The 53,723-nt window shown below is 69.1% G+C and carries 53 protein-coding genes and 1 pseudogene; 33 read left to right on the top strand and 21 right to left on the bottom strand.

What is annotated here, in order from left to right; all coding sequences use genetic code 11:
• The 3 genes from VFG40_RS16020 to VFG40_RS16010 form a co-directional block, all read left to right on the top strand.
• Positions 1 to 340: CPBP family glutamic-type intramembrane protease (locus tag VFG40_RS16020; protein ID WP_324899328.1), on the top strand; the 340-nt coding region annotated here is incomplete at its 5' end.
• Positions 341 to 471: 131 nt separating this feature from the next.
• Positions 472 to 2,691, top strand: coding sequence for a M1 family metallopeptidase (locus VFG40_RS16015; RefSeq protein ID WP_324899326.1), 2,220 nt, complete (start codon positions 472 to 474; stop codon positions 2,689 to 2,691).
• Positions 2,691 to 3,608, top strand: a complete 918-nt coding sequence (locus VFG40_RS16010; RefSeq protein WP_324899324.1) for a hypothetical protein — start codon at positions 2,691 to 2,693, stop codon at positions 3,606 to 3,608. Before VFG40_RS16015 ends, VFG40_RS16010 begins: the two co-directional genes overlap by 1 nt.
• Before the next feature lie 274 nt (positions 3,609 to 3,882).
• Here the strand turns inward: VFG40_RS16010 and VFG40_RS16005 are convergent, their stop codons facing one another.
• The 4 genes from VFG40_RS16005 to VFG40_RS15990 all read right to left on the bottom strand — a co-directional run bounded on the left by VFG40_RS16005 (position 3,883) and on the right by VFG40_RS15990 (position 5,923).
• Positions 3,883 to 4,452 carry a hypothetical protein gene (locus VFG40_RS16005; RefSeq protein ID WP_324899322.1) on the bottom strand — a complete coding sequence of 190 codons (570 nt, stop codon included), beginning with the start codon at positions 4,450 to 4,452 and terminating at the stop codon, positions 3,883 to 3,885.
• A complete protein-coding gene (locus VFG40_RS16000) occupies positions 4,449 to 4,988 on the bottom strand; it encodes a GNAT family N-acetyltransferase (RefSeq protein ID WP_324899320.1) in 540 nt (179 codons plus the stop codon). Before VFG40_RS16000 ends, VFG40_RS16005 begins: the two co-directional genes overlap by 4 nt.
• Positions 4,989 to 5,001: 13 nt before the next feature.
• Positions 5,002 to 5,472 carry an SET domain-containing protein-lysine N-methyltransferase gene (locus VFG40_RS15995; RefSeq protein WP_324899318.1) on the bottom strand — a complete coding sequence of 157 codons (471 nt, stop codon included), beginning with the start codon at positions 5,470 to 5,472 and terminating at the stop codon, positions 5,002 to 5,004.
• A gap of 115 nt (positions 5,473 to 5,587) precedes the next feature.
• The gene (locus VFG40_RS15990) at positions 5,588 to 5,923 is read right to left on the bottom strand and encodes a ComEA family DNA-binding protein (protein ID WP_324899316.1); all 336 of its coding nucleotides are present in this window, start codon (positions 5,921 to 5,923) and stop codon (positions 5,588 to 5,590) included.
• A gap of 229 nt (positions 5,924 to 6,152) precedes the next feature.
• Between VFG40_RS15990 and VFG40_RS15985 the strand changes: the two genes are divergently transcribed.
• The 5 genes from VFG40_RS15985 (at position 6,153) to VFG40_RS15965 (ending at position 10,685) form a co-directional block, all read left to right on the top strand.
• Entirely contained in the window at positions 6,153 to 7,577 is a 1,425-nt protein-coding gene (locus VFG40_RS15985; protein WP_324899314.1) for a M20 family metallopeptidase, read from the top strand.
• Positions 7,578 to 7,751: 174 nt separating this feature from the next.
• Positions 7,752 to 8,456, top strand: coding sequence for a YggS family pyridoxal phosphate-dependent enzyme (locus tag VFG40_RS15980; protein ID WP_324899312.1), 705 nt, complete (start codon positions 7,752 to 7,754; stop codon positions 8,454 to 8,456).
• 171 nt (positions 8,457 to 8,627) lie between these two features.
• The gene (locus VFG40_RS15975) at positions 8,628 to 9,290 is read left to right on the top strand and encodes a C40 family peptidase (RefSeq protein WP_324899310.1); all 663 of its coding nucleotides are present in this window, start codon (positions 8,628 to 8,630) and stop codon (positions 9,288 to 9,290) included.
• A 143-nt stretch (positions 9,291 to 9,433) separates the two neighbouring features.
• Complete coding sequence (gloA, locus tag VFG40_RS15970; RefSeq protein ID WP_324899308.1) at positions 9,434 to 9,964, top strand: lactoylglutathione lyase; 531 nt, start codon at positions 9,434 to 9,436, stop codon at positions 9,962 to 9,964.
• 106 nt (positions 9,965 to 10,070) lie between these two features.
• Positions 10,071 to 10,685, top strand: a complete 615-nt coding sequence (locus VFG40_RS15965) for a rhomboid family intramembrane serine protease (RefSeq protein ID WP_324899306.1) — start codon at positions 10,071 to 10,073, stop codon at positions 10,683 to 10,685.
• A gap of 63 nt (positions 10,686 to 10,748) precedes the next feature.
• On the opposite strand, the gene rapA is transcribed toward VFG40_RS15965, so the two are convergent.
• From rapA to VFG40_RS15935, 6 genes are all read right to left on the bottom strand, one after another.
• The gene (gene rapA / locus VFG40_RS15960) at positions 10,749 to 13,589 is read right to left on the bottom strand and encodes an RNA polymerase-associated protein RapA (RefSeq protein WP_324899304.1); all 2,841 of its coding nucleotides are present in this window, start codon (positions 13,587 to 13,589) and stop codon (positions 10,749 to 10,751) included.
• 71 nt (positions 13,590 to 13,660) lie between these two features.
• Entirely contained in the window at positions 13,661 to 14,341 is a 681-nt protein-coding gene (locus VFG40_RS15955) for a Fe2+-dependent dioxygenase (protein WP_324899302.1), read from the bottom strand.
• A 26-nt stretch (positions 14,342 to 14,367) separates the two neighbouring features.
• The gene (locus VFG40_RS15950) at positions 14,368 to 16,665 is read right to left on the bottom strand and encodes a catecholate siderophore receptor Fiu (protein WP_324899300.1); all 2,298 of its coding nucleotides are present in this window, start codon (positions 16,663 to 16,665) and stop codon (positions 14,368 to 14,370) included.
• 273 nt (positions 16,666 to 16,938) lie between these two features.
• A complete protein-coding gene (locus VFG40_RS15945; protein WP_324899298.1) occupies positions 16,939 to 19,056 on the bottom strand; it encodes a M13 family metallopeptidase in 2,118 nt (705 codons plus the stop codon).
• 135 nt (positions 19,057 to 19,191) lie between these two features.
• Positions 19,192 to 21,006 (bottom strand): M14 family metallopeptidase, encoded by a 1,815-nt coding sequence (locus VFG40_RS15940; protein WP_324899296.1) that lies wholly within the window; start codon positions 21,004 to 21,006, stop codon positions 19,192 to 19,194.
• 20 nt (positions 21,007 to 21,026) lie between these two features.
• Positions 21,027 to 21,689, bottom strand: a complete 663-nt coding sequence (locus VFG40_RS15935) for a DUF502 domain-containing protein (RefSeq protein ID WP_324899294.1) — start codon at positions 21,687 to 21,689, stop codon at positions 21,027 to 21,029.
• Between the two features lie 156 nt (positions 21,690 to 21,845).
• On the opposite strand from VFG40_RS15935, the gene VFG40_RS15930 reads away from it, so the two are divergent.
• The gene (locus tag VFG40_RS15930) at positions 21,846 to 22,373 is read left to right on the top strand and encodes an RNA polymerase sigma factor (RefSeq protein ID WP_324899292.1); all 528 of its coding nucleotides are present in this window, start codon (positions 21,846 to 21,848) and stop codon (positions 22,371 to 22,373) included.
• A 2-nt stretch (positions 22,374 to 22,375) separates the two neighbouring features.
• The gene (locus VFG40_RS15925; protein ID WP_324899290.1) at positions 22,376 to 23,047 is read left to right on the top strand and encodes a hypothetical protein; all 672 of its coding nucleotides are present in this window, start codon (positions 22,376 to 22,378) and stop codon (positions 23,045 to 23,047) included.
• A gap of 7 nt (positions 23,048 to 23,054) precedes the next feature.
• On the opposite strand, the gene VFG40_RS15920 is transcribed toward VFG40_RS15925, so the two are convergent.
• Both VFG40_RS15920 and VFG40_RS15915 read right to left on the bottom strand, forming a co-directional pair.
• Complete coding sequence (locus VFG40_RS15920) at positions 23,055 to 23,507, bottom strand: DUF4442 domain-containing protein (protein ID WP_324899288.1); 453 nt, start codon at positions 23,505 to 23,507, stop codon at positions 23,055 to 23,057.
• 88 nt (positions 23,508 to 23,595) lie between these two features.
• Entirely contained in the window at positions 23,596 to 24,462 is an 867-nt protein-coding gene (locus VFG40_RS15915; protein ID WP_324899285.1) for a tetratricopeptide repeat protein, read from the bottom strand.
• A 129-nt stretch (positions 24,463 to 24,591) separates the two neighbouring features.
• Between VFG40_RS15915 and VFG40_RS15910 the strand changes: the two genes are divergently transcribed.
• The 9 genes from VFG40_RS15910 to VFG40_RS15870 all read left to right on the top strand — a co-directional run bounded on the left by VFG40_RS15910 (position 24,592) and on the right by VFG40_RS15870 (position 33,708).
• Positions 24,592 to 25,248, top strand: coding sequence for a paraquat-inducible protein A (locus VFG40_RS15910; protein ID WP_324899283.1), 657 nt, complete (start codon positions 24,592 to 24,594; stop codon positions 25,246 to 25,248).
• Positions 25,245 to 25,868 (top strand): paraquat-inducible protein A, encoded by a 624-nt coding sequence (locus VFG40_RS15905; protein ID WP_324899281.1) that lies wholly within the window; start codon positions 25,245 to 25,247, stop codon positions 25,866 to 25,868. The genes VFG40_RS15910 and VFG40_RS15905 overlap by 4 nt, the downstream gene beginning before the upstream one ends.
• Positions 25,861 to 27,534 carry a PqiB family protein gene (locus VFG40_RS15900; protein ID WP_324899279.1) on the top strand — a complete coding sequence of 558 codons (1,674 nt, stop codon included), beginning with the start codon at positions 25,861 to 25,863 and terminating at the stop codon, positions 27,532 to 27,534. Before VFG40_RS15905 ends, VFG40_RS15900 begins: the two co-directional genes overlap by 8 nt.
• Before the next feature lie 65 nt (positions 27,535 to 27,599).
• Positions 27,600 to 28,211: a PqiC family protein gene (locus tag VFG40_RS15895; RefSeq protein ID WP_324899330.1), complete on the top strand. Its 612-nt coding sequence runs from the start codon at positions 27,600 to 27,602 to the stop codon at positions 28,209 to 28,211.
• A 125-nt stretch (positions 28,212 to 28,336) separates the two neighbouring features.
• Positions 28,337 to 31,123, top strand: a complete 2,787-nt coding sequence (leuS, locus tag VFG40_RS15890; RefSeq protein WP_324899277.1) for a leucine--tRNA ligase — start codon at positions 28,337 to 28,339, stop codon at positions 31,121 to 31,123.
• Positions 31,124 to 31,128: 5 nt separating this feature from the next.
• Positions 31,129 to 31,662, top strand: coding sequence for an LPS-assembly lipoprotein LptE (locus VFG40_RS15885; RefSeq protein WP_324899275.1), 534 nt, complete (start codon positions 31,129 to 31,131; stop codon positions 31,660 to 31,662).
• A 3-nt stretch (positions 31,663 to 31,665) separates the two neighbouring features.
• The gene (holA, locus tag VFG40_RS15880) at positions 31,666 to 32,679 is read left to right on the top strand and encodes a DNA polymerase III subunit delta (RefSeq protein WP_324899273.1); all 1,014 of its coding nucleotides are present in this window, start codon (positions 31,666 to 31,668) and stop codon (positions 32,677 to 32,679) included.
• On the top strand, positions 32,676 to 33,317 hold the full coding sequence (nadD, locus tag VFG40_RS15875) for a nicotinate-nucleotide adenylyltransferase (protein WP_324899271.1): 642 nt from the start codon (positions 32,676 to 32,678) through the stop codon (positions 33,315 to 33,317). Before holA ends, nadD begins: the two co-directional genes overlap by 4 nt.
• A gap of 127 nt (positions 33,318 to 33,444) precedes the next feature.
• Positions 33,445 to 33,708 (top strand): hypothetical protein, encoded by a 264-nt coding sequence (locus tag VFG40_RS15870; RefSeq protein WP_324899269.1) that lies wholly within the window; start codon positions 33,445 to 33,447, stop codon positions 33,706 to 33,708.
• A gap of 35 nt (positions 33,709 to 33,743) precedes the next feature.
• Here the strand turns inward: VFG40_RS15870 and msrB are convergent, their stop codons facing one another.
• On the bottom strand, positions 33,744 to 34,355 hold the full coding sequence (gene msrB / locus VFG40_RS15865; protein ID WP_324899267.1) for a peptide-methionine (R)-S-oxide reductase MsrB: 612 nt from the start codon (positions 34,353 to 34,355) through the stop codon (positions 33,744 to 33,746).
• A 140-nt stretch (positions 34,356 to 34,495) separates the two neighbouring features.
• Between msrB and VFG40_RS15860 the strand changes: the two genes are divergently transcribed.
• The 7 genes and pseudogenes from VFG40_RS15860 to VFG40_RS15830 all read left to right on the top strand — a co-directional run bounded on the left by VFG40_RS15860 (position 34,496) and on the right by VFG40_RS15830 (position 38,509).
• Positions 34,496 to 35,155: a sigma-70 family RNA polymerase sigma factor gene (locus VFG40_RS15860; protein WP_324899265.1), complete on the top strand. Its 660-nt coding sequence runs from the start codon at positions 34,496 to 34,498 to the stop codon at positions 35,153 to 35,155.
• A gap of 1 nt (position 35,156) precedes the next feature.
• A complete protein-coding gene (locus VFG40_RS15855) occupies positions 35,157 to 35,810 on the top strand; it encodes an NrsF family protein (protein ID WP_324899262.1) in 654 nt (217 codons plus the stop codon).
• A gap of 96 nt (positions 35,811 to 35,906) precedes the next feature.
• The gene (locus VFG40_RS15850; RefSeq protein ID WP_324899260.1) at positions 35,907 to 36,236 is read left to right on the top strand and encodes a pentapeptide MXKDX repeat protein; all 330 of its coding nucleotides are present in this window, start codon (positions 35,907 to 35,909) and stop codon (positions 36,234 to 36,236) included.
• 150 nt (positions 36,237 to 36,386) lie between these two features.
• On the top strand, positions 36,387 to 36,776 hold the full coding sequence (gene rsfS, locus VFG40_RS15845) for a ribosome silencing factor (protein WP_324899258.1): 390 nt from the start codon (positions 36,387 to 36,389) through the stop codon (positions 36,774 to 36,776).
• 184 nt (positions 36,777 to 36,960) lie between these two features.
• Complete coding sequence (gene rlmH / locus VFG40_RS15840) at positions 36,961 to 37,431, top strand: 23S rRNA (pseudouridine(1915)-N(3))-methyltransferase RlmH (RefSeq protein ID WP_324899256.1); 471 nt, start codon at positions 36,961 to 36,963, stop codon at positions 37,429 to 37,431.
• A 55-nt stretch (positions 37,432 to 37,486) separates the two neighbouring features.
• Positions 37,487 to 37,931: pseudogene (locus tag VFG40_RS15835) on the top strand (GNAT family N-acetyltransferase).
• 23 nt (positions 37,932 to 37,954) lie between these two features.
• Complete coding sequence (locus VFG40_RS15830; RefSeq protein WP_324899254.1) at positions 37,955 to 38,509, top strand: Maf family protein; 555 nt, start codon at positions 37,955 to 37,957, stop codon at positions 38,507 to 38,509.
• 18 nt (positions 38,510 to 38,527) lie between these two features.
• Here the strand turns inward: VFG40_RS15830 and VFG40_RS15825 are convergent, their stop codons facing one another.
• Complete coding sequence (locus VFG40_RS15825; RefSeq protein WP_324899252.1) at positions 38,528 to 39,274, bottom strand: CPBP family intramembrane glutamic endopeptidase; 747 nt, start codon at positions 39,272 to 39,274, stop codon at positions 38,528 to 38,530.
• Between the two features lie 116 nt (positions 39,275 to 39,390).
• Positions 39,391 to 40,248 (bottom strand): CPBP family intramembrane glutamic endopeptidase, encoded by an 858-nt coding sequence (locus VFG40_RS15820; protein WP_324899250.1) that lies wholly within the window; start codon positions 40,246 to 40,248, stop codon positions 39,391 to 39,393.
• 148 nt (positions 40,249 to 40,396) lie between these two features.
• Between VFG40_RS15820 and VFG40_RS15815 the strand changes: the two genes are divergently transcribed.
• Positions 40,397 to 41,959: a TerC family protein gene (locus VFG40_RS15815; protein WP_324899248.1), complete on the top strand. Its 1,563-nt coding sequence runs from the start codon at positions 40,397 to 40,399 to the stop codon at positions 41,957 to 41,959.
• 103 nt (positions 41,960 to 42,062) lie between these two features.
• Here the strand turns inward: VFG40_RS15815 and VFG40_RS15810 are convergent, their stop codons facing one another.
• On the bottom strand, positions 42,063 to 42,458 hold the full coding sequence (locus tag VFG40_RS15810; protein ID WP_324899246.1) for an MAPEG family protein: 396 nt from the start codon (positions 42,456 to 42,458) through the stop codon (positions 42,063 to 42,065).
• 109 nt (positions 42,459 to 42,567) lie between these two features.
• Between VFG40_RS15810 and ypfJ the strand changes: the two genes are divergently transcribed.
• The 4 genes from ypfJ to VFG40_RS15790 all read left to right on the top strand — a co-directional run bounded on the left by ypfJ (position 42,568) and on the right by VFG40_RS15790 (position 44,914).
• On the top strand, positions 42,568 to 43,425 hold the full coding sequence (ypfJ, locus tag VFG40_RS15805; RefSeq protein ID WP_324899244.1) for a KPN_02809 family neutral zinc metallopeptidase: 858 nt from the start codon (positions 42,568 to 42,570) through the stop codon (positions 43,423 to 43,425).
• A 39-nt stretch (positions 43,426 to 43,464) separates the two neighbouring features.
• Positions 43,465 to 43,683, top strand: coding sequence for a hypothetical protein (locus VFG40_RS15800; protein ID WP_324899242.1), 219 nt, complete (start codon positions 43,465 to 43,467; stop codon positions 43,681 to 43,683).
• A gap of 123 nt (positions 43,684 to 43,806) precedes the next feature.
• Positions 43,807 to 44,193 carry a YkgJ family cysteine cluster protein gene (locus VFG40_RS15795; protein WP_324899240.1) on the top strand — a complete coding sequence of 129 codons (387 nt, stop codon included), beginning with the start codon at positions 43,807 to 43,809 and terminating at the stop codon, positions 44,191 to 44,193.
• Between the two features lie 151 nt (positions 44,194 to 44,344).
• Positions 44,345 to 44,914, top strand: coding sequence for a hypothetical protein (locus tag VFG40_RS15790; protein WP_324899238.1), 570 nt, complete (start codon positions 44,345 to 44,347; stop codon positions 44,912 to 44,914).
• Here the strand turns inward: VFG40_RS15790 and VFG40_RS15785 are convergent, their stop codons facing one another.
• From VFG40_RS15785 to VFG40_RS15775, 3 genes are all read right to left on the bottom strand, one after another.
• Entirely contained in the window at positions 44,915 to 45,706 is a 792-nt protein-coding gene (locus VFG40_RS15785) for a dioxygenase family protein (protein ID WP_324899236.1), read from the bottom strand.
• 100 nt (positions 45,707 to 45,806) lie between these two features.
• Positions 45,807 to 47,402, bottom strand: coding sequence for a tetratricopeptide repeat-containing sulfotransferase family protein (locus VFG40_RS15780; RefSeq protein ID WP_324899234.1), 1,596 nt, complete (start codon positions 47,400 to 47,402; stop codon positions 45,807 to 45,809).
• 136 nt (positions 47,403 to 47,538) lie between these two features.
• Positions 47,539 to 49,404 carry a DEAD/DEAH box helicase gene (locus tag VFG40_RS15775; RefSeq protein WP_324899232.1) on the bottom strand — a complete coding sequence of 622 codons (1,866 nt, stop codon included), beginning with the start codon at positions 49,402 to 49,404 and terminating at the stop codon, positions 47,539 to 47,541.
• A gap of 114 nt (positions 49,405 to 49,518) precedes the next feature.
• Between VFG40_RS15775 and VFG40_RS15770 the strand changes: the two genes are divergently transcribed.
• Positions 49,519 to 50,268: an SDR family NAD(P)-dependent oxidoreductase gene (locus VFG40_RS15770; RefSeq protein WP_324899230.1), complete on the top strand. Its 750-nt coding sequence runs from the start codon at positions 49,519 to 49,521 to the stop codon at positions 50,266 to 50,268.
• Between the two features lie 74 nt (positions 50,269 to 50,342).
• Positions 50,343 to 51,191 (top strand): S-formylglutathione hydrolase, encoded by an 849-nt coding sequence (gene fghA, locus VFG40_RS15765; RefSeq protein ID WP_324899228.1) that lies wholly within the window; start codon positions 50,343 to 50,345, stop codon positions 51,189 to 51,191.
• 172 nt (positions 51,192 to 51,363) lie between these two features.
• On the opposite strand, the gene VFG40_RS15760 is transcribed toward fghA, so the two are convergent.
• Both VFG40_RS15760 and VFG40_RS15755 read right to left on the bottom strand, forming a co-directional pair.
• On the bottom strand, positions 51,364 to 52,716 hold the full coding sequence (locus VFG40_RS15760; protein WP_324899226.1) for a DEAD/DEAH box helicase: 1,353 nt from the start codon (positions 52,714 to 52,716) through the stop codon (positions 51,364 to 51,366).
• A gap of 433 nt (positions 52,717 to 53,149) precedes the next feature.
• Positions 53,150 to 53,723, bottom strand: a 574-nt coding sequence (locus VFG40_RS15755; RefSeq protein ID WP_324899224.1) for a M4 family metallopeptidase, incomplete at its 5' end; no start/stop codon positions are given.

Here is a 53,723-nt window from a genome sequence, read left to right as displayed (position 1 = left end):
TCGCGGGCTCGCCTTCGTGGCGTTCTCGGCCGGCTACTTCGTGCTCAACCACATCTACCGGCTCGACCGCGGGCCGACCGAGTGGCTGATGATCTTCTGCATGGGCCTGGCCTACGCCACCGCGCTGTGGCGCACCCGCACGCTGTGGGCCGCAGTGGGCCTGCACTGGGGCTGGAATCTCGCCAACGGCGTGCTCGACCCGCTGCTGCCGGCCGACACGCTCGATGCCCACGGCAGCAACCTGCTGACCGCCGCCGTGCATCTGCTGATAGTGACTGCGTTGCTGGCGATACCGCGCCATGGACGATCCGGCGTTGTCGCGACAGGTTACGCCCACTAGCGCAGGGAGCGGGGCGCCCATGGCCGAGTGCTGACCCGTGGCGTCCGTCGCGTCATGACTTTCGGCAGGGGGTCTTGCCGCTGCTGCGGGCTTGTCTCAGGCTGGCGCATCGTTGTTCGACAGGGGGAGTCATGGTGTCCAAACGATTTGGTGGGTTCCTGCCCGCCCTGGTTCTGCTTGCACTGCCGTGCGCGGCAATGGCACAGGTCGACGCACCGGCCGCGGCTTCCACGGCACCGGCTCCAGTAGCCGTCAACGCCGCGCCGATTCCGCTGGCCGCGCCCGACGCGGCCGCAGTGTCCGTGCCGAGCGCGCCGAACGCCTGGGGCGGCGAGCGCACCGGCAGCGAGGCCACCCTCTCCGACCGCGTGGTGACCTACCGCATCGATGCCGAACTCGACGCCGCCAAGCACGCGGTGCACGGCACGGAGCAGTTGCAGTGGCGCAACCGCAGCGACCGGGAGGTGCGCAGCATCTACATGCACCTGTACCTCAATGCGTTCGCCAACGAGGGCAGTACGCTGTTCACCGAACGCGAGGTGCTCACCGCGCACGGCAGCTCGCGTGGCAACGCCCGCCTGAAGAAAGGCGAGTGGGGCTGGATCGACCTCAACTCCGTGCGCCAGGCCGATACCGACCTGAAGTACAGCTTCGTGCAGCCGGACAACGGCCCGGCCACCGATCACACGGTGGTGCGCATCGACCTGGCCCAACCGGTGCCGGCCGGCGGCACGCTGACGCTGGATATCGATTTCCTCAGCCAGCTGCCGCGGGTGGTGGAGCGCACCGGCTGGTTCGGCGACTTCAACCTGGTGGCCCAGTGGTTCCCGAAGATCGGCGTGCTCGAACTGCCCGGTGAGCGCGGTGCCACCGAGGTGCGCTGGAACTGCCACGAGTTCCACTTCAACAGCGAGTTCTATGCGGACTTCGGCCTGTACGACGTCAAGCTGACGGTGCCATCGGATTACACGGTCGGCGCGGTGGGCGAGCAGCAGGGCGAGCCGCAGAGCGCCGGCGGCAAGACCACCTACCACTTCGTGCAGGGCGACGTGCACGACTTCGCCTGGGTGGCGGCCAAGGGCTACAAGACGCTCGACGGCACCTATGAGGGCCCGGGCAGTCCGAAGGTGGCGGTGCGGGTGATCTATCCGCCCGAATACGTGGCCAGCGCGCAGCCGGTACTCAAGGCCAGCATCGATTCGCTGGGCTATTTCTCGCGCACCCTGGGCGCCTATCCGTACAAGACGCTCACTGCCGTGGTACCGCCGTACAACGCGAGCGAAGCCGGCGGCATGGAGTACCCGACGTTCTTCACCGCCGAGGGCTACAACGAGGTGCAGCCCGGCACGATCTCGCAGTACATGATCGATTTCGTGACCATCCATGAGTTCGGTCACGGTTACTTCTACGGCCTGCTCGCCTCGAACGAGTTCGAGGAGCCGATGCTGGACGAGGGCCTCAACGAGTACTGGGACCAGCGCATGCTGCGCGAGCGCAAGCAGGGCATCGACCTGTCCTCGCCGCTGATGAACTGGCTCGGCCTGACGCCGTCGATGAGCGGCTTCGTGCAGGAGCGGCTGACCGCCGGACTGGCACGGCCGGCCGACCCGATCGGCGAGAACGCGTGGGACCGCCTGTCCAGCAGCAGCTACGGCTCGGTTTACTCGCGCACGGCCACGGCCATGCACGATCTCGAAGAGCGGCTCGGCACCGAGGTGACCGAGCGCGCGTTCCGCGAGTACTACAAGCGCTGGCATTTCCGGCACCCGTCGGTGGCCGATCTGCGCGCCACGCTGATCGACGTGTCCGGCAAGCCGGCGGTGGTCAACCAGGTGTTCGACCAGGTGGCCTACGGCACCGACGCGATCGACGATGCGGTGACCGCGATCGACACCCAGCAGGTGCTGCCGCAGGCGGGCTCGATGCTCAAGGACGGCAAGCGCGTGGAGGTCGACGCCAAGACCCTGGACAAGCAGATCGACAAGCAGCGCGCCGACTGGGCCAAGGCGCATCCGAAAGCGAAGGACGGCGTGGGCCCGTTCCCGTGGCGCAGCACGGTGACGGTGCGCCGCTACGGCGCGCCGGTGCCGCAGACGCTGCGCCTGACCTACGCCGACGGCAGTCACGAGGATCTGCGCTGGGATGACGATCGTCGCTGGGCACGTTTCGTGGTGACCAAGCCGATGAAGGTGGTCGCTGCCGAGCTCGATCCGGAGCACAAGATCTACCTCGACGCCAACAAGCTCAACGACAGCTACGCCAGCAAGTCCGAGGGCAGCGCCGCGCGGCGCTGGGCGGCCGACGCGGCCGCGTTGCTGCAGAACTTCTATTCGCTGCTGGGGACGCTGTGATGGCCTACAACACTTCGCGCCGGGTCGATCTCGGTTCCCTGGTTGGCGCGCCGTTCGCCGCCCTGCAGTGGCGCCTGCTGCTGCTGTGGGTGGTGCTCTTGCTGGTCCCCGCCGCCATCGTCAGCCTGCCGCTGTGGGGTGCGCTGGGCGAGCTGCTGGACCACTCGGTGCAGGCCGCCGCTTGGGCACAGTCGTTCAACGCCATGATGTTCGGCGACGTGATGATGCAGCTGGGCCAGAACAACGCATGGCTCAACGGCGCCGGCCTGGCCGGGCTGGTGGTGACGCTGCTGCTGCTGCCGTGGCTGCACGGCATGGTGGTCGCCGCGGGGCGCGCCGGGCGTGCGCTCGGCTTCGGTCACCTGCTGCAGAGCGGTCTGATCGAGTACGGGCGCATGTTCCGCCTGATGCTGTGGTCGTTGCTGCCCTATGCGGTGATGCTGGGCCTGGCCGGCTTGGCGATGGGCATGGCCTCCAAGCAGGGCGACGCGGCGGTGCTGGAGTCCAAGGCGGTGATGGCGCGCCACGTGGCCATGGGCGTGGCGCTGGCGCTGTTCGTGCTGGCGCAGGCGATCGTGGAGTCCGCGCGGGCGTCATTCGTGGCCGACATTGGCCTGCGTTCGGCCACCCGCGCCTTGGGCCGCGGCGTGATGCAGCTGCTGCGCCGTCCGCTGAGCACGCTGCTCAGCTACCTGCTTATCACGCTGGTGGGGCTGGCGATCGCACTGGCACTGGGGATGGCGCGCATCCACACGCCGGCGCTGGGGCTGGGTGGCTTCGTGCTGGCGCTGCTGCTCACCCAGCTCGCCGTGGCCAGCAATGGCTGGATGCACGCCGCGAGGGTGTTTGCACTGGCCCGGGTGGCCGCGTCGCTGAATCCGTCGCGCCGCGGCGGAGGCCTGCCGCCGGCACTGTGACCGGCGCGAACCTTCTGCGTTGATCGCGACGATGCCGGCCTTGTGCCGGCATTGTCGTGTCAGGGGCGCAGGTCACGCCGGTTCGCGCGAACCAGCGGCACCGGCGGTGACGTCAGCAGTGGTCCACGCGCGTGGACCGCGCGGTGCTCCCGGCGATGGGCCGCATTGCACCTGTCGCGCATGACGCTCGGGCGGTATTGCCGCAGGCGTGTCGAAGGCTGGAGCGCCCGCCGCGCCGCCTGCGTTCGGAAGGTTACGACGCTTGCGTGATCGGTCAGGGCGTTCCCAGCCGCAACAGCAGCAGTTCACCGCCACCGTCGATGCGCAGGCGCATACCGTCTGCCGGCAGCCAGGTGGGCTCGTCCAGCGTCAGCTCGGCGCGCGCGTCGCCATGCTGCCACTGGGCCCGGCCCGCGAGCAGCCAGGCCAGCCAGTGCGCGTGCGCGGGCAGCAGCATGGGCCCCTGCAACGGTCGAGCGATCAGCTCCAGCGCCTGCGGCACACGGGACTGCAGTCGCACCAGGCGGGTGGCGGTGTCGGTGCGGAAGACGCATGCCGGCGGCGCCGCGGCGAGCTGCAGCCGAAGCAGGTCGGTGGTGGTGTCGCCGCAGTGCATCTGCACCGGAGCATCCAGTGCCACGATGCGCTGATCGGTCATGCCGGGTTCCGCCGCCGGCAGCGTGGCCGCGACGTCCAGTGCGTGGAGGGTAATGCGCCAGTCGCCGTGATCCGCGTCCGTGGCGTGCGGGCCGTCGAGGGTGCCGGCGGCGACCGCGCGAACCACCGGCGCGATGGAGTGGGCGTGCGGCGGCAAGCGGTCGGGCGAGGCCGCGCAGTCGGTCATGCCCAGGCGCGGCGAGGCTCGCGGAACGGTGGGTAGTAGGCGAACACGTGGGTGTTGCAGCCGTAGAAATCCATGTTTTCGATGTGTTCGCCGCCGAGCCGCTCCGCCACCCGGTCGGACGCTTCGTTGCCGATGCGGACCAGGCTGATCAGGCGCTGCGCGTGCAGCGTGTGCCAGGCGAACTCCAGCACGGCGGTGCCGGCCTCGGTGGCGTAACCGTGGTGGCGGTGCTCTGGCTTTAGCATCCAGCCTAGCTCGAGATCCGGCCAGCCTTCGGGATACATCAGCCCGGCCCGCCCGAGGAACTCGCCGGTCTCCTTCGACTCCAGCGCCCACATGCCGCAACCGCGCAGCTGCCAGTGCCCCAGCAGCATCGCCAGCGAACGCCAGGCGTTGGTGCGGTCCAGCGGCTGGCCGTCGCCGATCCAGCGCGTGCTGGCCGGGTCGGCGAGCATCGCGGCGTAATCGTCGAAGTGCCGTTCGGTCAGCGCGGTCAGGCGCAGACGCGCCGTTTCGAGAGTGGGAATGTCGGACATGGCCATTCGGTTATCAGCGACGGCTATCCAGCAATCGGCCGAGTGCGTGGGTACTTGAGGCGAGGGCTTCCTCCCATGCCAAGCCGGTGATTGTCTCACCGGTTGCCGAATCGACAAAATCCTCCGCCTCGCCGGGGGGCAGCAGGTGGCGGTAGTCCACCGTGACCTCGGTGCCGGCGGGCAGATCGGCCTGGGCGAAGATGAAGCCCAGATGCCACAGCCCGGTAGGCGAGAAGCTGTGGTTGACGTAGCACTCGTCGGGCCAGTCAGGCGAGACGGTGTAGCGGTCCTCGAACCAGCGGGCGCTGGCATGGCGTTGCGCCGCCAGCTCGGGCGAGGCGGTCAGTTCCGCGTGGCGCCAGGTCCGGTCGATCGCATCCGGCGCAGTGATGATGCTGCCGGCGCGTACCGGCTCGTCGAGAAACAGGCCTTTGCCTGCACCGCCGATGGTGGAGGCGGCGATGCGGTAACGCGGAAGGATCATGTCTGGCGCAGCACTCTGGGCCCGGATCGGGCGCGCCGGAGTGTAACGCAAGCGGCGCGGGCTACCGGGAGCCCGCGCCGCCGCCCCATCCGTGGGTCGGGGAGTCCCTGCGGGGTTACTTGGCGCCGGTCTTGACCTTGCCCTTGGCCTTGGCGGATTTCGGTGCCTTGGCCGCGGCGCCGGCGGCATTGCCGCTGAACTGGATGGCGTCGGTGTTGCGCTTGAGCGTGGCCGGGCCCATGCCCTTGACCTGGGCGAGGTCATCCACGCTCTTGAACGGGCCGTGGGCCTCGCGCCAGGCGACGATCGCCTTGGCCTTGGCCGGGCCCACGCCATCGAGCGAGCGCGAGATGGTGGCGGCGTCCGCCTTGTTGATGTTGACCGGGGTAGCGGCGAAGGCCGGCAGGGCGACAGCCAGCGCGAGGGCGGCGGCGAGCAGTGAGCGGAACATGGCAATCCTCCGTGATCGATGGTCACCGCCGTGGCGGCGACGGCCAGGGCAGGCCGCGGAGGTCACTGTGCCGCCGCGGGTCCGCGTCCGCTGCCGGTGCACGGCCCGTCCAGCCGGGGGCGCCGGCGTGCGCGACTGTGGGTCGCAGCTGACAACCGCGTGGGCCGCGGCAGGGCGCGCGGGGGGCGCTGGTACAATCGCGGCTTTGTTGTTGCAGCCGGAGATGCCCATGGATACCACCCGACTTTCCCGTTTCGTCAGCGGCCTGTGGGACGACGAGATCGTGCCGCAGCTGGTGGAATACATCCGCATTCCCAACAAGTCGCCGATGTTCGACAAGGACTGGGCCAGCCATGGCTACATGGACCAGGCCGTCACGCTGATGGAGACGTGGGCACGCAGCAAGCTCGACGCGCTGCCCGGCGCCACGCTGGAGGTGGTGCGCCTGGAAGGCCGCACGCCGCTGATCTACATCGACGTACCGGGCGCGGGCGACGACACCGTGGTGCTTTACGGTCACCTGGACAAGCAGCCGGAGATGACCGGCTGGGCCGACGACCTCGGCCCGTGGAAGCCGGTGATCAAGGGCGACAAACTCTATGGCCGTGGCGGTGCGGACGACGGCTACGCGATCTTCGGCTCGCTTGCGGCGCTGCTGGCGCTGCGCGAGCAGGGCATTGCGCACAGTCGCTGCGTGATCATGATCGAGGCGTGTGAGGAGTCCGGCAGCTACGACCTGCCGTTCTACGTCGATCACCTGGCCGGGCGCATCGGCAATCCGTCGCTGGTGGTGTGCCTGGATTCGGGTTGCGGCAACTACGACCAGCTTTGGCTGACCACCAGCCTGCGCGGCATGACCGGTGGCGAGCTGAGCGTGCAGGTGCTGGACGAAGGCGTGCACTCGGGCGACGCCTCCGGCGTGGTGCCGTCGAGCTTCCGCATCCTGCGCGAGCTGCTGTCGCGGCTGGAGGATCCGGCCACCGGCACGATCGTGCCGAAAGAGCTCTACGTCGAGATCCCGGCCGAGCGGGTGGAACAGGCGCGGCACGCGACCGAGGTGCTCGGTACGGCGATCTACGACAAGTTTCCGTTCGTGGCCGGCATGCAGCCGGTCAGCGACGACCTGGTGGAACTGGTGCTCAACCGCACGTGGCGGCCGCAGCTGGCGGTAACCGGTGCAGGCGGACTGCCGGCATTGGAAAGCGCCGGCAACGTGCTGCGCCCGTTCACCGCGATGAAGCTGAGCCTGCGCGTGCCGCCCACGCTCAACGGCGCCAAGGCCGGCGACTTCGTCAAGCAGCTGCTGGAGAAGGATCCGCCGTATGGCGCCAAGGTCAGCTTCAAGGTGGAAAAGGACGGCAGCGGCTGGAACGCACCGCAGCTTTCCCCGTGGCTGGCGCAGGCGGTGAGCGAGGCGTCGGAGCACTACTTCGGCGCGCCGGCGGCCTATATGGGCGAGGGCGGCTCGATCCCGTTCATGGGCATGCTGGGAGAGAAGTTTCCCGAGGCGCAGTTCCTCATCACCGGCGTGCTCGGCCCGCATTCCAATGCGCACGGCCCGAACGAGTTCCTGCACATCCCCACCGGCAAGAAGGTGTCGATGGTGGTCGCCGAGGTGGTGGCCAAGCACCACGCGCAAGGTGCCCGAGACTGACTCCGTGGCCCCTCTCCCCGCCGCCGGCCGCCGCGAGGGAGGGTCACCATGGCGGACCCGGTCTGCGCGTGTCCGAAGAAGGCGCGCCGCGTCGTCGCTGATCACCCGGGCCGGTCCACCTCATCCCACTCCTCGCCCCGTCGGGCAGAGGACGTAGAAGCAGAGCGCGCACGCATGGACCACTCCTATCTCGCATCGAACTGGAACGCCGTGCGCGATAGCGTCGCGCAGGCCTGCCGCGACGCTGGCCGCGAACCGTCGGAAGTCACCATCCTGCCGGTCAGCAAGACCTTTGGCGCGGATGTGGTGCAGGCGGCCGCCGCACTGGGCCTGCGCCGGTTCGGCGAGAACCGCGTGCAGGAAGTACGCGAGAAGGCGCCGCTGCTGGCCGACCTGGGCCTTGCGTGGGTGATCATCGGGCCACTGCAGACCAACAAGGCCAAGGACGTTGCCCGGCTCGCGCACGAGGTGCAGACGCTGGACCGCCTGGCACTGGCCGAGGCGCTGCATCACCGCCTGCAGATCGAGGGCCGCACGCTCGACGTGCTGGTGCAGGTGAAGACCTCGCCGGAGGAGAGCAAGCACGGCCTGGCACCCGAGGCGCTGGCGCCGTTGCTGGCCGAGCTGCGGCGCTTCGACACCCTGCACGTGCGTGGCCTGATGACCATCGCCACTCACACCGACGATGCCATCGAGGTGCGCCGCTGCTTCCGCCAGCTGCGCGAACTGCGCGATGCCATGGTCGCCGACGGTTACGACCTGCCGCGCCTGTCGATGGGCATGAGCGGCGACTTTGCGCTGGCGATCGCCGAGGGAGCCACCGAGGTCCGCATCGGCAGCGCGATCTTCGGCGCCCGGCCGGCGGCACCCGCCGGCTGAACGCGCTGCTCGCGTCCGCTTTGCCGGATAACTGGTCGACGGGGTTCACTTAACCTCGATCCAACAAGCGGCCGTGAAGGCTTTGTTACTTTCGATCGGTTGCCACGCCGTCGGCTTTGCCGGCGACCTGTTCCACCCTTGTCGCAAAGTAAGCTTGGGAGCTTGTCCCGCATGCCGATCAAAGCATTGACCGCGCTGTTTGCGCTCGCTGTCGCCGTGTGTGCCGCGCCGCTGCACGCCGACGAAGCCGCTCCCGCGCTGCCCATGCAGGCCGTCGCCGCCCCGCTGGCAGGCGCGCTGCCGTTGTTCAACCCCGCGCCGGCACTGGCGCAGTCCGCGCTGCCGGCCAGTGCCGAGGCGCTGCTGGCCTCGGCGGTACAGGCACCGGAGGCCACGGTCGACGCCGACGCCGGCTCGGATCTGCGCAAGACCCTGATCGACCTGGCGATGACGCTGCGCCACATCCGCTACGTGCGGGGCGGCCACGATCCGGCCACCGGCTTCGACTGCAGCGGATTCGTCCGCTACGTCTTTGGCGAAGCGATCGGCCTGCACCTGCCGCGCAACGCCGCCTCGCAGTTCCTCGCAGGGCTGAAGGTAAAGCGCGGCGACATGCAGCCGGGCGACCTGGTGTTCTTCCGCACCGCCGGGCGCCGCGGACGTATCTCGCACGTGGGCATCTATATCGACAACGGCAAGTTCATCCACTCGCCGTCGCGTGGCGAGACGGTGCGCGTGGACAATCTCTCCGACCGCTACTGGTCGCGCCGCTTTGCCGGGGCCAAGCGTCCCGAGGCGATGGCCCAGGTCGACACGCCCGCCGACAAGGGCTGATCGCTCGCGCATTGCTCGCGATGAAAAAGGCCGCCGCGAGGCGGCCTTTTTCGTGACGGCGCGACGCAGCGTCGCAGCGGAGGTTGCGCCGAGATCCGCGCCACCCCACATCAAGGGGCTGACCCACCTGCCGAGGAAACCCGATGCCCCTCTCCACGCTGCGCCAGCTGCCCGGTGTCACGGCCACCCCCGACGCGGACACCCACGGCTACGTGTTCAACCACACCATGCTGCGGGTGAAGGACGTGGCCGCATCGCTGGATTTCTACACCCGCGTGCTGGGGTTCACCCCGGTGCACCGGCAGGAATTCGCCGAGGCGGCGTTCACCATCTACTACCTGGTGCTGCAGGCGGACCCCACGGCGATTCCCGAGGACGACGCGGCCCGCCTGCAGTGGGTGCTCGGGCGGCCGGGCGTGCTGGAGCTGACCTACAACCACGGCACCGAGCAGCAGCCGGAGTTCCAGTACCACGATGGCAACAGCGAGCCGCGGGGCTTTGGCCACCTGTGCGTGTCGGTGCCTGACGTACGAGCTGCGTGCGCACGCTTCGAGGCGCTCGGCGTGCCGTTCCAGAAGCGCCTGGCCGACGGCCGCATGAAGCACATCGCCTTCATCAAGGATCCGGACGGCTACTGGATCGAGATCCTGCAGCCGACGCCGCTGGTGGACTGAGCGCCGATGTTGCCAGCCGACGCCCGGCCGATTCGGGGTCGCCGGCGAACCGTTGCAGCCGGCCGCGGTCTGTGATGCCGCTGCCGCAAAGAATCGAGGAACCGTGATGCCGATAGACCTGCCGCCCGTCACCCGCAACCTGCTGATCGCCAACGTGGCGGTGTTTCTGCTGCAACAGGTGATGCCCGCGGTGCTGATGTGGTTCGCGCTGTGGCCGCTGGGCAGCGGGTTGTTCCAGCCATGGCAGATCGTGAGCAACGGCTTCATGCATGGCGGCGTGGCCCACATCGCCTTCAACATGCTGGCGTTGTACATGTTCGGCGGGCAGATCGAGCGACTGTTCGGCGCCCGGCACTACACCATCTACTACTTCACCTGCCTGGTGGTGGCGTCCGTGCTGCAGTTGGTGGTGCTGCGGTGGTTTGCGCATGATTTCCAGACCCCGACGATCGGCGCCTCCGGCGCGGTGTTCGGACTGCTGCTGGCGTTCGGCATGATGTCCCCGCACGAGAAGGTGTACTTCATGCTGCTGCCGATCCCCATGCCCGCGTGGCTGTTCGTGATCGGGTACGGCGCGCTGGAGCTGATCTCCGGCGTGGTCGGCTGGATGCCGGGGGTAGCGCATTTCGCCCACCTGGGCGGCATGCTGGGAGGCTACGTGCTGATCCAGTACTGGCGCGGGCGATTTCCCCTCAAGCCGCGGCGACGCCTGCTGCGCTGAGCGCGAGGCGCGCACGAAAACGGCGGCCGGGGGCCGCCGTTTTCGTATCCACCGGTCAGCCGGTCAGCGCAGCGCGAGGAAATCCGCACTCACCACGAAGCGCACCGCGTCCAGGCGCAGGCGCGACTTCGGCAGGGCGGCGAGCAGGGCATCGCGCTCGGACTGCACCATCGCGATCTCGGACGCGCTGATCGACGGATTCACCGCGCGCAACGCCTGCAGGCGGGCCAGGTCGGCATCCAGCGTGTCGGTGGCCAGGGCGACGGCATCGGCCATACGCTCGGCGGCACGCGTACCGGCCACCGTTTCGGCTTTTTCGAGCATCGGCGGCACCAGCTTGTTGAGGAACTTGCGGTAGCGCGCCACCTCGATGCTGCGGTCGGCGGCCTTGCGCAGTCCGATCTCGCTGGGCTGGAAGTCGTCGCGCTCGGCCAGCCGCGTGTCCACCGTGACCACGATCGGCAGCGTGGGCAGGAAACGCTCGGCGTCGAGCCCGCGATCGGCCACGCATTCGAGCAGGAACACCGCTTGCAGCAGCGCACTGCGCGGGCCCAGCGCGTCGTCCACCATGAAGGCCGCATTGCCCTGCTCGCCGGTCAGCGCGAGATCCATCGCGCCCAGCACCAGCGGGTGATCGAGCCGCAGCAGCGGAAGATCCTCGCGCGCCAGCGCCAGCTCGCGATCGAAAGTGACCGACACCGGGCCGTCGGCGAAACCGGGCAGGGCGTCGGTGGAGAGGTACTGCGGATCGAGCAGCAGCACCTTGGGGCCGAGCTCCTCGGCGTGGATGCCGAACTGCTCCAGCAGCCGCTGCACGAAGGCGTCGCGCGAGGGGTCGACGTCCTCGCGGCGGAACGCCTGGCTCAGCTCCTCAGCGTGCAGGTCGCGGCTGGCGGCCAGTTCCAGCAGGTGATCGCGGCCGGCGCGGATCAGCTCGGCCAGCTCTTCGTGGCTGGCGCGCGTCTCGGCGATCAGCACGTCCAGCTCCTGGTCGCGGCCATCCGCACTGCGGGCATGTTCGCTGGCCAGCGCGGCCAGTGGCTCGCCGTAACGGCGCAGCAGCTCGCGGCCGTCGGCGGGGCTGGAACGGAAGGCATCCAGGCCCTCGTCGTACCAGCGCGCCAGCACGTGCTGCGCACTGCCTTCGACGGCCAGGATGTGGATGGAAATATCGTGCTGCTGACCAATGCGGTCGAGCCGGCCGATGCGCTGCTCGAGCAGGTCCGGATCCAGCGGCAGATCCCACAGCACCAGGCGGTGGGCGAACTGGAAGTTGCGCCCTTCCGAGCCGATCTCCGAGCACAGCAGCAGGCGCGCGCCGTCGGGCTGGGCGAAGAACGCCGCGTTGCGGTCGCGCTGGATGATGCCGAGCCCCTCGTGGAAGCGCGCGATGCCGGCGCCGGTGCGCGTGCGCAGCGCTTCTTCCAGCGCCAGCACCTTGGCCTGGCTGCGGCAGATCAGCAGGAACTTGTCCTGCGGATGCTTCTCCAGCAGGTCGACCAGTGCCTGCAGGCGCGGGTCCTCGCTGTAGTCCAGCGCGATGATCGGCGCGGGCTGCTGGATGTCGGCGTGGAATTCGGCCAGCAGGGTCTGGCGGGTGTTTTCGTCCAGCTCGTCGGCGTCCTGCAGGTGCCACACCGGCAAGCGCTTGGGAAAGCCGCCGATGCCGGCGCGGCGGTTGCGGAACATGGCCCGGCCGGTGCCGTGGCGATCGATCAGCGCGGCGAGGATCGCGCGCGCGTGCTCGGGCTTGATCGTCTCGGCCAGCTGCGCGGTGAGCTCGGCGTCGCCGGCCAGCGCGGTGGCCAGCATGCTGCGCTGGTCGACGTCCAGCGGCTGGTTTTCCAGCAGGCGATCCGCCACCTGCGAAAGCGCCTGGAAGGTGTCGGCCTCGGCCAGGTAGGCATCGAGGTCGCTGTAGCGCTGCGGATCGAGCAGGCGCAGGCGCGCAAAGTGGCCGCTGCGGCCGAGCTGTTCGGGCGTGGCGGTGAGCAGGATCACGCCGGGCGTCTGCGCGGCGAGTTTTTCCACCAGCGCGTAACGCGGGCTGGCCGCTTCGGGCGTCCATTCCAGATGGTGCGCCTCGTCGACCACCAGCAGGTCCCAGCCGGCGTCGAGCAGCTGCTGCGAACGCTTGGGCGAGGATTCCAGGAAGCCGAAGTCGGCGATCACCAACTGCTCGTCCTCGAACGGGTTGCTGCCCGGCTCGGACTGCTCCAGCGCTTCGCAGCGCTCCTCGTCATAGATCGCGAAGCTGAGGTTGAAGCGGCGCATCAGCTCGACGAACCACTGGTACACCAGCGTGTCCGGCAGCAGCACCAGCGCGCGGCTGGCACGTCCGGTGGCGAGCTGGCGCGCCAGGATCATGCCGGCCTCGATGGTTTTGCCCAAGCCCACTTCGTCGGCCAGCAGCACGCGTGGCGGACGACGCGCGGCGGCGATGCCGGCCACGCGCAGCTGGTGCGGCACCAGCCCCACGCGGGCGGCGGCCAGCCCCCAGGTGGGTGAGCGGCGCGCCTCGGCGCGGCGGCGCAGGGCGTCCAGGCGCAGCTCGAACTGGGCCACCGGATCGGTGCGGCCGCCGATCAGCCGGTCATCGGCCTGGCTGACGCTCTGCTCGTCGTCGAGCTGGCCTTCCTCCATCTCGCGGCCTTCGCCGCGGTAGACCAGCAGGCCTTCGCGCACGTCGATGCGCTCCACCAGGAACGAGATGCCCTTGCCGGCGACGCGCTGGCCGGGGCGGAATTCGGCGCGCACCAGCGGCGCCGACTCCATCGCGTAGGGCCTGAGCACCCCGGCCTTGGCGAACAGCACCTGCACGCCGCGTCCTTCGACGCGCAGTACGGTGCCCAGGCCCAGTTCGGGTTCGGCGGTGGAGATCCAGCGTTGACCAGGTACGAACATTGCGAAGCCGTGTAGCGACAAAGGCCATCGATTATCCGCCCCTTGCCGCGCTCAGGGAACAGCGGCCGCGCTCAGGTATCGACCCATTGCCGCAAAAGGTTGTGATAGACGTTGGTGAGTCGCAGCACCGCGCCGGCATCCGCGCCGGCGGCCTGCAGCGTCTGGATCGCCTGGTCCAGCTCGAACAGCGTGCGCCGCCGTCCGTCGTCGCGGACCAGGCTCTGCACCCAGAAGAACGCGGCCAGCCGGCTGCCGCGGGTCACCGGGTCGACCCGGTGCAGGCTGCTCGCCGGGTACAGGATCAGGTCCCCGGCCGGCAGCTTCACCTCGTGCTCGCCGTAGGTGTCGCTGATGAGAAGGGCACCGCCGTCGTACTCGTCCGGTGCGCTGAGAAACAGCGTGCACGCGATGTCGCTGCGCAGCTGGCCGGCCTGGTCCGGCAGGGCCATCACCGCTCCGTCGACGTGGAAGCCGTAGTGCCCGCCGCCTTCGTATCGGTTGAACCGCGGCGGCAGGGTGCGTTGCGGCAGTGCGGCCGCATGGAACAGCGGGTGCCGCGCCACCGCCGCGAGCACCAGCGCGCCCAATGCCTGCCGCACGGGCGCGCCCTCGGGCAACTGCAGGTTGCGCTTCACCCGCGCACCCTGCGCGCCTACGGTTTCGCGCCCGTCGGTCCAGTTGCCCTCGCGCAGCTGCTCGACGCAGTGACGAATCTCTTCGGCATCCAGGACGCCGGCAACGTGCAGCAGCATGGCGGGGTTCTCCGCGGCGCGCCGGATCAGAAGCGCAGGTTGGCGGTGAGCATCGCCGATCGCGGCGTGCCCGGGGTGTAGCGGTAGCCGCTCTTGTTGATCGCGGCCACGTAGCGCTTGTCGAACAGGTTGTAGAGGTTGAGCTGCACGCTCAGGTGCCGGTTCACCGGCAGGCTGGCGACGGCGTCGAACACCCAGTACGCCGCGGTGGTGGTCGGGGTGCCGATGGCGCCGTCGGTGCCGCGCTTGAGGCCGCCCACGTAGCGTGCGCCGCCGCCGAGGGTAAGGCCGGAGGTCCAGCGGTAGGTGGTCCAGCTGGTGAAGGCGCGTTTCGGGGTGTAGGCCAGGTCGCGCGAGCCATCGCTGCTCACCAGGGCGCCCTTGAGCACGGTGGCATCCATGGTGGTGACGCCGGCGCTGAGCGCCCAGTGCTCGGTGAGCCGGCCGACTGCCCCCAGCTCCACGCCCTGCACGCGCTTGCGGCCGACCTGGTAGTACTGCTGGTCCACCGGGTCCTGCACCAGCTCGTTGCTGACGGTCGTGCGGTAGAGCGCGCCGGTGAGCAGCAGCTTGCCGTCGAGCACGTCCCACTTGCTGCCCACTTCCACGGTGCGGGCCTTCTGCGGATCGAGGTTGGGGTTGTCCGCGCTGTTCGCCGAGCTGCTCAGGGTGAGCGTGTTGCCGCCGGGCGGCTCCTGCGACTGCGCCACGTTGGCGTAGACGCTGGCGTTCGCGGCCGGTTTGTACAGCACGCCCAGCTTGTAGTTGGGCAGGTTGCCGGAGGTGCGCACCTTCAGTCCCGGCACCGGGGTGGAAGCCGGCAACGTGCCGCAGGCCGGTGCGTTGCGCGCGCCGCACAGCACGGTGCTGTCGAAGTCGGTGGTGTAGTGGTCCAGGCGCGCGCCGGCATTGATCTTCCAGCGCTCACCGAAGCTCAGCGTGGCGAAGGCGTAGACCGCGGCGGTGCGGGTCACGCCGCGACTGTGCGCACCGGTGCGGCCAACCCGCAGCCCGCCGACGTCCGGGTCGGGTGCATACAGGCTGGCGGCGGGAAGCGCGGTGCCGTCGAGAGCGGCCTGGCCGATCGCGCTGGCTTCCTCGCGCGTCAGTTCCACGCCCAGGCTGAGGTCGTGGTCGACGTGGCGGCCTTCGGCATGCACGCGCAGGTTGGTCTGGTTGGTCAGGATGCGGTTGGTCTGGTCCTTGAACGTGGGCAGGTCGCGGGTGATCGTCCAGGTGGACGCATCGGCTGGATCAGGCGTGAGCAGGTTGGCCGCGTTGGCCCGGTACGAGATCAGCTGGTAGTCCTGGTGCGTACGCGCCCAGCGCGCGGTGTTCTGCAGCGTGGCCTCGGGCGAGATGTCGTGCTGCACGATCGCGGTGAGCATGTCCGAGCGCACGTCGTCATGGTCGCCCAGGGTGCCGTAGAAGTTCGACGGGTCCACCGGCGCGGCGTCGCCCAGGAACGGACGCGCCGGGTCTGGCGTGCCGTAGCCGGGCAGGCCGACGGTGGAGACACCGCCATCGGGACGGTTCTGCTGGGTGACGTGCAGCGCGTCGATGTACACGCGCGTGGCGGTCTTCAGGCCGAACGCCAGCGACGGCGCCACGCCCCAGCGCTTGCTGCGCACGGCGTCGCGGCCGGGAACGCCGCTGTTTTGCCCCAGCAGGTTGAGCCGGAAGGCGGCGGTGGGTGACAGCGTCTGGTTCCAGTCGGCGGTGGCGCGCCGCTGGGTGGCGCTGCCGTAGGCGATGGAGCCGGACAGCGCAGCGGCCGGCATCGGCTGCTTGCTGACCAGGTTGATGGCGCCGGTGGGCGCGGTGCGGCCGTAGGTGGTGCCGTCTGCTCCCTTGGTCACCTCGATCTGCTCGAGGTTGAACACGTCGCGCGAGTAGGAGCCGAGGTCGCGCACGCCGTCGACGAAAATGCTGCCGGACGTGTCGAAGCCGCGCATGGTGATGCCGTCGCCGGTGGTGGTGCTGCCGTTTTCGCCCGCGTAAAAAGTGCCCACGCCGGGGCTGTTGCGCAGCGCTTCGGTGAGGGTGGTGGCTGCCTGTTGATCGATCAGGTCGCGCCCGATCACCTGCACGGTCTGGGCAGTGTCCAGCAGCGCCTGGGTGAACTTGGGCGAAGACAGCTCGTCCACGCGGTAGTCCGGGCCGCGGTTCGCCTCCACCTTCAGGCCCGGCAGGCGCTGCGCCTGACTGCGCTGCGCGGTGGTGTCCACCTCGGTGGCCGCGGCGAGGGCGGGAGCCAGCGCCAGCGACGTGAGCAGGACGGCGGTGGAGGGGCGGGCGTGCTTGCGCGACGTGATGAAGGCCATGCGGAATCCTTGCTGCAACGGTCGTCCACCTCGTCGGCGCCGGTCCCTGGGGGCGGCCGGTACCGTCCCGCGCGGCAATGTGGCCGGCGGAGAGAAGGCAGAAGCGGGTGGTGCGCTGGCGAGGAAGACTGGCTGGGCGCGGAGCCGCCATGGTACCTAAATGCGAATGATTTGCAACACGGGGCGGCAACGAGGCATGAAAAAGGCCCCGCAGTTGCCTGCGGGGCCTGATCCATCCGGTGCCGACGAGGCGGCGCCGGCAGCGCTACGGAATTACCAGATCTTCACCTGCTTGTCGCCCGAGCGGACCATGGCATCGCCCGGCTTGCACTGGAACGCCGCGGCAAACGCCGGCATGTTCGACGGCGCGCCGATGGCGCGCAGCGAGGCCGGTGCGTGCGGGTCGGTGTTGAGCTGCAGCAGTGCCTGCTTCTCGCGGATGCTGCCGCGCCACACGCGCGCCCAGTTGAGGAAGAACCGCTGGTCCTGGGTGTAGCCGTCGATCTTCTTGCCGGCCTCTTCCGGGTGGTTCTTCAGCGCAGCCTGGAGCGCGTCATAGGCCACCGCGGTGCCGCCCAGGTCGGCGATGTTCTCGCCCAGGGTCAGCTTGCCGTTGACGTGCGCGTCCGGCTTGTCCTTGATCGGCGTGTAGTCGTTGAACTGCTGCACCAGCTTGTCGGTGCGGGCGTCGAACTTGGCGCGATCTTCCTTGGTCCACCAGTTCTTGTTGTTGCCGTCGCCGTCGAACTGGCTGCCCTCGTCGTCGAAGCCGTGGCTGGCCTCGTGGCCGATCACCGCGCCGATGCCGCCGTAGTTGATCGCGTCGTCGGCATTGGCGTCGAAGAACGGCGGCTGCAGGATCGCGGCCGGGAAGTTGATCGTGTTGTCGGTCGGGTTGTAGTACGCGTTGACCGTCTGCGGGGTCATGCCCCACTCCTTGCGGTCGGTCGGCTTGCCGATCTTGTCCACGTCGTAGCGGTAGTTGTACTTACCCGCGGCCATCACGTTGGCGTAGAAGTTGTCCGGGGTGACAGTGAGGCCGGACCAGTCACGCCACTTGTCGGGATAGCCGATCTTGGGCAGGAAGGTGTTCCACTTGGCGATCGCCTTTTCCTTGGTCTCGGCGCTCATCCAGTCGAGGTTCTCGATGCGCGCCTTGAGGGCGTTGCGCACGTTGTCGACCAGCTCCTGCGCGCGGGCCTTGGCTTCGGGCGTGAACTCCTGCTTGACGTACAGCTCGCCCAGCGCCATGCCCATGCCGCCGTTGACGGTGCCGAGCACGCGCTTCCACAGCGGCTTCTGCTCCGGCTGGCCGGACAGGGTCTTGCCGTAGAAATCGAACTTGTTGTCGGCAAACGCCTTGGTCAGGTACGGCGAGGCGTCGTCGATCACGTGGAAGCGCAGGTACGCCTTCCACTGGTCCACCGGCGCCTTGGCCAGCAGCTTGTCGAACTCGGCGAAGAACTTCGGCTGCGACAGCGAGAAGCCCTTGTCGATGGTGACGTCCTGGGCTGCGAAGAACTTCTCCCAGTCGAAGTGCGGGGTGACCTTGTCGGCGTCCTTGACGCTGACGAAGTGGTACTGCGCCTGCGGATCGCGCAGCTCCACGGGGGCCAGCGAGGCCTTGGCCAGTTCGGTCTCGAACGCCATCACCTGGTCGGCCTGCTTCTTGGCCTCATCGGCAGAAACACCGGTGAGCTCGAGCGTCTTGGTGATGTAATCCAGGTACGCCTTGCGCTCGTCGGCGTGCTTCGGATCGAGGTAGTAGTCCTTGGTCGGCAGGCCCAGGCCGCTCTGGAAGGTGTAGCCGATCTGCATGTCGGCATGCTGGAAGTCGGCGCCGGAGCCGAACGAGAACACCTGCTGGTCGCCATCGGCGAAGCTCTTGACCAAGTAGTCGGCCACGTCGGAGCCGTTCTTCAGCGACGCGATGGCGTCGAGCTTGGGCTTGATCGGGTCGAAGCCGGCCTTCTCGCGGGCGGCCTCGTCCATGCCGGACTGGTACATGTAGCCGATCTTCTGCTCGATCGAGCCGGCCGGCGCGCTGGCGGCGTTCTTGGCGGCGTTCTCGACGATGGTGTGCTGCGTGTTGAGGCTGTCCTCGGCCAGCTGGTCGAAGGCGCCCCAGCGGCTGCGGTCGCTCGGGATCGGGTTGGCGGCAACCCACTTGCTGTTGACGAAGCCGTCGAAGTCCTGGCACGCGTTGATGCTGGTGTCGATGTCGGCGACGTCGAACGCGCTCTTGGGAGCGGCGGGCGCGGCGGCGGTCGCTGCGGTCGAGGCCTTGGCCGGAGCAGCCGGAGCGTCGGCCGGCTCCTGCTTGCCGCAGGCGGCCAGCGAGAGCGCGAGGCTGACGCCGAGCGCCAGGGGTTTCATATACGGCTTGGTCATGGATGTCCCTCTGTGAATGATTCGCCCGGGGGCGGTGTCGTGATGCAATCGATCTGACCGTGCCGGCGGGCACGCCGTGGGCGGTCATGACTCTTCACGCTAGGCCAAGAGTCATGGGTCAGACAGTGTCAAAGGTCAGGGGGTCGCGGGGGCGCCGGCGGGGCTCGCCGCGGCCGGCACGAGCCGCCGCCGCGAGTCGGCATCCAGCCGCAGCACCGGGTAGGCGCCCACGTCCTGGGTGCGGAACCAGGGCGACCGCAGGTAGAAGTAGTTCAGCCGCGCGGCCGGGTCGGCGGCGAACGCCGGGTCGCTGGCGAGCCGTTGCTGGAACGCGCGCTGCAGTGCCGGATCGGCCGCCATCATGTCGCGGGCGAGCTTCTCCAGCACACGCGGCTCACCGTATTCCTTGGGCTCGAACACGGCGTTGAGGTAGCCCCAGTGCAACAGCGAATCGGGCGCTTGCGGCTCCAGCAGCGCGATGGCGACGTTCTCTGCCCGCTGGTCCATCGGCACGATCACCGAGCCGGCCGGCAGGGTAACCCGGCGTTGCGCCGTCTCCAAGGTGAAGTCGCGCAGCATCAGGTGGCCTTCGAACGAGCTGTCGGCCCAATGCGGCTGGCCGAGCTGGTAGCCGGTCGCAGACACCGTCACCGGCTGGTCGAGCCGTTGCATGGCGACCCCGTGGGCGGCCAGGCGCTCGATCACCGCGGTCCACTGGGCCGGGATCGCGTAGGCCGCCGGTGGCGTGACGGACAGGTCCGGCAGCAGGTCGTTCCAGTTGTCGATGCGGTAATCGGTGGGGCGACGCGGGTCGTAGCGGATCCAGTCGGTGTTGGATACCTCGCTGTGGGTCAGGGTGAACGCAAAACCCTTCAGCGTGAACGGCGTGGCGACCGGCGATGCCTTGAAGGTGATCGGCACGCGGGCGTCGACGATGCCGGCGCGCGCCACGACGCGCGCATCGGCCCCGGTCGTCGCCGCCAGCAGCGGTGCGGGCGCGGCGTTGATCTGCGCCAGCAGTTGCTGCAGCAGGTCGTACACCGCCCGGACGCGCACGGCGTAGGGCTTGAGCATGTGCGTTTCGATCAGCAGCGCGGGCCGGTTCTGCAATGCGGCGTAGCCGGTGGAGAAGCGCGGCCCGGAGCCGAAGTTGGCGATGCCCTTGCGCGGGTCGCGGCCGTCCTTGAACTCCAGGTAGATCGAGGCAAGGTGGCCGTGCTTTTCGTAAGCGGGGATCGCCTGCGCCATCAGCGCCTTCTGCCAGGCGGCCACCGCCGGATCGAGCTTGTCCGCGTCCTCGGTGTACCAGGTGAGGTCGTACTGGTAGTCCGCGCCGTCGGTGGTGTGCACGTCGACGAGGAAGTCCGGCAGCCACCGTTGCCACAGGCGCAGCCAGGCGCGCATTTCCGGCGTGTCGGCCTTGATGTAATCGCGGTTGAGGTTGAGGTACTGCGACTGCCCGCGAAAGCCCATGCTTGCGGGGCCGTTCTGGTTGATCCGGTGGTAGGGCGAGCTGTTCTCGTGGCCGTCCACGCTGAACACCGGGATGTAGACCAGCACCACGTGGTCGAGCAGGTGCGGGTATTTGCCGGCGACTGTGATGTCCCGCAACAGCATCAGGCCGGCGTCCTTGCCCTCGATCTCGCCGGGGTGGATGCCGGCCTGCACCAGCACTACCGGGCGGTGCGCCGCGCGCGCTGCGTCGGGGCTGAAGCTGCCATTGCCGCTGGCGATCACCGCGACCATCGCCCGGCCCTCGGGCGAGGTGCCGAAGGTGACCAGCTTCAGCTTGTCCGGCGCAGCCTGCTGCAGCCGCTGCAGGTACGCCACGGTGTCGGCGTAGCTCGGCGTGGTACGGAAATGCGTCGCTTCAGCGGGCGTGGTCCAGTCGGTGGCCTGCGCCGTGCAGGCGGCAAGCGCGAGCAGCGCGGTCAACAGCAGTCGGGTCATGGCGGTTCCGGGGGAAGTGGCTAGAGCGGCGCGACGCGGCCGGCGGGTGAGGCAGGCAGCGTATCGGGCGCCACGGCGCCGCCGGAAATGATGAACGCCATGGCCTGGTCCATGGTCCAGTCGGTCGGGGTCAGTTCGGCCACCGGCACCACCACCAGGTAGCCGCCGGTGGGATTGGGCGTGGTGGGGATGTACACGGCAGCCATCTCGCGCCCGCTGCCTTCCTCGAGCATCACGCGGGTGACGAAGCCGGCCACCTTCATGCCGGGGCGCGGAAAGTCGATCAGCACCACGCGCTGCACGCCGGACGGCTTCTGCTGCAGCACGGCCATCAGTTTCTTGGTGCCGCCATAGATCGTCTGCACCAGCGGGATGCGGGCCAGCAGGCGATCGAAGGTGTCGATCAGGCGCTTGCCGATGACGCGGTTGGCAAGCCAGCCGAGCGCGTACAGCGCCAGCAGCGTGATCAACAGGGCCGGCACGAACGTGAACCAGCGGTTGTCCAGGGTCTGGGCGGTGTGCGGGGACACCAGCGCCACCGCGCTCAGCAACGCCGATACCAGCGGCGCCCCGATGCCTGCCAGCAGGCCGAGCACGAAGGTGAATACCGCGATGGTGATCCACAGCGGCAGAAACGTGAGCAGGCCGGTGAGCAGGTAACGACGTATGCGCAGGGGTGGCATGGCGGACTCGCAGTGCTGTGAGGCGACCATTGTAGGTGCGCCGTTCGGTGCTGCCAGGGCGCGGCGCCTGCCTGCGCGAAGGCCCCGCCCGCCGGCGGCGTGATTTTTTTTCGCGCCGCGCGAATCATGCAGTAACGACGCCAGCTGCCCCGACCGATGACCGACCGCGCCCTCCAGCAACGCTTCGAGATCCTGCTGCACGAGCACCGCCGGCTCCTTTTCAAGGTGGCCGCCGTCTACGCCCGCGACGCGGATGAGCGGCAGGACCTGGTGCAGGAGATCAGCGTGCAGCTCTGGCGGGCCTTTGCCGGCTACGACGAACGGCGCGCCAGGCTGTCGACGTGGATCTATCGCATCGCGCTGAACGTGGCGATCTCGCAGGTGAGGCGCGAGCGCAGTTCGCTGGCCGGGCGGATCGAGCCGTTGCAGGCGCATCACCTGGAGACGGTCGCCGGCGGTGCGGGCATCGTCGAGCACGACGAGCGGCTGACCGCGCTGTACGCGTTCATCGGCGAGCTGGAGCCACTCAATCGGGCGTTGATCCTGCTCTACCTCGAAGACCGCCCGTACGGCGAGATTGCCGAGGTGCTCGGCATCAGCGAGACCAATGTCGCGACCAAGCTCGGTCGCATCAAGCAGACGCTGCGCGGGCGCATGACCGCCGCGGCCACCACCGGAGCATGAGCATGGAACTGGACGAGATGAAGCAGGCCTGGCAGATGCTGGATCGCCGGCTCGCCGCGCAGCAGGCGATCCAGTGGCAGGGCTTTCGCGCTGGGCGCCTGACGCAACTGCAGCGGCGCCTGCGGCCGCTGGCGGGGTGGCTGGTGCTGCAGATTCCGCTCGGCGTGGCGCTGATGGCCTGGGGCATCGCGTCCTGGGGCAGTCATCTGGGCGATGCGCGGGCGATGGCGCCGGGCCTGGTGATGCACGCGTTCGGACTGCTGTCGGTGATGATTCCCGCCCGCACGCTGGCGATGCTGCGGCGGATCGACTACGCCTCGCCGGTGCTGGAGATCCAGTGCCGCCTCGCCCGCCTGCGCGCGTGGCGGGTGCGAGTGGAAGGGCCGGTATCCGCCGTGATCGGCAGCGTGATCTGGATCCCGGCCCTGCTGATGCTGGCGCAGGCCGACGCCGACCGGTTCGGCATGAACCTCTGGGACCATGCCCGGCCCGGGCTGCTGGCGTGGCTGGTGCTTTCGGCGCTGGTCTCGCTGTCGCTGGTCGGGCTGGGCTACATGGTGCTGCGCCGGCTCGGCAAGCTCGACTGGCTGGCCAACCATCTGGCCGGCGCATCGCTGCGGCAGGCGCAGGCCGAGCTGGAGGCGTTGCTGCGCTTCGAACGCGAGAACGGCTGAGTGATGCTCAGCGGGCGCGACGCTTGAGCCGCACGTAGATCTGCTTGCGCACGCGGGCGATCACCTCGCCCGACGCCGTGGTGACGTCGGTCTCGAACCAGTGCAGCACCTTGGCACCCTGCGCCGCTTCCCCGCGCAGCGACTCCACCACTTGAGGCTCCAGCTTGAAGTGCGCGTAGACGTCCTCGCGTCCCGGTGCCACGAAATCGATCGCGCCGGCCTTGTCCCACACCAGATAGTCGCTGCCGAGCTGGTGCATCACCAGCAGCATCCAGAACGGGTCGGTCATGGCGAACAGGTTGCCGCCGAACTGGGTGCGGACGTAGTTGCGGTTCCACGGCCGCAGCCTCAGCACCACCCGCGCCTCGCTCCAGTCGTCGCTGACTGCCAGCACGCGGATGCTGTTGAACAGGAACGGCGGCCACAGGTTGAGCAGGCGGCGGAACGTGCTGGGGCGCATGGGCGGACTCGCGAAGGCGGAAGCGCGCGAGTCTACTGCAAGCATACGTGTGCGTATGGAGTGCCGGCGCCAACCCCGGCGGCGCGAATCAGAACAGCAGCGAGGCCATCCGGCGACGGTAGCGGCCGACCAGCTCGGCGTCGTCCAGCGTCGCGAACGCGGCCAGCAGCCGCTTCTTGGCGGCGCCGTCATTCCAGTCGCGGGCTTTCTCGAGAATCGCCAGGAACTGGTCGAGCCCCGCCGCGGCGTCATCCTCCAGCAGCAGGCGCACGCCGAGCAGGTCGCGCGCGGCCCAGTCGGCCGGGTCGGTGGCGACGCGCTGGCGCAGCGTCGCCAGGTCCGGGGCGCCGTCCAGCGCGCGAGCCAGCTCGAGCTGGCTGCGCAGGCGCACCGCGCGGGCATCGGTGGCGAGGTTGGCCGGCAGCGCCTCGAGCTCGGCCTGGGCACTGGTGACATTGCCCACGCGCATCAGCGCCAGCGCCAGGTCCAGCTTGAGTTCGGGCTTGTCCGGCTCGGCGGCGATGGCCTGCTGCAGGCGGGCGATCGCGTCGGTGGGCGACTCCTCCGGCGCCTCGGCGACGGGCTCGTCTGCCACACCCTCCAGCGGCTGCAGGTGACGCAGCAGGAACTCGCGCACCTGGCCCAGGGGCAACGCTCCGGCGAAGCCGTCGAGGATCTGGCCGTCCTTCACCAGCATCACCGTGGGGATCGAGCGGATGCCGAACATGCCGGCCAGCTGCTGGTGTGCGTCGACGTCGAGCTTGCCGAGCCGGAACGCGCCGTTGAACTCGCTGGCGAGGCTTTCCAGCATCGGCCCGAGCGTCTTGCACGGCTCGCACCAGCTAGCCCAGAAATCGACCAGTACCGGCGTGGTCAGCGAGGCCTGCAGCACATCGCGCTCGAAGTTGTCCTGGGTTACGTCGAACACGTGGGAAGGGGCGGCGGCGTCGGTCACGGTGGAGCTCCATGGCAGGATCTGGCTGTCCAGATCTGGGCACCGGGCAGCATATCAAGGCCGTGCGGGCACGCGCCGTGACAGCGGCCAGTTCAGCGCCATGCAGCGAGATTTGCGAGAATCGCGTCGATGACCCGCCCGGAACATGGCCTTCCCCTCGCGCACGTCACCCCGCCGGCGACCACGGCGGGGCTGCTCATCTGCGAGCATTGCGACACGGTCTACCGCCGTCGTCCGCTGGGGCCGGGGCAGATCGCCTGCTGCGAGCGCTGCCACTTCGTGCTGGAGCGGCATCACCGGCTCGGCCCCAATGGCCTGCTGGCGATGACCGCCACGGCGATGGTGGTCTTCATCCAGGCCAACATCTGGCCGATCGTCACCCTCGAGCTCAACGGCCGCCCCAGCAGCACCACGCTGTGGGGAACCATCATCAGCATGTGGCGCCAGCACGCCGAAGTGGTGGCAGTGATCGCGGCCGCCACGCTGTTCTTCTTCCCGCTGATCAAGATGCTGCTGTTCGCCTGGGTGTTCTGGTTTGCCCGCCGCGGCGAGCGCGGGCCGGGCTTTCGCGGCGCGATGATCGCGCTGCACTACCTGCGGCCATGGACGATGAGCGAGGTGTTCGTGCTCGGTGCGATGGTCGCCATCGTCAAGGCACGGGTGTATTTCGACGTGATCCCGGACCCGGGCATCTTCGCCTACGGGGCGCTGATGCTGTTGATCACGGTGTTCGGCACCATCGACCTGCGCCAGCTCTGGGACGTGACGCGGGAGCGCCGCCGATGAGCGCGCTGCCGCGGGCCGGCGAGTTGGGGCTGATCGGCTGCCACGTGTGCGGACTGGTGTGCCGCGACACGCGGACCGCCGACCTGGCGTGCCCGCGCTGCAGCGCGCAGCTGCATCGGCGCAAGTCGGCCAGCATCAGCCGGACCTGGGCGCTGCTGATCACCGCCTTCATCTTCTATCTGCCGGCCAACCTGCTGCCGATCATGCGCACGGTGAGCCTGGGCGACGTGGACGACAACACCATTCTCAGTGGCGTGGTGGAGCTGTGGGTCAACGGCTCGCCGGACCTGGCGGTGATCGTCTTCACTGCCAGCATCGTGGTGCCCATGCTGAAATTCCTGGTGCTGGGCATGTTGCTGCTGAGCGCGCAGCGCCGCAGTGGCTGGGCGCAGCGCCAGCGGGCGTTGATGTACCGGCTGGTGGAGTTCATCGGCTACTGGTCGATGCTGGATGTATTCGTGGTGGCGCTGCTCACGGCGCTGGTGCGCTTCAGCGTGCTCAGTCGGGTCGAGCCGCTGCCGGGCGTCATCTATTTCGGCCTCACCGTGGTGGCCACCATGCTCGCGTCGATGAGCTTCGACCCGCGCCTGATCTGGGACAACAGGGACAACGATGACTGAAGAAACCACCCCCGCGGGCGACGAGCTGCCCCAGCCGGTCGTGCACCGGCGCCGGCTCGGCGCATCGCTGATCTGGCTGGTGCCAGTGCTCGCCTCGCTGGTGGGTCTGTCGCTGGTGATCAACAGCTGGCTGCAGGCTGGCCCCACGGTCACCATCAGCTTCGACTCGGCCGAGGGCCTGGACGCGGGCAAGACCACGGTCAAGTACAAGAACGTGGTGATCGGCAAGGTCAGCAAGATCCGCCTCAGCGAGGACCGCGCCAAGGTGCTGGTGAAGGTCGCGCTGGAGAAGAGCGCCGAGAATTTCGCCCGTGCCGACACGCGCTTCTGGGTGGTGCGCCCGCGCATTGGCCTGGGTGGCGTGTCGGGGGTGGACACGCTGCTTTCGGGCGCCTTCATCGGCGTGGACGTGGGCACGTCCAAGGAGCCGCGCGACCAGTTCGTCGGGCTGGAGATTCCGCCGGCGGTGACCTATGGCGCGCCCGGGCGCAGCTTCGCCCTGCACGCGGAGGATCTGGGCTCGCTCGACATCGGCTCGCCGGTCTATTTCCGCCGCGTGCAGGTCGGGCGCGTGGCCTCCTACGCGCTGGACAAGGACGGGCGCGGGGTCACCTTCCAGATCTTCGTCGACGGGCCGTACGACCAGTTCGTGACCAAGTCGTCGCGGTTCTGGAACGCCAGCGGCCTCGACGTGTCGCTGGGCGCCAGCGGCCTGAAGGTGAACACGCAGTCGCTGGCGGCGGTGCTGGCCGGCGGCGTGGCGTTCCAGGATCCGGCCGGCCCGCACGATGCCAGCCGCGCCAGCGAGGGCGACACCTATCGCCTGTTCGGCGACAAGGCCACCGCGATGGCGCCGCCGGACGGCCCGTCGCAATACATCCGCATGCGCTTCAACCAGTCGCTGCGGGGCCTGGCGGTGGACGCACCGGTGGAGTTCCTGGGCATCAACATCGGGCGCGTCGTGTCGATCAACATGGACTACGACGAGAAGCACCAGAGCTTCCCGGTGACCGTGGGCGCGGTGATCTACCCGCAGCGCCTGGGTCGCGCCTACGAGAAGCTGGCGGCGCTGGCCGAGGCGCAGGGCACGGGTGCCGACCTCTCGCAGATGGTCGCCAAACTGGTGGCCAACGGGCTGCGTGCGCAGGCGCGCACGGGCAACCTGCTGACCGGGCAGCTGTACATCGCGATGGATTTCCTGCCGAAGGCGCCGAAGGTCGATTTCGATCCCGCGGCGCGGCCGCTGCAGATCCCGACCGCGCCGGGCAGCTTCGACAAGCTGCAGGAGCAGCTGGGCGAGATCGTCGACAAGATCCACAAGATCCCGTTCGATGCGATCGGCACGCACCTCAACGAGGCGCTGGCCGGCCTGGATACGACGCTGAAGCAGGTCAACGGCAATGTCCTGCCGGAGCTGCACGGTACGCTCAAGGACGCGCGCAAGACGCTCGGCACCGCCAACAACGCGCTTTCGGGCGACTCGCCGCTGCAGCAGAATCTGTCCGGCACGCTGCAGGAGCTGCAGCGCATGGCCCGATCGCTGCGCGTCTTCAGCGACTACCTGGGCGCGCATCCGGAGGCGCTGATCCGGGGTCGCAAGGCCGATCCGGCGCCCCCGGCACCCGCGCGCACCCAACCCACTCCCGCCACTGGAGCGAAGCCATGACGCGCCCGTTCTCACCGCGCGACCGCGCCACCCCCGTCCGTCCGCGCTGGAAGGCCCGCGCGGGGATGCTCGCCGGCCTGGCGCTGATGGCCGGCTGCGCCTCGGCGCCGATGCATTACTACACGCTGATCACCCCGGCGCCGATCCCCCCGGCGCTGGCCACCCCGGCCGCCGATGCGCCCGCGGTGCGCCCCGCCGGGCCGGCGTTCGAGCTGATGCCGGTCAGCATCCCGGCGCAGGACGACCTGCCCCAGCTGGTCATCCGCCAGGGCGGGCAGGGCGTCGCGCTGCTGCAAAGCGAGCGCTGGATCGCACCACTCGCCGACGAGATCCGCGGCGCGCTGTCGGCCGACCTGTCGCACGCGCTGGGCAGCCCCGACGTGACCGGCCTGGCCGGCGACAGCCGCAAGGCGGTGCGGATCAAGGTGGACGTGCGGCGGTTCGACTCCGAGCCGGGCCAGCGTGCGCTGCTGGACGCTGCCTGGAGCCTGCGCCTGCGCGAGGCCGACGCGCAGGCGCCCACGCTGGCCTGCACCAGCCGGATCAGCGAGCCGGTCGGCGCCGGATACGCCGCCCTGGTGCAGGGACACCAGCAGGCGCTGGCCCGCCTCGCCGGGCAGATTGCCGAGGCCTCCCGCGCGTTGGCGGACGGCACGGCACGCTGCCCCGCCGGCTGATCCACGGCGCGGGTTTCGCGCGCTTGGCGCAGGCTCGGCCCTTGGGCTAGTCTGGCCGGCTTATCGCAGCGCTGGCCGGGGTCGCCGCAGGCGCTGTCGCATCACGCATCAACGGCACTGGACACATGCAGAACATCGAGCAAAACGGGTCCCCGGCAGGGGCGGGCGAGCAGCCCGGCGAGCACGGCTACCGGCCGCAGGCGGTGGAAACCATCGCGCAGCAGTACTGGACCGACCAGCGCGCCTACGAGGTGACCGAGGACCCGAGCCGGCCCAAGTTCTACTGCCTGTCGATGCTGCCGTACCCGTCCGGCGCGCTGCACATGGGCCACGTGCGCAACTACACCATCGGCGACGTGATCAGCCGCTTCCAGCGCATGCAGGGCAAGAACGTGCTGCAGCCGATGGGCTGGGACGCGTTCGGCCTGCCGGCCGAGAACGCCGCGATCAAGAACAAGACCGCGCCGGCCGCGTGGACCTACCGCAACATCGACAACATGCGCGGCCAGCTGCAGCGCATGGGCTTCGCCTACGACTGGACGCGCGAGTTCGCCACCTGCCGCCCCGAGTACTACCGCTGGGAACAGCTGATGTTCACGCGGCTGATGAAGAAGGGCATGGCCTACCGAAAGAATTCGGTGGTCAACTGGGACCCGGTCGACCAGACGGTGCTGGCCAACGAGCAGGTGATCGACGGCCGCGGCTGGCGCTCCGGCGCCTTGGTGGAAAAGCGCGAGATCCCGCAGTGGTTCCTCAAGATCACCGACTACGCGCAGGAGCTGCTCAGCGGGCTGGACACGCTGCCGGGCTGGCCCGATGCGGTGAAGACCATGCAGCGCAACTGGATCGGCCGCAGCGAGGGGCTGGAGATCCAGTTCCAGGTGCAGGGCGGCGGCGAGCCGCTGAGCGTTTTCACCACGCGCCCGGACACGCTGATGGGCGTCACCTTCGTCTCCGTCGCCGCCGAGCATCCGCTGGCGCTGCGCGCTGCCGCGGCCGATGAGCGCGTGGCCCGCGTGCTGGAAGAGATGAAGCACGGCGGCGTCTCCGAGGCCGAGCTGGAGACGCAGGAAAAGCGCGGCGTCGACACCGGCCTGAAGGTGATCCATCCGCTCACCGGCGAACCGATTCCGGTGTGGGTCGCCAACTTCGTGCTGATGGGTTACGGCACCGGCGCGGTGATGGCGGTGCCGGGACACGACCAGCGCGACTGGGAATTCGCGAAGAAGTACGGCCTGCCGATCAAGATGGTGATCGTCGATCGCTCGGTGGTCGATGCGCTGGCAGAGATCCAGCACGACCTGGCGCAGGGCGTGGGCAGCGATCCGATGCGTGCGGCGCTGCGCGGGCGCAGCACCGATGCCTACGACACGTCGTCGGCCGTGCAGGTGGTCGACGATTTCGAGCGCCGCATCCAGGAGGAAGCTGCCTACACCGAAAGCGGCGTCGTGGTGAACTCGGGCGAGCTCGACGGCCTGGACTACGCCGCTGCGTTCGAGGCACTCGCGGCGCGGCTGGAGCGCGACGGCACCGGCGCACGCCGCGTCAACTGGCGCCTGCGCGACTGGGGCGTCAGCCGCCAGCGCTACTGGGGCTGTCCGATTCCGGTGATCTACTGCGCCAGCTGCGGCGCACTGCCGGTGCCGGAAGACCAGCTGCCGGTGGTGCTGCCCGAAGACGTGGCCGACGTGTATTCCAAGGGCGGCGGCGTGCAGTCGCCGATCAAGGCCGACCCGGAGTGGCGCAAGTGCGCCTGCCCGCAGTGCGGCGGCGCGGCCGAGCGCGAGACCGACACCTTCGATACCTTCATGGAGTCGAGCTGGTACTACGCGCGCTACACCAGCCCGGGTGCGAACAAGCAGGTCGACGCGCGCGCCAACTACTGGCTGCCGGTGGACCAGTACATCGGCGGCATCGAGCACGCGATCCTGCACCTTTTGTACTTCCGCTTCTATCACAAGCTCATGCGCGACGCGGGGCTGGTGCACTCGGACGAGCCGGCCACGAATCTGCTGTGCCAGGGCATGGTGATCGCCGAGACGTTCTACCGCGACAACGCCGACGGCTCGAAGGACTGGATCAATCCGGCCGACGTCGAGATCGAGCGCGACGACAAGGCGCGCGTGATCGGCGCGAAGCTGAAGTCGGACGGCCAGAGCGTGCAGATCGGCGGCACCGAGAAGATGTCCAAGTCGAAGAACAACGGCGTGGACCCGCAGAGCATGGTGGACAAGTTCGGCGCCGATACGGTGCGCCTGTTCTCGATGTTCGCCGCGCCACCGGAGCAGTCGCTGGAATGGAGCGAAGCCGGAGTGGAGGGCATGGCGCGCTTCCTGCGCAGGTTCTGGCGCGAGGTGACCACGCACGCGTCGCAGCCGGACCATCCGGTGGTCGATCCGGCCGCGCTCGACGCCGGCCAGAAGGCACTGCGCCGCCAGCTGCACGAGACGATCCAGAAGGTCGGCGACGACTTCGGCCGCCGCCACGCGTTCAACACCGCGATCGCTGCGCTGATGGAGCTGTTGAACGCGCTGGGCAAGTTCACCGACATGAGCGAGCAGGGCCGTGCCGTGCGCCACGAGGCGCTGGAGGCGATGGTGCTGCTGCTCAACCCGGTGACGCCGCACCTGAGCCACGCGCTGTGGCAGGTGCTGGGCCATGCGCAGACCGTGCTGGAGAACGTGCCATGGCCGGCGGTGGACGAGCGCGCGCTGGTGCGCGATTCGCTTACCCTCGCCGTGCAGGTGAATGGCAAGCTGCGCGCCACCATCGAGGTGTCTGCCGGCGCCACGAAGGACGAGGCCGAAGCGATGGCGCGCGCGCATCCGCAGGTCCTCGCGTATCTTGAGGGGCTCACCGTGCGCAAGGTGATCGTGGTGCCGGGCAAGATCGTCAACATCGTCGCAGGATGAAATCCATGAGTCGCATCGCCTCGCGTTTCCCGCTGCTGCTGAGCGCCCTCGCCGTCCTGCTGCTGGCCGGCTGCGGATTCCACCTGCGACAGAGCGTGGCGCTGCCGGAGTCGATGCAGCGCATGCACCTGACGGTCAGCGATCGCGGCGACCTGCAGCGCAACCTGGCGCGTGCGCTGCGCGGTTCGGGCGTGACGGTGGAAGACGCCTCCGGCCCGGGCATCGCGGAGCTGGCCGTCACCCAGGCCGCCTTCAGCACCGACAAGCTGAGCATCAGCGGCACCGCCCGCGTGACCGAGTACTCGGTGCAGTATGTGGTCAAGTTCCACCTCGTCGACAGCGATGGCACCGTGCTGCTGCCCGAGCAGACCATTCAGATGGCCCGCGAGTACAGCTACGACGCCACCAACACCATCGGCAACGATTCGCAGGTGGAGCAGATCCAGCGCAGCCTGATCGACGACACCGTGCAGTCGATGCTGTTCCGCCTGCGTGCCGCCGCGCGTCACGCGGATGCGCCCGCCGCTGGCACCCCCTGAACCGTGCCGCTGAACGCCGCGCAATGGCAGAAGGCGCTGGCGGAGGATCGCCTGCGCAGCGTGTACCTGCTCGCGGGCGAGGAGCTGCTGGTGCTGGAGGCGGCCGACGCATTGCGCGCGCAGGCGCGCCGGCTCGGCTACGGCGAGCGTGAGGTACTCGACGTTACCCAGCACTTCGACTGGGACGACCTGGCCCGCGCCGCCGCCGGCATGTCGCTGTTCGCGAGCCGGCGTCTGCTCGATCTGCGCCTGCCTACCGGCCGCCCCGGGGTGGAGGGGGCCAAGGCGATTACCGCGTTCTGCGCCGATCCGCCGCCGGACGTGACGCTGCTGATCAGCGCGATGGAGTGGAGCAGCAAGCACGATGGTGCGTGGTCGAAGAAGGTCGACGCGGCCGGTGCGAGCGTTGTCTTCAACGCGCCGCGGCCATACGAATGGAGCGCCTGGATCGGTGCGCGGCTGGCCTCGCGCGGGCTCAGTGCCACGCCCGACGCCGCCGACCTGCTGGCGCAGCGGGTCGAGGGAAATCTGCTGGCCGCCGCGCAGGAGATCGACAAGCTCGCCGTACTGCATCGCGGCAAGACGCGCATCGACGCGGCCGAGATGGAGAACCTGGTCGCCGACAGCGCCCGCTACGACGCCTTCAAGCTCACCGATGCCGCGTTCGCCGGGGACGGCGCCCGCGCGCTGCGCGTGCTGGCGGGCCTGCGCGCCGAGGGTGAGGAGCTGATCCCGATGATGGGCTGGCTGGTCAACCAGTTGCAGCTGGCGTTGCGTCTGGCCAATGCCCGCGACTTTGCCGCCCAGGCCAAGCTCGAACGCTTGTGGCAGGCGCGCGAACAACTGTTTCGTCAGGCGCTGCGTCGCGCCCCGCGCGAGCACTGGCTGGCCTGCCTGGCCCGCGCCGCCCGCATCGACCGCATCGCCAAGGGCCGCGAGCAGGGCGATGCCTGGCTCGAGGCCGAGCGACTGATCGCCGCCATGGCCGAACCCCGCGCCTCCGCCGCACTGGCATGAAGCCGCTGGCGATCCTTGGCGGCACCTTCGATCCGGTGCACGTCGGTCATCTCAATGCAGCCTGGGAGGCCGCGGAGCTGCTCGATGCCGAGGTGCACCTGATGCCCGCCAGCGTGCCGCCGCATCGCCCTCCGCCGGCCGCTAGCGTCGAGCAGCGTGTGGCGATGCTGCGCGCTGCGCTGGCCGGTCAGGATCGCCTCGGCCTGGACCTGCGCGAGCTGGAACGCGCCGGGCCCTCCTACACCGTGGACACGCTCGCCGAACTTCGCGCGGAACACGGCGATCGCCCGCTTGTGCTGCTGATGGGCGCCGATGCCTTTGCCGGACTCCCGACGTGGCATCGCTGGGAGCGGTTGTTCGAGCTGGCACATCTGGGCGTGTTTGCGCGACCGGGCTTCCAATTCAGCTTGCCCACCGAGCTCGAAGCCGCAGTGAGCGGTCGCCTCGCGGACACCGGCGGCGACTGGCGTAACCAGCCGACCGGCCGTGTGCTGCAACTCGAGGTCACGCCACTGGAGATTTCCGCCACACGCATCCGGCACCTGCTCGCAAGCGGGCGGTCGCCGCGCTATCTGCTGCCCGACCGGATGTTCGACATGCCGGGTCTGCTAGCGGCCTATCGGTCAGATCCGGGGTGACACGTATCACTGGAGGCTGGCCGATCGATGTCTTACCGTGCCGCCAAACGTTTTGATGGGGTAATCGGTGATGCTGCACGGAGTAGGTGTGAGCACATGGAGACGCCGCACACTGGTAGTGACGACCGTGATCCTGTTGCTGGCGCTGAGCGCGCATCCGGAACTGTTTCCGCTCGGCACTATGGTCGATGCGCTTGGAGTTGACGGCTTGTGGCTGCTGATCGAGATCCAGATCACCGGCCTGCTGCTGCCGATGCTGCTGACCGCCTTGGTCTGGTGCCGCCCGTACCTGCGCCCGGTGTGCCGGGCGGTTGGGGGATTCCTGCTGAATTACGGCGGCCCCGTCGGGCAATACGGCTATCTCCGCTGGACTACGCGCAGCTTCCCTTAATGAGGTGCGGGGGGCGATCCGGTGTCCGGCGACGATCAGGTGGTGAACGGCACGAAGCGCAGCGCCACCGAGTTCATGCAGTAGCGCAGCCCGGTGGGCCGCGGACCATCGTCGAACACGTGGCCCAGATGGCTGTCGCAGCCGGCGCAGCGGATCTCGGTGCGCACCATGCCGAAGGTGCTGTCGCGCTTTTCGATCACGTTGGCCGCGGCGATCGGTTGCCAGAAGCTCGGCCAGCCGGTGCCGGAGTCGAACTCGGTGGCAGCGTCGTACAGCGCCGTGGCACAGCCGGCACAGCGGAAAAGCCCGGGCCGGGCCGGCTTGTCATGATCGCCGCTGAAGGCGCGTTCGGTTCCGTCCTCGCGCATCACGTGATAAGCCGCCGGTGACAGGCGCTCGTGCCACTGTGCCTCGCTCAGTACCAGCCGCTCGACCTGGCATGGTCCCAGCGGGCGACCATCATCGGCAAAGCACTGCAGCGTGACGTTGCCCGCTGCGTCAGGGGTTGCGGCCGCGGCGCCGTGATCGCGCGCGAACAGTTGCGGCATGAAGGCGACGCCGCCCAGCGCCACCAGCGCGCCACCGGCAAGCGTCGCACGCAACATGCGGCGGCGCTCCGCCATGACGATTTCCTGGGTTCGGGGCATCTGCATCTCCTCGTTTGGGCCCGGCGACGCTACCGGGGCCTTCAATTCGACGGCGGAACCGTACGGGTTACCAGACACTTACGCAGTAACCGTGCCATGGGATGCAGCGAATGGCCTCGTCCCCCGTGCCGGATGACCGGATGTCCGCTGTCTTGACCAACGCCCTCGTGATGGGCATAGATGACGTCCTTGTCTTGCCCAGGGATGCGCCGCGGCGCGTGGAAGAGCAACCGCTCAGCGACAACCAGCAGGCCGACCTGCGCCGCGCCGGCTGGATGGCCGCAGCCCAGGCGGGCGATCGCGTGGCGTACGAGCGCGTGCTCGGCGAGTCGGTCGGGGTGATCCGGTCGGTGGCCCGTCGCCAGGGCGTGCCGGTGGATCTGCTCGACGACGTGGTGCAGGAAACGCTGATCACCGTGCATCGCGTGCGCCACACCTACGATCCCGATCGGTCCTATCACGCCTGGCTGGCTGCGATCTCTGCGCGGCGGGCGATCGACGCGCTGCGCCAGCACGGACGTCGCGACCGCCGTGAGGTACACGAGCCGCTGGCGGTGGAAAATCACGCCGACTCGCAGCAGGCCAGCGATGCCACCGAGCACGAACAGCGCGCGGCGGCCCTGCGCGAGGCCATCGCCACGCTGCCGCCGGGCCAGCGCGAAGCGGTCGAGCATCTGGGCCTGCGCGAGCAGTCGCTGGCCGAAACCGCCGAACTTACCGGGCGCTCCACCGGCGCCCTCAAAGTCAACCTGCACCGTGCCCTGAAGGCGCTGCGTGGGCGACTGCATGGAGATTCCTGACGTGGCCGACGCGCCCTCCCACGATCCGCTGATCCACGCGCTGGGCGCCCAGCTCGCGCCGGTGCGGCGGCTGCGCCCGCCGTCGCAGCGCGCACTCGGCTGGACCGTCCTGCTGGCAGCCCTGGCGGCGCTGCTTGCACGGCATTACGGCCTGGCACCGATGCTCACGCGCTGGTCCGGTGCGCCCGATCTGGCCTGGGCCGGCGTTGGTTCCGCACTGACTGCGGTGGTCGCTGCCTGGGTCGCCTTTTCGCTGGGGATCCCCGGGCGTTCCGCGCGCCGGGCCTGGCTGGTGCTGCCGCCGGCACTGCTGTGGATCGGTGCCAGCGGCATGGGCTGCCTGCGCGAGTGGGTCGCGCCGGACACGGAAGTGGCCACACTGGCGCAGACCCACGGCTGCTTCGCCTTCATCCTGATCTTTTCGGTGCCGTTGTCCGCGGTGATGGTGTGGCTGCTGCGCCGGGCCTACCCGCTGAGGCCGGTCTTGGCGGCGGTGATGACCGGTCTGGCCAGTGCCGCCGCCTCGGCCAGCCTGCTGGAGATCTGCCACGAGTTCGACGCCGCGGCGACCGATCTGGGCATGCATGCGCTGGCGGTGACGCTGGTGATCGGTATCAACGCCGCGTGCGGCGGCCGCCTGCTGCAGCGCAGGTAACGCGGGCGGCCACGCCGGCAGGTAACGCAACCGCAGGTGGCGGCGAAGGAGGGTGGTGCGGTATTGGCCGCACACTCACTTTCAGGAGAACGTCGCATGAAATACGTCAGCAAGCTTGCCTTCGGCCTCGTCTGCGCGCTGTCGGCAGGCAGCTTCGCCACCGCCGCCATCGCCCAGGACGCGATGGCGCACGGCAACAGCGCCGCCACGCAGGATGACGGCATGAAGCACGACTCGATGAAGCACGACGCCATGAAAGGCGATTCGATGAAGCATGACGCGATGAAGCACGACGCGATGAAGGGCGATGCCATGAAGGGCGATTCGATGAAGCACGACGCCATGAAGGGTGATGCGATGAAAGGCGACTCGATGAAGCATGACGCCATGAAGAGCGACGACGCCATGAAAGACGGCGGCATGTAATGGCTGCCGAGCCCCGTCTCCGGACGGGGCTCACGGCGCCTGGACGCTTGCGCCTGCTTGTTCAGAATTCGATCCGGCTGGGGGCCGACGCAGGAGCGGTATACTTCGTCCGCGCGATTGTGCGTTTTGTCTGCACCGAGGCTCTCCCTCTTGGCTACTTCCCCCCGCACCGACCCCTCGGTGACCACCTCCAAGCTGCGCCAGCACGTCATCACCGCGCTGGAGGAACTCAAGGCCAAGGACGTCCGCGAGATAGACGTTCGTGGTCGTACGTCCATCGCCGACCTGCTGGTGATCGCCTCGGGCACCTCGGCGCGTCACGTCAAATCCATCGCCGACGAAGTGGTGAAGTTCGCCAAGAAGGCTGGCGTGATGCCGTTGGGCGTCGAGGGCGAGCAGGAGGCGGAATGGGTGCTGGTCGACCTGGGCGACGTGATCGTCCACGTCATGCTGCCGCGCATCCGCGAGTTCTATGGTCTGGAGCGCCTGTGGACGGTCGGCGACCGCGAGCAGGACGCCAGCGCCGCCAACGCCGGTTGAGCTTGGTCCTCCCTGCACGAAAGATCACGGCGCGGGGCGTATGCAGCGCGACGACGCGCTGCCCTGGGGGCAACGTCCCGATGACCCATCACGCACGGGATGGCGCCGCATGTAGGCCGATGGGCCGCCAGCAGATGCAGGCGGGTGCGGGAATTGCACACTACGGCACGGCGACCGATTCACGATGCGCGCACGGCTGATCGCAGTCGGCGAACGCATGCCCGGCTGGGTGGCCGAGGGCTTCGCCGAATATCGCAAGCGGCTTTCGCACGAGCTGCCGCTGGAACTCATCGAGCTTCGGCCGGGTGCTCGCGGCAAGGGCCGCGACGACGCCCGCGCCACGCTGGACGAAGGCGTCGCCATGCTTGCGGCGATTCCACGCGACACGCATGTGATCGCGCTCGACGGCCGCGGCAAGACCTGGTCCAGCGAGGAACTGGCGGCACAGCTGGACCAGTGGCGAATGGCCGGTCGCGATCTCGCTTTCCTCATTGGCGGGCCCGACGGCCATGCGCCGGACGTGCTGGCACGCGCCGAACAACGCTGGTCACTCGGGCCGCTGACGCTGCCGCACATGCTGGTGCGCCTGGTGCTGGCCGAGCAGCTGTATCGCGCCACCACTATTGCCGCAGGTCACCCGTACCACCGGGCCTGAGCATGTTGCGCCACCGCCGCTATGCTGGCGTTTTTCGGCCGCGTACGAGTGCTCCATGACCGTTTCGATCCGCACCGCCACCGTCCACGATCTTCCCGCGCTCGCGCCGTTGTTCGACGCCTACCGCCAGTTCTACGGCCAGGCTCCCGATCTGCTGCGCGCCAGGAGCTTTCTGGCCGAGCGCTTCGCGCATCACGAGTCGCTGATCCTGCTGGCCGAGCGTGACGGGGAGGCGGCCGGATTCACCCAGCTCTCCGCTGTTCTCCTCCGTGCGTGCTGCCCGCGTCTATCTGCTAAACGACCTGTTCGTGGCCGCCCCGGCGCGCCGCGCCGGCGTGGCGCGCGCGTTGCTGACTGCCGCGGCCGCACACGCCCAGGCACTCGGCGCCGTCGGCCTGAGCCTCTCCACCGCGCGGGACAATGCGCCGGCACAGGCGCTGTACGAATCGCTCGGCTGGGTGCGGGACGGGCAATTCTGCGAGTACAGTCTGGCGCTCTGAAGTGGTCGCCCGAGGATCGCCCGATGCTCTACCTCGCCTCCCAGTCTCCGCGTCGGCGCCAGCTGCTGGAGCAGATCGGGGCCGCCTTCGAAGTCATCGAAGTAGCCGTGCCGGAACACCGTGGCACTGAGGAATCACCGCGCCACTATGTCAGCCGGGTGGCGCGCGACAAGGCGCTGGCCGGCCTTGCCGCGGCGCCTGCGCCAGGAGCCGTGGTGCTCGGCAGCGATACCGAGGTAGTGCTGGACGACGAGGTGTTCGGCAAGCCCGCCGACGCTGATGCGGCGGCGGCCATGCTGCGACGGCTATCCGGCCGCACCCACGAGGTGATTTCCGCCGTGTGGGCGGTCACTGCCGACCATCAGGACAGCGAGCTGTGTGTCTCGCGCGTGCGCTTCGCAATGCTGGACGAGGCGACCATCGCCGCCTATGTCGCCACCGGCGAACCCTTCGGCAAAGCCGGCGCCTACGCCATCCAGGGCCGCGGGGGCGTGCTGGTGGAACATCTCGACGGCAGCTATTCCGGCGTGATGGGCCTGCCCGTGTTCGAGACGGCGCGACTGCTGGGGCGTTTTTGAGATGCGCCGCGTGAGCCGTCAGAGGGTCACGAACAGGCCGATGCTGCCGATCAGGTTTACCGTTGCGTGCAGCGCCACGCCCGGCCACAGGGAGCGCGTGCGCAGCCGCATCCAGGCCATGGCGATGCCGCCAAGGCCGATCCAGGACAGTGGCAGCACGTGCCAGCCATAGGCCGGTACGTGGATCAACGCAAAGAGGGCGGCAGTCAGGACGACCGCGGTGATCGTGCGTGCAGGCGAGGGCGAATGCATCGTCTCCCTGCCATAGCCGAGCACGGCGGCGAGCAGCACGCCGCGGAACATGAACTCTTCCACCAGCGGCACGATGGTCACCGCGGTGCAGGCCAGGGCAACCTGCGGGGCTAGCGCGCTTTGACCGGCGAGGGCGAACAAGCGATGTTCCACGGCGTGGCTCGGGAACAGCCACCTCGCGCTGGCCATGTCGACACCGGCGATAACGATCCCAACCAGTGCACCGAGCAGAAGATGCCGATGCGCCACGTGTCTCGTCATGCCGAAGCCGCGTTCCGCGCTCGCCCCGTCCCAGAACTCGGGCCAGCGCCGGCGCGTGGAGCAGAGCAGCCACAGTCCAGCCGCCCACGTCACCAATACGTCGGCTGACACGGATACGCCTGGGTTCGCTCGCCACTCCTGCCAGCCGATACCATCGATGCTTCCGAAGGCGAGCAGCCCCAACGCTGCGACAGCCCATCCCAGCACGATCGTGCAACCGGTCATCAACAGGTAGCGGACGAACACGGCCACGGCGGAGCTCACGCGGAACACGGGGAGCGCCGACAGTGACGGCGCGGGCATTCCAGTCTTTTCTGGGTTGTTTCCGGCTGCAGACGCGTCCATCACCCCGCCTCGGTCAACAGCCATCAGCCCGGTGGCTGCATCATCACGAACCATCCGGCAACGGCGAGCAGGTTGTTGACGCCGTGGGCCACCACTGCCGGCCACAGCGAGCCGGACTTCAGGCGAAGCCAGGCGCAGCCGAGTCCGAGCAGGGCGAGGTTGGGGACCGCATACCAGTGCCAGCCGAGGTCCGGCAGGTGGACCATGCCGAAGGCCACCGAGCTGAGCACCAGCGCCATGCTCAGGCGGGTGTTGCCGACCGGGCTGCCGGCAGGGCCGCCGCGGCGAAAGCCGAGCAGCGAGGAAAACAGCACGCCGCGGAACAGCGTCTCTTCCACCAGCGGACCCAGGGTGACGGCGGTAAACGCCAGCACCACGCGCGCAAGCAGCGACGCGCTGTGGCCCATCTGCGCAATGTTCTGGGTGACCGGGTGCTGGCCCGCCAGCAGGTGGGTGAGCATGCCGCCGATCACCGGCACGCCCACGCCCACGGCGAGCGCGACGGCGTAGTAGGCGCCGCGCTGGCTCGGTGCGAAACCGAACCCTTGCCACGCCTGCGGCAGGCTCCACTGACGGGGCCAGCGACGGTGGACAATCCACAGCGTGACGCTGGCGACGACCAGCAACGTGGCGGCCGTAATGGCGGTGCGCAGATCCGGGCCGCCCATGGCCGCGCGCAGCGCCTGCTGGGCGTCGCCGCCTCCGGCGAGGCCCACGCGCAGGCCGACCACCAGACCGACCAGCAAGGCAAGCGCGAAGCCCACCGCCAGCTGCAGCGCGAAGTACAGCGCCAGCAGCCCGATCGATTCGCCCAGTCCCGGCGCGCGCGCGGGGGCGGGCAGCTCGGGCGGGCCGGCCAGGAGGTCGATGGCGGCATTCACGGGGAGATTCCTTTCGGCGGGCGGGCGCACCGACGCTAGCGGCTGCTGGCGGCGCGGTGCAATCCCTGCCATCGGTCATGGGGGCATGCAGGCAGCTTGTATAGTGGCCCGTCACTGGATGGAGGAATCGCGCGCCGAGGCGCTGCCCATGTTCGCATTCGACTGGCTTGCCGACCCTACCGCCTGGGCCGGTCTTCTCACCCTGGTGGTGCTGGAGATCGTGCTCGGCATCGACAACCTGGTGTTCGTCGCGATCCTCGCCGACAAGCTGCCGCCCGGCCATCGCGACCGTGCCCGCATCAGCGGCCTGGCCATTGCGTTGATCATGCGGCTGGTGCTGCTCGGTGCGATGAGCTGGCTGGTCAAGCTCACGGCGCCGATCGTGCAGTGGCAGGGTTTCTCGCTGTCCTGGCGCGACATCATCCTGCTGCTGGGCGGCGCGTTCCTGCTGTTCAAGGCCACGCTGGAGCTGCACGAGCGGCTGGAGGCGGCGGACGTGGACGAGGGCGGCGCGCGCACGCCGGCGAAGTTCTGGCTGGTGGTGACGCAGATCGTGGTGCTTGACGCGGTGTTCTCGCTCGACTCGGTGATCACCGCCGTCGGCATGGTCGACCACCTGTCGGTGATGATGATCGCGGTGGTGGTGGCGATGGTGCTGATGATCAGCGCCAGCAAGCCGTTGACCGCTTTCGTCAACGCGCGGCCGACGGTGATCATCCTGTGCCTGTCGTTCCTGCTGATGATCGGCTTCAGCCTGGTTGCCGAAGGGTTTGGCTTCCACATCCCCAAGGGCTACCTGTACGCCGCGATCGGCTTCTCGATCATGATCGAGGTGTTCAACCAGACCATGCGGCGCAATCGCCAGCGCAGCCTGCTCGGCAGTGCCCGACACCTGCGCGACCGCACCGCGCAGGCGGTGCTGCGGCTGCTCGGCGCCGGCGGTGCCGACGAGCCGGGCGAGCCGGCCAAGGCCGCCTCCGCCGACGACGAGCTGCCACCGATGGCGGTGTTCGGCAAGGACGAGCTGTCGATGGTGCAGGGCGTGCTTGATCTGGCCCAGCGCCCGGTGCGCTCGATCATGACGCCGCGGCCGGAGATCCGCTGGATCGATCCGCGCGACGACCTGCCCACCGTGCGCCGCGAGCTGGCCGAGGCCGGCCACGGCTGGCTGCCGCTGGCGCAGGACGATCTGGACAACCTGATCGGCGTGGCCTCCACCCGCGACCTGATGGGCAGCCTGCTCGACCACGGCCACGTCGAGCTGGAAAGCGTGGTGCGCAAGCCGCTGATGGTGCTCGAGTCGCTCAGCGTGCTGCGCCTGATCGACGAGTTCCGGCGCGCGCCGCTGCAGGTGGCGCTGGTGGTGGACGAATACGGCAGCTTGCTCGGGCTGGTCACGCCCAGCGACGTGCTGGAAGTGATTGCCGGCGAGTTTCCCGACGCGCTGGGGAGCGATCCCTCCGCTACCCAGGACGACGACGGCAGCTGGCTGTTCGATGCCAGCGTGGACGTGCGCCGCGCCGAGCAGCTGCTCGGCCAGCGGCTGGACGTGGACGACAGCTTTTCCACCCTGGCCGGGCTGGTGCTGCAGCAACTGGAGCGGATTCCGCAGGTGGGCGACAGCGTGCTTGCCGGCGGCTGGCGCTTCGAGGTGACCGCGATGGACGGCGCCCGCATCGGACGCCTGCGCGCTGCGCCTGGCGAGGCCTGAGCGGACGCGGCCACTCAACGGGGCTGATCAACCTGGCTCATCAATCGGGCTGATCATCGGCCGCTCGGTCGGGCGTATCGAGCCGCTGCGCCGGGGCCGCGGCTCAGCTCAGCAGCAGGGCCCGCACCACGCCGATCGACGCCAGCACCAGCATCACCAGCCACGCCACCATTCCCGTGACGAAGCCACCGCCGCGGCTGGCCGGGTCGCGCAGGTAGGCGGCGAAATACCAGACACGCCCGACGATCCACACCAGCCCGGCCAGGCCCGCCCAGCCGGCAAAGCCATAGTTGGCCGCCAGCCACAGCGTGGGAAGGAACAGCACGGTCTGCTCGATCGTGTTCATCTGCACGCGGTAGGCGCGCTCGAAACCTTCGTGCCCGCTGGTGGCCGGCGCCTTGATGCCGTACCTGCCGCGAGCCCGGCCCACCGCGAACACGGTGGCGGAGAGCAGCAGCACGTTGAGCAGGGTGACCAGGGCAGGCAGTTGCTGAAGCATCGTCGATCCTCTAAGGCGGGCGGCGCGGGTGCCGGTGCCGATCGTGGCAGGAGCGAAGGCGAGGCGCTATCGTCGGTCGCTACGCCGCAGGCGGCGAAGGAGAAGAGCCATGCGTTGGCAGAAAGGGCGTCGCAGCGACAACGTGGTGTTCGACAGCGGTGGCGGCGGCCGGCGCTTCGGCGGCGGTCGCGGGTTGGGGCTGGGCGGCATCGTGATACTCGCGATCCTCGGACTGGTGTTTTTCAAGGACCCCACGGCGCTGCTCAGCCAGGTCGACGACGGCAGCGGTACGGCGGCACCGGCGAGCACGCCGGCGGATCCGAACGACCCCCAGGTGGATTTCGTGCGCGCCATCCTCGGCGACACCGAAGACGAGTGGGGCCAGATCTTCGCCCGCCAGGGGCGCCAGTACGAACAGCCCCAGCTCACGCTGTTCTCCGGCCGCGTGAACACCGCCTGCGGCGCGGCGACGGCGGCGGTCGGGCCGTTCTACTGCCCCGGTGACCGCCACGTGTACCTGGATCTGGCGTTTTTCCAGGAGCTGCAGGATCGCTTCCACGCCACCGGCGACTTCGCCCGCGCCTACGTGATCGCCCATGAGGTGGGCCACCACGTGCAGAACCTGCTGGGAGTTTTCGACATGGTCGACTCGGCCCGTCGCCAGGGGACCACGCTGCAGGGCGCCAACGGCCTGTCCGTGCGCCAGGAGCTGCAGGCGGACTGCCTCGCCGGCGTATGGGCGCATGCGGCCGAGCAGCGCAACCAGTGGCTCGACCCGGGCGATCTGGAAACGGCGCTCAACGCCGCCAGCCAGATCGGCGACGACACCCTGCAGCGCGAGACGCGTGGCGAGGTGATGCCCGATTCGTTCACTCACGGCACCTCGGCGCAGCGGGTCAAGTGGTTCAAGGCCGGCTTCGACGGGGGCGACATCGGCCAGTGCAACACGTTTGCCGGCCCCCTCTAGAGTCGCGGCGCAACGGCGCCTCCTGCGGAGACCTACTTCATGTCCAGCATTGCGGCAGGCATTCCGATCGAAATGGCCATTGGCATGGGCAGCGGCATCGCCATCGGCGTGGCCAGCGGCACCCAGGCAGGACGGCGCAAGGCGGCCGAACAGGTGGCGGCATGGCTGCAGGAGCACGGCGTGCAGCTGGTCGGCGCCGAGGGTGCCCCGCTGGCGCCGGAAACGCTGCTGGCGGTGGTCGCCGGCAAGTCGCGCTGAGATCGTCCAACGCCAGCTGAATCACGCGCGGCGGCCGCGGCGGAAGCCACTGCCTGGACGGCCGGGGAGCGCCTAGAATCCGCGCGCTGCGTGCCAGGGGGTGCGCAAACCCCCGGTCGATGTATGGCACATCCCTGCCTGCTTTGCGGCGCCTGCTGCGCGCATTTCCGCGTTGCCTTCCACTGGTCCGAGACGGACCCTTTCCTCGGCGGCGCGGTGCCCGCCGAACTCACGTCCAGGCTGGATCCACACCGCGTGGCCATGCGTGGCACACAGGCCGGCCCGGTGCGCTGCATCGCGCTGCAGGGCCAGCCGGGCGTGCAGGCCAGCTGCGGTATCTACGCGCAGCGGCCGTCGGTGTGCCGCGCGGTGGTTCCCGCGTGGGAATTCGGGCAGCCCAGCGCCCAGTGCGACAAGGCCCGCGCCGCCCACGGCCTGGCCTTGCTGACACCGCAGGACTGGCTCGATCCCGGCGGCGCGGGCGTCCCGTCGTTGCCCCGAAGTGCCTGAGCCGCGCGACGGGCGAGCGGCCCGACATGCACGCCCGGTTCGCCACGGTGCCGGTCGCTGTCCCGGCAGATCGACACCCGTCGTCAGTTGCGCCGTCAAGATTACAGACGTAATCTGAAGCCCGTTACGGTCGTAATCCACGAGGCGGGTAATGGCATCAAGGCAGCGGGAAAGGCAGCAGCCGTGGCGGTGGGCGGCAGTGGCGTGGTGGCTCGGGCTGACGGGCTGCAGCCACACGGTCACGCGACCGGAGACGGCACCCCGCAACCAGGGCGAGGCGTCCTGGCACGCGGTGGAGCAGCCGGGCACCGTGCACTACCAGCTCGCGCTGGGCGAGGTATCCAGCGGAGGCACGGCCATGCAGCGCGTCACCCCGGCGTATCCGGCGGCGCGGCTGGTCGCGTGCCCGCCCGTGGTGGAAGTGACCGCCAGGCTCATCGTCGATCGTGCCGGCAAGGTCACCGAGGTGCGCCCGGGCAACGACGCCTCCGCGTCGACCGAGCTCGCCCCGTACCTCGACGCCACGCGGGTGGCCGCGCTGCAGTGGCAGTTCAACCCGCTGCAGATCAATCACTGGTCGGCCGACGCCAACGGCGAGAGCCACGTGGTCGACAGCCGAACCGAACCGTTCAGCCTGGACTACCTGTTCCGCTTCAGCTGCCACGCCGGCCGGGCGAGCGTGAGCGCTGGCGATGCGTTGCAACGCGGGGCCGCGCGCTGATCAGGCCGCCGCGTCGAAGCGGTAGATGTCCATCGCCAGGATGCCAAGTTCGATGCCGGCATCCAGTCGCTGCGCGTGCGCGCCATCACCCGTGGCGCCCAGCGCCACGAACAGCGGCAGCAGGTGCTCGTCGGTCGGGTGCGCGCGTTCGGCGAACGGCGCCTGCCGGCGATAGTCCAGCAGCGCGGCAGTATCCCCGGCGGCAAGGCGCTGCTCGATCCAGCGGATGAAGGGCCGCACGTAAGGCGCCTCGCGCTCCGCGCTGTAACCGGCGGCCAGATCGTGCAGGTTGTGGGTGATCGAGCCCGAGCCGATCACCAGCACGCCGTCCTCGCGCAGTGGTGCCAGCGCGCGCCCGACCGCCAGCTGGTGCGCCGGGCCGCCGTGCGGCTGGATCGACAGCGGCACCACCGGGATGTCGGCGTCGGGGTACATCAGCCGCAGCGGCACCCACGCGCCGTGGTCCAGACCGCGCGAAGCATCCACCGTCGTCGACAGGCCCGCATCCGTCAGCAGCCGGGCGACTTGCTCCGCCAGCGCCGGCTCGCCGGGCGCCGGATAGCGCACCTGATACAGCGCTGCCGGGAAACCGCCGAAGTCGTGCACCGTCTCCGGGAGCGCCGCGCCGCCCACCCGCGGGCTGCGCGCCAGGTAGTGCGCGCTGGCCATCACGATCGCGCGCGGCTTCGGCAGCACCGTGGCAAGTTCCGCCAGCCGCGCGCCGGTGGCGCCGGGCTGCAGCGCGGTCATCGGCGAACCGTGGGACACGTAGAGGCTGGGCAAGGCGGTCATGGCAGGCTCCGGCTGAGCTGCCCAACATAAGGCCGATGGCTCGCGTTTTCGCTGGCGCTCCGCGCGACAGCTTGTTGCACGACGCGAACGCTGCGCGCCTTCAGTCGGCGTCGGCGAGCGCCTGGCGCAGCGGATCGAGCAGCGCGCCGTAGTGCACTGCGCGAGCGGTATCGCGGCGCAGCGGCTGGCGCACCTGCGACGCACTGGGGGTGCGCACGCTGCGCATGGCGCGGTGGTAATCGAGGCAGGCCGGGTCGAACGGCAGATCGCAGAACGCCAGCAGTTCGCGGATGGACTGCTCCGGGTCATCCAGCAGCGCCTCGTAGCGCTGGATGCGCAGGCGCTGCGACCGCGCGGCCTGCCAGTGGGCGATCGCACGCTGATAGTCGCGCGTGTAGGCGCCGATGTCGCTCAGGTCACAGGCGAAGTGCGGCAGCCGGTAGAACTGCTGCTTGAAGCACGACCAGCCCGCTTCCAGCGGGTCGCGCCGCACATCGATGATGCGCGCGCCCGGCAGCATCGCGCCGAGCAGGCCGGCGTGGAGCCAGTTCTCGGGCAGCTTGTCGGTGTGGCGTGGACGTTGTGCGCGCCAGCGGGCGGTGCGTTCGAGGTAGCGTTGGCCCAGCCGCTGCCAGTCGGCCGCACTGGCCGTTGCCATCCACGCCAGCAACGGCTGACCGCGCCGGTGGGATTCTTCGGCGATCACTGCTTCCAGGTCGTCCAGTTCGCTGGCGCCCTCCACCTGCGGATGCGCGGCGAGGATCTGCTCGAACAGCGTGGAACCCGAACGCGGCAGGCCAACAATGAAGATCACCTCATGCCCCAGCGTGGCGTCCAGCGGAGCAGGCAGCTGCTCGCTTGCTTCGATCATGCGGGCGACGTGGGCGGTGAAGCCCGGCGCGTGCCATGGCGCCAGCGCGCGCATGCGCGTGTTGGCCTGTGTCAGTGCCGCGAAGGCTTCCTCGTAGCGGCTGCGGTCCTCCAGCGCCTTGCCCAGTGCGAAGCCCATCGCAATGCAATCGCTGTCCGCGACCCCCGGATGCTGCACAAGGGAGGAGAGCGCCGCGATGTCCTCATCGGCCAATGGCTGCGTCTTGATGTTGGCCAGCCCGCGCCATGCATCGCCGCAGGCGCCGTGCCGGGACAGCGCGGCGCGGTAGTGCGCGGCCGCTTGCTCGAAGCGACCCAGGTGCACCAGCGCGTCGCCGGCCAGGATGTGCGCCGGCAGCAGCGCCGGTGCCAGCGCGGCGGCCTGCTCCAGCGCTTGCAGCGCGTCCTCGCTGTCGCCGAGCTGCTGCAGGTTGCGACCGAGGTTGAACCAGGCCATCGGATAGTCCGGCGCGGCCGCGCAGGCCTGTCGCCAGGTGGCGAGCGCGTCGTGCACGTCGCCACGCTGGGCCAGCGCGCTGGCGAGATCGTTCAAGACCAGCGCATCGTCCGGCGCCTGTGCGAGCGCCTTGCCCAGCACGGCGACGGCGTCGTCGATGCAGCCGCGTCGGGTGGCGGCGATGCCCTTCATGCGCAGTACTTCCGCATGCCGCGGGGCGAGCCGAAGCAAGGCATCAAGGAGACGGTCGGCGGCGTCGAGCTGGCCGTCGCGGATCGCCCGTGCGGCCGCGTGCAGCTGTTCGCGCTGAGACGCAGACAGGCCGCTCAGGCGCGGATCGAAACCGGGGCGGGGCGAGTGGGGCGTCATGCGGTGAGCGGTGCGGGAATCATCCGCTGATGGTACGGGGCGATCGCTGGTCCGGGCGAGCGGCGCGTCGCGCGAATGGCCCGCCGGAAAAGCGAAACCCGCGCTGGGCGCGGGTTTCTTGGGTCGAGCGAAAGGCTCAGTACTTGCGGCGGGGCGGCTTGCCGCCGCTGCCACCGCCAGCGGGGCGCGGCTTGCCCTTGAAGCCGCCCGGGCGCGGGCCGGTGGTGGAGCGCGGCGGCGGGCGGTCAGCGGCGCCGTCGTCCTTGCCGTCCCACTCGTGGATGCGCAGCTGGTGCTGCACCACCCAGACCTTCTTCAGGTGCTCGAACACTTCCTTGGGCATGCCGTCGGGGAGGTCGATCAGGCTGTACTCGCCGCGGATGCTGAGGCGGCCGATGAAGCTGCTTTCCAGCCCGGCCTCGTTGGCGATGGCACCGATGATGTTGCCCGGCTTCACACCGTGCTCGTGGCCGACTTCGACGCGGTAGGTGCGCTTGCCTTCCTCGGTGACGTGGGCGCGCTGCACCGGGCGGGAAACCGACTCGCGGGGGCCGGAATCACGCTCGCGCGAATCGCGTTCCGGACGCTGGCCGCGCTCGGGGCGCCCCTGGCTGCCGCGCTCGCGCGGCTCGTGCTCGCGCGCGGCGTACTCGCGCTTGGGCGGCGGCGTGAGCAGCAGCGGCTGGTCGCCCTGAGCGATCCGCGCCAGCGCGGCGGCGATCTCGATCGCCGGCACGTTGTGCTCCTGCTCGTACTGCTCGATCAGCTGCTGGAAAAATTCCAGCTCGCCCTGCGCCAGGGTGTCGCTGATGCGCTGCTTGAACTTGCCCACGCGCACGTCGTTGACGGCCTCGACCGTGGGCAGCTTCATCTCCTCGATCGGCTGGCGCGTGGCGCGCTCGATCGCGTGCAGCATGCCGCGCTCGCGCGGCGTCACGAACAGGATCGCCTCGCCATTGCGCCCCGCGCGGCCGGTGCGGCCGATGCGGTGCACGTAGCTTTCGGTGTCGTACGGGATGTCGTAGTTCATCACGTGGGTGATGCGCTCCACGTCCAGCCCGCGCGCGGCCACGTCGGTGGCCACGAGGATGTCGAGCTTGCCGTCCTTGAGCTGCTGGATCACCCGCTCGCGCTGCGCCTGGGCGATGTCGCCATTGATCGCGGCAGCGGCCAGGCCGCGCGCCTGCAGCTTCTCGGCCAGCTCTTCGGTGGCCTGCTTGGTGCGCGCGAAGATGATCATCGCGTCGAACGGCTCGGCCTCCAGGATGCGGGTGAGCGCATCGAGCTTGTGCACGCCGCTGACCCACCAGTAGCGCTGGCGGATGTTCGCCGCGGTGGTGGTGGAGGACTTGATGGTGACTTCCACCGGGTCCTTCAGGTGCTTCTGCGCAATCTTCCGGATGACCGTGGGCATGGTTGCCGAGAACAGCGCCACCTGCCGCGTCGGCGGGGTGGAATCGAGCACTTTCTGGACGTCGTCGATGAAACCCATGCGCAGCATTTCGTCGGCTTCGTCGAGCACCAGGTACTTCAGCTCGGAGAGATCCAGCGTGCCCTTGTCCAGATGATCGATCACGCGGCCAGGGGTGCCCACCACCACCTGCACGCCGCGGCGCAGCGCCTGCAGCTGCGGGCCGTAGCTCTGGCCGCCGTAGATCGGCAGCACCTGCAGGCCGGGGAGATGGGTGGCGTATTTCTGGAACGCCTCGGCTACCTGGATGGCCAGTTCGCGCGTGGGCGCCAGCACCAGCGCCTGCGGCTTGCCGGGCTTGAGCTCGATGCGCGAGAGGATCGGCAGCGCGAACGCGGCGGTCTTGCCGGTGCCGGTCTGCGCCTGGCCGAGCACGTCACGACCTTCCATCAGCGGCGGAATGGTGGCGGCCTGGATCGGCGAGGGCGACTCGTAGCCCACGTCGGTGAGCGCGCGCAGGATATTCGGATTCAGCCCAAGCGCAGTGAAGCCGGCGGCAGCCGGGGCGGAGTCGGGGGACGGGGATGACATCGGGGAACCTCGGGGTGGCAGGCCGGACGGCGTGCGGGACAATGCGCGCTATTGTAGCAGTCTGCGGGCCCACGGCCCGCCTCGTGAAACGGTCAGGGCAAAGGAGATTCAGGCATGGCGAAACGTCTGGTGGGAAAGGTTGCGTTGGTGACGGGGGCTTCTTCGGGCATCGGTGAGGCCACTGCGATCGCGCTGGCCGAAGAAGGTGCCCGCGTGGCGGTGACGGCGCGCCGCCGCGACCGGCTCGACCAGCTCGCCGAGCGGCTCGTGGCACTGGGCGCCGAACCGCTGGTGCTGGAGGCGGACCTGCTCGACGAAGCCGAGGCGCAGCGCGTGGTGCGCGACAGCGAAGCGCGGTTCGGACGTCTGGACGTCCTCGTCAACAACGCCGGCGTGATGTACCTGGAGCCGGTCGCCGAGGCCGATCTCGGCCGCTGGCGGCAGATGCTGGAGCTCAACGTGCTCAGCCTGATCGCCTCGACGCAGGCGGCACTGGCCGGCATGACCGCGCGCGGCGACGGCCACATCGTGAACATCTCTTCCACCGCCGGGCGTATCGCCAACCCCAACGCGGCCGCCTATTCGGCGACCAAGTTCGGCGTGGTGGCGTTCTCCGAAGCGTTGCGGCGCGAGGTTTACAAGCACGGCATCCGCGTGAGCGTGATCGAGCCGGGCGTGGTCGAGACCGAGCTGCGCGACCACATCGGCCACGCAGCGACCAAGGACGCACTGAACGCCTGGGCCGACAGCATGCGCCAGCTGCAGTCGCGCGATGTCGCCGAGGCGATCGCCTTCTGCGTGACGCGGCCGCCGCACGTCAACATCAACGAGATCCTGATGCGGCCCACCGACCAGGAACGGTGAACCGGACGTCGTGCCAGCGTGCGTGCTGCAGCGGCTTATGATCGGCATCTTGCGGTGATTCCCCGGGAGTGGTGATGGACGGTTTCGAGACTCTTTCCGAGCAGGCCTGCTTTGGCGGCGTGCAGGGCTTTTATCGCCACGCCTCCACCAGCTGCGCGGGGACCATGCGGTTCGCCGTGTACCAGCCGCCGCAGGCAGTGCAGGGCAAATGTCCGGTGCTCTACTACCTGGCTGGCCTCACCTGCACCGAGGAAACCGCCACGATCAAGGCCGGTGCGCAGCGGCTCGCCGCGCAGTTCGGCATGGTGCTGGTGATGCCCGACACCAGCCCGCGCGATACCGGCATTGATGGCGCCACCGGCGACTGGGAGTTCGGCGAGGGGGCCGGCTTCTACGTCGATGCCACGCAGGAGCCGTTTGCCGGGCGATTCAACATGCATCGCTACGTGGTCGATGAGTTGCCGGCGCTGGTGGCCCGGCATTTCCCCATCGACCCCACGCGCAGCAGCATCTTCGGTCACTCGATGGGTGGCCACGGCGCACTCACCATCGCCCTGCGCTATCCGGATCGTTATCGCTCGGTGTCTGCGTTCGCGCCGATCGTGGCGCCCAGCCAGGTACCGTGGGGACACAAGGCACTGCCGCGTTATCTGGGCGACAACCCGGCAACGTGGGCGGACTACGACGCCTGCGCGCTGGTGGAGCGACAGACCTTTCCCGGCACGATCCTGATCGACCAGGGCGAGGCGGACAAATTCCTCGAGGCCCAGCTCAAGCCAGAACTGTTCGATCAGGCCTGCGCCGAGGCGGGCCAGGCACTGCTGCTGCGCCGGCACCCCGGCTACGACCACAGCTACTGGTTCATCAGCACGTTCATGGAAGACCACCTGCGCCACCATGCCGGTGCGCTCGGTCTTCGATAGGAGCCTGCACCGCGGCCCGCGCTGCGTTCCGCGCTGCGTTCCGCAGCGGCTGCGCTTCTTTCGGTCGGCATCGGAGTAACACCAGGCCTGGCCGCGATGGCGATAGCGCCCGTGGTTGCGCAACAAAAAAGGGCGGCGCCGCGAGGCGCCGCCCCTGGTCATGCGCGTACGGTCACGCCTTGGCGGCAGGTCGGCGCGAACCGCGCCGCGACCGGTTGCCCGCAGCGTGCTCGTTGCTGCCCTGCTGCACGTGGCCGTGCGGACGGTGCGACGGCGAAGTCTTGCCGCCGTTCGACGAGCGCCCCTGCGGGCGCGCAGGCTGTCGCCCCTGGCGCTGCTTGCCGCCGCCCTGCACCGGGCGCGGCGCGCCGGCATCGAGGCGCAGCGGCGTCGACGGTTCAAAGCCCTCGACCGGGGTGATCGCGATGTCCTGCTTCACCAGCATGCGGATATCGCGCAGCAGGCCGGACTCGTCGTGGCTCACCAGCGACACCGCCATGCCTTCGGAGCCGGCACGGCCAGTGCGGCCGATGCGGTGCACGTAGTCCTCGGCGACCATCGGCAGGTCGTAGTTGATGACCATCGGCAGCTGGTCGATATCGATGCCTCGCGCAGCGATATCGGTGGCCACCAGCACGGTGACGCGGTGGGTCTTGAAGTCGCTCAGCGCGCGGGTGCGGGCGTTCTGGCTCTTGTTGCCGTGGATCGCCGCGGCGCGGATGCCGGACACGTTGAGGTAGGTCACCAGCTTGTCGGCGCCGTGCTTGGTGCGACTGAACACCAGGCTCTGGCGACGGCTGTCCTGCGACAGCACGTGCAGCAGCAGGTCGCGCTTGCGGACCGCGTCGACCGGATGCACGTGGTGGCTGACCAGCGGCGCCACGGTGTTCGGCGGGGTCGCCGAGACTTCGCGTGGATCGGTCATGAACTGCATCGCCAGCGCCTTGATCGGCGCGGCGAACGTGGCCGAAAACAGCAGCGTCTGGCGCTTCTGCTTGGGCAGCGCGTTGACGATGCGCTTGAGCGCCGGCATGAAGCCCATGTCGAGCATGCGGTCGGCTTCGTCCAGCACCAGCGTGTCGATGCCGGTGACGTCGATGGTGCGCTGCTGCATGTGGTCGATCAGGCGACCCGGGGTGGCGATGATCACGTCCACGCCGCGGCGCAGCGCGTTGATCTGCGGGCCCATGCCCACGCCACCGAAGATGGTGGTGGTGGCCACGCGCATGTGCTTGCTGTAGTCGCGGAAATTGTCGTTGACCTGCGCGGCGAGTTCGCGCGTCGGGGTAAGCACCAGCACGCGCGGGCGGCGCGTCTGCGTGTCGCGCCCGTTCAGCAGCTTGTGCAGCACGGGCAGGGCGAAGGCGGCGGTCTTGCCGGTACCCGTCTGCGCGGCGGCGAGCAGATCGTGGCCTTCCAGCACCAGCGGGATGGCGGCGGCCTGGATCGGCGTGGGCTCGGTATAGCCCTGGTCGGCAAGCGCACGCAGCAACGCGGGCGCAAGGCCCAGCGATTCAAAAGACATGGAAACTCCTGGAGTTGTCCGCTGCGCTCCCTGATACCGCGCGGTGGACGATGAATTCGACGACCGCGCATCGAGCGATGGCTGGTCGGGTGTCGTGCGCGCAACCGGGGTGGGGGATAGGGCGAGGGCCTGGCCATCGCCACGAAGTCCGCAAGGGAGTCGGGGGCGTCTACGAGCCGGCGTAGTGTAGCTGATCCGGACGCGGCTTGCTTGCGCTGCAGCAAGAACCGGTCGGATCGTGCCGTGAGGCGAGGCAGCGGACGCCAGCGGCGGCGGGCGGCGCTGCCTGGTCTCGTGAGGAGCGCGCCACCGGTCGTCACCTCGAATAGCCAGCTGCCGGGTTCGGCATTGGAGGTTCGAGCCCGGTGGGCCTGCCTCAAAAAAAACCGGCCCTCTCGGGCCGGTTTCCTTACTGTTGCGACGAAGCTGTCGCTTATTGGCAGGTCACCCCGACGGCGCTGAATGCCGACGCGACATCACTGGCGGAATAGCCCAGGTCGCCCGCCGCGCTCTCGACGCCGCAGGCGCCGGAGTTGAAGGTCGAGGTGGACGTCCAGTACAGCGCATTGGCCCGTTCGAACACTTCGAACGCTTTACGCGTGGTCCATGTGCTCTTCTTGGCCAGCGTGCAGAACGCCTTGTTGTAGACGCCGCTGGAGTAATGCACGTTGAGCGAGCTGGTGTAGTTCGCCGCGTTGTCGATCGAATAGCCGTCGGCCGTCGGGGTGCACATGTAGCGCAGCGCGGTGCCCCTCTTGTAGATCTCCGCTCCCACCAGCCAGTCGTTGCTGCCGCGGTCGTAGTACTCGGCCGCTTCGCCGGCCATGTCCGAGAAGGCCTCGTTCATGCCGCCGGACTGGCCGGAGTAGGCGAGGTTGGAGTGCTGCTCGGTGAAGCCGTGGCTGATCTCGTGGCTGGTCACGTCCAGCGACACCAGCGGATAGAACGTGCTGGCGCCGTCACCGAAGTTCATCGACGAGCCGTTCCAGAAGGCGTTCTCGTAGTTG

This window comes from Dyella sp. (assembly GCF_035685805.1).
In the GTDB taxonomy this organism is placed as follows: Bacteria; Pseudomonadota; Gammaproteobacteria; order Xanthomonadales; family Rhodanobacteraceae; genus Dyella_A.
This window is presented reverse-complemented; position numbering and strand designations above follow the sequence as displayed.

What these genes read in the sequence shown, in the direction of transcription:
- VFG40_RS16015 (WP_324899326.1), top strand. Translation starts at nt 472, where the DNA reads ATGGTGTCCAAACGATTTGGTGGGTTCCTGCCCGCCCTGGTTCTGCTT.
- VFG40_RS16010 (WP_324899324.1), top strand. Translation starts at nt 2,691, where the DNA reads ATGGCCTACAACACTTCGCGCCGGGTCGATCTCGGTTCCCTGGTTGGC.
- VFG40_RS16005 (WP_324899322.1), bottom strand. Translation starts at nt 4,452, where the DNA reads ATGACCGACTGCGCGGCCTCGCCCGACCGCTTGCCGCCGCACGCCCAC.
- VFG40_RS16000 (WP_324899320.1), bottom strand. Translation starts at nt 4,988, where the DNA reads ATGTCCGACATTCCCACTCTCGAAACGGCGCGTCTGCGCCTGACCGCG.
- VFG40_RS15995 (WP_324899318.1), bottom strand. Translation starts at nt 5,472, where the DNA reads ATGATCCTTCCGCGTTACCGCATCGCCGCCTCCACCATCGGCGGTGCA.
- VFG40_RS15990 (WP_324899316.1), bottom strand. Translation starts at nt 5,923, where the DNA reads ATGTTCCGCTCACTGCTCGCCGCCGCCCTCGCGCTGGCTGTCGCCCTG.
- VFG40_RS15985 (WP_324899314.1), top strand. Translation starts at nt 6,153, where the DNA reads ATGGATACCACCCGACTTTCCCGTTTCGTCAGCGGCCTGTGGGACGAC.
- VFG40_RS15980 (WP_324899312.1), top strand. Translation starts at nt 7,752, where the DNA reads ATGGACCACTCCTATCTCGCATCGAACTGGAACGCCGTGCGCGATAGC.
- VFG40_RS15975 (WP_324899310.1), top strand. Translation starts at nt 8,628, where the DNA reads ATGCCGATCAAAGCATTGACCGCGCTGTTTGCGCTCGCTGTCGCCGTG.
- gloA (WP_324899308.1), top strand. Translation starts at nt 9,434, where the DNA reads ATGCCCCTCTCCACGCTGCGCCAGCTGCCCGGTGTCACGGCCACCCCC.
- VFG40_RS15965 (WP_324899306.1), top strand. Translation starts at nt 10,071, where the DNA reads ATGCCGATAGACCTGCCGCCCGTCACCCGCAACCTGCTGATCGCCAAC.
- rapA (WP_324899304.1), bottom strand. Translation starts at nt 13,589, where the DNA reads ATGTTCGTACCTGGTCAACGCTGGATCTCCACCGCCGAACCCGAACTG.
- VFG40_RS15955 (WP_324899302.1), bottom strand. Translation starts at nt 14,341, where the DNA reads ATGCTGCTGCACGTTGCCGGCGTCCTGGATGCCGAAGAGATTCGTCAC.
- VFG40_RS15950 (WP_324899300.1), bottom strand. Translation starts at nt 16,665, where the DNA reads ATGGCCTTCATCACGTCGCGCAAGCACGCCCGCCCCTCCACCGCCGTC.
- VFG40_RS15945 (WP_324899298.1), bottom strand. Translation starts at nt 19,056, where the DNA reads ATGACCAAGCCGTATATGAAACCCCTGGCGCTCGGCGTCAGCCTCGCG.
- VFG40_RS15940 (WP_324899296.1), bottom strand. Translation starts at nt 21,006, where the DNA reads ATGACCCGACTGCTGTTGACCGCGCTGCTCGCGCTTGCCGCCTGCACG.
- VFG40_RS15935 (WP_324899294.1), bottom strand. Translation starts at nt 21,689, where the DNA reads ATGCCACCCCTGCGCATACGTCGTTACCTGCTCACCGGCCTGCTCACG.
- VFG40_RS15930 (WP_324899292.1), top strand. Translation starts at nt 21,846, where the DNA reads ATGACCGACCGCGCCCTCCAGCAACGCTTCGAGATCCTGCTGCACGAG.
- VFG40_RS15925 (WP_324899290.1), top strand. Translation starts at nt 22,376, where the DNA reads ATGGAACTGGACGAGATGAAGCAGGCCTGGCAGATGCTGGATCGCCGG.
- VFG40_RS15920 (WP_324899288.1), bottom strand. Translation starts at nt 23,507, where the DNA reads ATGCGCCCCAGCACGTTCCGCCGCCTGCTCAACCTGTGGCCGCCGTTC.
- VFG40_RS15910 (WP_324899283.1), top strand. Translation starts at nt 24,592, where the DNA reads ATGACCCGCCCGGAACATGGCCTTCCCCTCGCGCACGTCACCCCGCCG.
- VFG40_RS15905 (WP_324899281.1), top strand. Translation starts at nt 25,245, where the DNA reads ATGAGCGCGCTGCCGCGGGCCGGCGAGTTGGGGCTGATCGGCTGCCAC.
- VFG40_RS15900 (WP_324899279.1), top strand. Translation starts at nt 25,861, where the DNA reads ATGACTGAAGAAACCACCCCCGCGGGCGACGAGCTGCCCCAGCCGGTC.
- VFG40_RS15895 (WP_324899330.1), top strand. Translation starts at nt 27,600, where the DNA reads ATGCTCGCCGGCCTGGCGCTGATGGCCGGCTGCGCCTCGGCGCCGATG.
- leuS (WP_324899277.1), top strand. Translation starts at nt 28,337, where the DNA reads ATGCAGAACATCGAGCAAAACGGGTCCCCGGCAGGGGCGGGCGAGCAG.
- VFG40_RS15885 (WP_324899275.1), top strand. Translation starts at nt 31,129, where the DNA reads ATGAGTCGCATCGCCTCGCGTTTCCCGCTGCTGCTGAGCGCCCTCGCC.
- nadD (WP_324899271.1), top strand. Translation starts at nt 32,676, where the DNA reads ATGAAGCCGCTGGCGATCCTTGGCGGCACCTTCGATCCGGTGCACGTC.
- msrB (WP_324899267.1), bottom strand. Translation starts at nt 34,355, where the DNA reads ATGCCCCGAACCCAGGAAATCGTCATGGCGGAGCGCCGCCGCATGTTG.
- VFG40_RS15860 (WP_324899265.1), top strand. Translation starts at nt 34,496, where the DNA reads ATGTCCGCTGTCTTGACCAACGCCCTCGTGATGGGCATAGATGACGTC.
- VFG40_RS15850 (WP_324899260.1), top strand. Translation starts at nt 35,907, where the DNA reads ATGAAATACGTCAGCAAGCTTGCCTTCGGCCTCGTCTGCGCGCTGTCG.
- rlmH (WP_324899256.1), top strand. Translation starts at nt 36,961, where the DNA reads ATGCGCGCACGGCTGATCGCAGTCGGCGAACGCATGCCCGGCTGGGTG.
- VFG40_RS15830 (WP_324899254.1), top strand. Translation starts at nt 37,955, where the DNA reads ATGCTCTACCTCGCCTCCCAGTCTCCGCGTCGGCGCCAGCTGCTGGAG.
- VFG40_RS15815 (WP_324899248.1), top strand. Translation starts at nt 40,397, where the DNA reads ATGTTCGCATTCGACTGGCTTGCCGACCCTACCGCCTGGGCCGGTCTT.
- VFG40_RS15810 (WP_324899246.1), bottom strand. Translation starts at nt 42,458, where the DNA reads ATGCTTCAGCAACTGCCTGCCCTGGTCACCCTGCTCAACGTGCTGCTG.
- ypfJ (WP_324899244.1), top strand. Translation starts at nt 42,568, where the DNA reads ATGCGTTGGCAGAAAGGGCGTCGCAGCGACAACGTGGTGTTCGACAGC.
- VFG40_RS15800 (WP_324899242.1), top strand. Translation starts at nt 43,465, where the DNA reads ATGTCCAGCATTGCGGCAGGCATTCCGATCGAAATGGCCATTGGCATG.
- VFG40_RS15795 (WP_324899240.1), top strand. Translation starts at nt 43,807, where the DNA reads ATGGCACATCCCTGCCTGCTTTGCGGCGCCTGCTGCGCGCATTTCCGC.
- VFG40_RS15790 (WP_324899238.1), top strand. Translation starts at nt 44,345, where the DNA reads ATGGCATCAAGGCAGCGGGAAAGGCAGCAGCCGTGGCGGTGGGCGGCA.
- VFG40_RS15785 (WP_324899236.1), bottom strand. Translation starts at nt 45,706, where the DNA reads ATGACCGCCTTGCCCAGCCTCTACGTGTCCCACGGTTCGCCGATGACC.
- VFG40_RS15780 (WP_324899234.1), bottom strand. Translation starts at nt 47,402, where the DNA reads ATGACGCCCCACTCGCCCCGCCCCGGTTTCGATCCGCGCCTGAGCGGC.
- VFG40_RS15775 (WP_324899232.1), bottom strand. Translation starts at nt 49,404, where the DNA reads ATGTCATCCCCGTCCCCCGACTCCGCCCCGGCTGCCGCCGGCTTCACT.
- VFG40_RS15770 (WP_324899230.1), top strand. Translation starts at nt 49,519, where the DNA reads ATGGCGAAACGTCTGGTGGGAAAGGTTGCGTTGGTGACGGGGGCTTCT.
- fghA (WP_324899228.1), top strand. Translation starts at nt 50,343, where the DNA reads ATGGACGGTTTCGAGACTCTTTCCGAGCAGGCCTGCTTTGGCGGCGTG.
- VFG40_RS15760 (WP_324899226.1), bottom strand. Translation starts at nt 52,716, where the DNA reads ATGTCTTTTGAATCGCTGGGCCTTGCGCCCGCGTTGCTGCGTGCGCTT.